At 68.3% G+C, this 57,671-nt stretch carries 41 protein-coding genes (2 of these 41 running past the window's edge); 18 read left to right on the top strand and 23 right to left on the bottom strand.

The genetic code is table 11. The features are described 5' to 3' along the window. The 5 genes from tssM to phnD all read right to left on the bottom strand — a co-directional run. Positions 1 to 2,207, bottom strand: partial view of a type VI secretion system membrane subunit TssM gene (gene tssM, locus VLK31_RS24570; RefSeq protein ID WP_409171072.1) — the 5' portion only. It extends 1,396 nt beyond the left edge of the window; only the first 2,207 of its 3,603 coding nucleotides appear in the window; the start codon lies at positions 2,205 to 2,207; its stop codon lies off the left edge, out of view. Then, positions 2,204 to 3,535, bottom strand: coding sequence for a DotU family type VI secretion system protein (locus VLK31_RS24575; RefSeq protein WP_409171073.1), 1,332 nt, complete (start codon positions 3,533 to 3,535; stop codon positions 2,204 to 2,206). Before VLK31_RS24575 ends, tssM begins: the two co-directional genes overlap by 4 nt. Before the next feature lie 153 nt (positions 3,536 to 3,688). Next, positions 3,689 to 5,020 (bottom strand): type VI secretion system baseplate subunit TssK, encoded by a 1,332-nt coding sequence (gene tssK, locus VLK31_RS24580; protein WP_409171074.1) that lies wholly within the window; start codon positions 5,018 to 5,020, stop codon positions 3,689 to 3,691. Between the two features lie 171 nt (positions 5,021 to 5,191). Further along, complete coding sequence (locus tag VLK31_RS24585) at positions 5,192 to 6,292, bottom strand: phosphate/phosphite/phosphonate ABC transporter substrate-binding protein (RefSeq protein ID WP_409171075.1); 1,101 nt, start codon at positions 6,290 to 6,292, stop codon at positions 5,192 to 5,194. Beyond that, positions 6,289 to 7,350 carry a phosphate/phosphite/phosphonate ABC transporter substrate-binding protein gene (phnD, locus tag VLK31_RS24590; protein ID WP_409171076.1) on the bottom strand — a complete coding sequence of 354 codons (1,062 nt, stop codon included), beginning with the start codon at positions 7,348 to 7,350 and terminating at the stop codon, positions 6,289 to 6,291. Before phnD ends, VLK31_RS24585 begins: the two co-directional genes overlap by 4 nt. A 171-nt stretch (positions 7,351 to 7,521) precedes the next feature. Between phnD and VLK31_RS24595 the strand changes: the two genes are divergently transcribed. The 4 genes from VLK31_RS24595 to VLK31_RS24610 all read left to right on the top strand — a co-directional run bounded on the left by VLK31_RS24595 (position 7,522) and on the right by VLK31_RS24610 (position 13,503). Further along, entirely contained in the window at positions 7,522 to 9,405 is a 1,884-nt protein-coding gene (locus VLK31_RS24595) for an ATP-binding protein (protein WP_409171077.1), read from the top strand. A 221-nt stretch (positions 9,406 to 9,626) separates the two neighbouring features. Then, entirely contained in the window at positions 9,627 to 10,664 is a 1,038-nt protein-coding gene (locus VLK31_RS24600) for an ABC transporter substrate binding protein (RefSeq protein WP_409171078.1), read from the top strand. Then, on the top strand, positions 10,661 to 12,622 hold the full coding sequence (locus VLK31_RS24605) for an ATP-binding protein (RefSeq protein ID WP_409171079.1): 1,962 nt from the start codon (positions 10,661 to 10,663) through the stop codon (positions 12,620 to 12,622). Before VLK31_RS24600 ends, VLK31_RS24605 begins: the two co-directional genes overlap by 4 nt. 83 nt (positions 12,623 to 12,705) lie before the next feature. Beyond that, positions 12,706 to 13,503 (top strand): hypothetical protein, encoded by a 798-nt coding sequence (locus VLK31_RS24610; RefSeq protein WP_409171080.1) that lies wholly within the window; start codon positions 12,706 to 12,708, stop codon positions 13,501 to 13,503. Here the strand turns inward: VLK31_RS24610 and VLK31_RS24615 are convergent. Next, on the bottom strand, positions 13,449 to 15,242 hold the full coding sequence (locus VLK31_RS24615) for a glycosyltransferase (RefSeq protein WP_409171081.1): 1,794 nt from the start codon (positions 15,240 to 15,242) through the stop codon (positions 13,449 to 13,451). The two genes, VLK31_RS24610 and VLK31_RS24615, sit on opposite strands and share 55 nt — an antisense overlap. Before the next feature lie 80 nt (positions 15,243 to 15,322). On the opposite strand from VLK31_RS24615, the gene VLK31_RS24620 reads away from it, so the two are divergent. Next, entirely contained in the window at positions 15,323 to 16,189 is an 867-nt protein-coding gene (locus VLK31_RS24620) for a hypothetical protein (protein WP_409171082.1), read from the top strand. Between the two features lie 10 nt (positions 16,190 to 16,199). Here VLK31_RS24620 and VLK31_RS24625 read toward each other — a convergent pair whose 3' ends face one another. The 8 genes from VLK31_RS24625 to VLK31_RS24660 all read right to left on the bottom strand — a co-directional run bounded on the left by VLK31_RS24625 (position 16,200) and on the right by VLK31_RS24660 (position 34,932). After that, complete coding sequence (locus tag VLK31_RS24625; RefSeq protein ID WP_409171083.1) at positions 16,200 to 21,875, bottom strand: beta strand repeat-containing protein; 5,676 nt, start codon at positions 21,873 to 21,875, stop codon at positions 16,200 to 16,202. Positions 21,876 to 21,877: 2 nt separating this feature from the next. Then, positions 21,878 to 23,593, bottom strand: coding sequence for a ShlB/FhaC/HecB family hemolysin secretion/activation protein (locus VLK31_RS24630; RefSeq protein ID WP_409171084.1), 1,716 nt, complete (start codon positions 23,591 to 23,593; stop codon positions 21,878 to 21,880). Between the two features lie 362 nt (positions 23,594 to 23,955). Then, positions 23,956 to 25,986 carry a CHAT domain-containing protein gene (locus VLK31_RS24635; RefSeq protein WP_409171085.1) on the bottom strand — a complete coding sequence of 677 codons (2,031 nt, stop codon included), beginning with the start codon at positions 25,984 to 25,986 and terminating at the stop codon, positions 23,956 to 23,958. Between the two features lie 427 nt (positions 25,987 to 26,413). Further along, positions 26,414 to 26,908, bottom strand: a complete 495-nt coding sequence (locus VLK31_RS24640; RefSeq protein ID WP_409171086.1) for a pentapeptide repeat-containing protein — start codon at positions 26,906 to 26,908, stop codon at positions 26,414 to 26,416. Further along, entirely contained in the window at positions 26,905 to 28,554 is a 1,650-nt protein-coding gene (locus VLK31_RS24645) for a tetratricopeptide repeat protein (RefSeq protein WP_409171087.1), read from the bottom strand. Before VLK31_RS24645 ends, VLK31_RS24640 begins: the two co-directional genes overlap by 4 nt. Further along, positions 28,551 to 29,777, bottom strand: coding sequence for a sel1 repeat family protein (locus VLK31_RS24650; protein WP_409171088.1), 1,227 nt, complete (start codon positions 29,775 to 29,777; stop codon positions 28,551 to 28,553). Before VLK31_RS24650 ends, VLK31_RS24645 begins: the two co-directional genes overlap by 4 nt. Before the next feature lie 2 nt (positions 29,778 to 29,779). Beyond that, a complete protein-coding gene (locus VLK31_RS24655; RefSeq protein ID WP_409171089.1) occupies positions 29,780 to 32,056 on the bottom strand; it encodes a phospholipase D-like domain-containing protein in 2,277 nt (758 codons plus the stop codon). Positions 32,057 to 32,073: 17 nt separating this feature from the next. Further along, a complete protein-coding gene (locus tag VLK31_RS24660) occupies positions 32,074 to 34,932 on the bottom strand; it encodes a type VI secretion system Vgr family protein (protein ID WP_409171090.1) in 2,859 nt (952 codons plus the stop codon). 293 nt (positions 34,933 to 35,225) lie between these two features. Between VLK31_RS24660 and VLK31_RS24665 the strand changes: the two genes are divergently transcribed. Next, entirely contained in the window at positions 35,226 to 35,687 is a 462-nt protein-coding gene (locus VLK31_RS24665) for a TfoX/Sxy family protein (RefSeq protein ID WP_409171091.1), read from the top strand. A 233-nt stretch (positions 35,688 to 35,920) separates the two neighbouring features. Here the strand turns inward: VLK31_RS24665 and katE are convergent, their stop codons facing one another. Together katE and VLK31_RS24675 are read right to left on the bottom strand one after the other, a co-directional pair. Next, entirely contained in the window at positions 35,921 to 38,116 is a 2,196-nt protein-coding gene (gene katE / locus VLK31_RS24670) for a catalase HPII (protein WP_409171092.1), read from the bottom strand. Between the two features lie 32 nt (positions 38,117 to 38,148). Then, positions 38,149 to 38,301, bottom strand: a complete 153-nt coding sequence (locus VLK31_RS24675) for a hypothetical protein (protein WP_409171093.1) — start codon at positions 38,299 to 38,301, stop codon at positions 38,149 to 38,151. Positions 38,302 to 38,628: 327 nt separating this feature from the next. Between VLK31_RS24675 and VLK31_RS24680 the strand changes: the two genes are divergently transcribed. Then, positions 38,629 to 39,444 carry a transglutaminase-like domain-containing protein gene (locus tag VLK31_RS24680; protein ID WP_409171094.1) on the top strand — a complete coding sequence of 272 codons (816 nt, stop codon included), beginning with the start codon at positions 38,629 to 38,631 and terminating at the stop codon, positions 39,442 to 39,444. Positions 39,445 to 39,591: 147 nt separating this feature from the next. On the opposite strand, the gene ligD is transcribed toward VLK31_RS24680, so the two are convergent. The 3 genes from ligD to VLK31_RS24695 form a co-directional block, all read right to left on the bottom strand. Then, on the bottom strand, positions 39,592 to 42,162 hold the full coding sequence (gene ligD / locus VLK31_RS24685) for a DNA ligase D (RefSeq protein ID WP_409171095.1): 2,571 nt from the start codon (positions 42,160 to 42,162) through the stop codon (positions 39,592 to 39,594). Positions 42,163 to 42,177: 15 nt separating this feature from the next. Further along, complete coding sequence (locus tag VLK31_RS24690; protein ID WP_409171096.1) at positions 42,178 to 43,173, bottom strand: Ku protein; 996 nt, start codon at positions 43,171 to 43,173, stop codon at positions 42,178 to 42,180. A gap of 63 nt (positions 43,174 to 43,236) precedes the next feature. Continuing rightward, on the bottom strand, positions 43,237 to 44,307 hold the full coding sequence (locus VLK31_RS24695; protein WP_409171097.1) for a succinylglutamate desuccinylase/aspartoacylase family protein: 1,071 nt from the start codon (positions 44,305 to 44,307) through the stop codon (positions 43,237 to 43,239). A 175-nt stretch (positions 44,308 to 44,482) separates the two neighbouring features. Between VLK31_RS24695 and VLK31_RS24700 the strand changes: the two genes are divergently transcribed. Further along, positions 44,483 to 44,752 carry a hypothetical protein gene (locus VLK31_RS24700; protein WP_409171098.1) on the top strand — a complete coding sequence of 90 codons (270 nt, stop codon included), beginning with the start codon at positions 44,483 to 44,485 and terminating at the stop codon, positions 44,750 to 44,752. A gap of 39 nt (positions 44,753 to 44,791) precedes the next feature. Here the strand turns inward: VLK31_RS24700 and rpe are convergent, their stop codons facing one another. After that, the gene (gene rpe, locus VLK31_RS24705) at positions 44,792 to 45,487 is read right to left on the bottom strand and encodes a ribulose-phosphate 3-epimerase (RefSeq protein WP_409171099.1); all 696 of its coding nucleotides are present in this window, start codon (positions 45,485 to 45,487) and stop codon (positions 44,792 to 44,794) included. A 59-nt stretch (positions 45,488 to 45,546) separates the two neighbouring features. Between rpe and apaG the strand changes: the two genes are divergently transcribed. The 4 genes from apaG (at position 45,547) to VLK31_RS24725 (ending at position 50,542) form a co-directional block, all read left to right on the top strand. Next, a complete protein-coding gene (apaG, locus tag VLK31_RS24710; protein WP_409171100.1) occupies positions 45,547 to 45,942 on the top strand; it encodes a Co2+/Mg2+ efflux protein ApaG in 396 nt (131 codons plus the stop codon). A gap of 123 nt (positions 45,943 to 46,065) precedes the next feature. Further along, on the top strand, positions 46,066 to 48,057 hold the full coding sequence (locus VLK31_RS24715) for a site-specific recombinase (RefSeq protein WP_409171101.1): 1,992 nt from the start codon (positions 46,066 to 46,068) through the stop codon (positions 48,055 to 48,057). Then, positions 48,054 to 49,325, top strand: coding sequence for a cation:proton antiporter (locus tag VLK31_RS24720; protein ID WP_409171102.1), 1,272 nt, complete (start codon positions 48,054 to 48,056; stop codon positions 49,323 to 49,325). The genes VLK31_RS24715 and VLK31_RS24720 overlap by 4 nt, the downstream gene beginning before the upstream one ends. Continuing rightward, positions 49,322 to 50,542 (top strand): YbdK family carboxylate-amine ligase, encoded by a 1,221-nt coding sequence (locus tag VLK31_RS24725; RefSeq protein WP_409171103.1) that lies wholly within the window; start codon positions 49,322 to 49,324, stop codon positions 50,540 to 50,542. The genes VLK31_RS24720 and VLK31_RS24725 overlap by 4 nt, the downstream gene beginning before the upstream one ends. A gap of 42 nt (positions 50,543 to 50,584) precedes the next feature. Here VLK31_RS24725 and VLK31_RS24730 read toward each other — a convergent pair whose 3' ends face one another. Then, entirely contained in the window at positions 50,585 to 51,574 is a 990-nt protein-coding gene (locus VLK31_RS24730) for a GlxA family transcriptional regulator (RefSeq protein WP_409171104.1), read from the bottom strand. Positions 51,575 to 51,672: 98 nt separating this feature from the next. Between VLK31_RS24730 and VLK31_RS24735 the strand changes: the two genes are divergently transcribed. Then, complete coding sequence (locus VLK31_RS24735) at positions 51,673 to 52,299, top strand: cysteine hydrolase family protein (RefSeq protein ID WP_409171105.1); 627 nt, start codon at positions 51,673 to 51,675, stop codon at positions 52,297 to 52,299. Positions 52,300 to 52,326: 27 nt separating this feature from the next. Further along, positions 52,327 to 53,283 carry a thiamine-phosphate kinase gene (gene thiL / locus VLK31_RS24740; RefSeq protein WP_409171106.1) on the top strand — a complete coding sequence of 319 codons (957 nt, stop codon included), beginning with the start codon at positions 52,327 to 52,329 and terminating at the stop codon, positions 53,281 to 53,283. 18 nt (positions 53,284 to 53,301) lie between these two features. On the opposite strand, the gene VLK31_RS24745 is transcribed toward thiL, so the two are convergent. Together VLK31_RS24745 and VLK31_RS24750 are read right to left on the bottom strand one after the other, a co-directional pair. Further along, positions 53,302 to 54,012, bottom strand: coding sequence for a DUF3053 domain-containing protein (locus VLK31_RS24745; RefSeq protein ID WP_409171107.1), 711 nt, complete (start codon positions 54,010 to 54,012; stop codon positions 53,302 to 53,304). 114 nt (positions 54,013 to 54,126) lie between these two features. Then, entirely contained in the window at positions 54,127 to 55,578 is a 1,452-nt protein-coding gene (locus VLK31_RS24750) for an MFS transporter (RefSeq protein WP_409171108.1), read from the bottom strand. A 204-nt stretch (positions 55,579 to 55,782) separates the two neighbouring features. Between VLK31_RS24750 and VLK31_RS24755 the strand changes: the two genes are divergently transcribed. The 4 genes in view from VLK31_RS24755 to VLK31_RS24770 are tightly spaced (at most 28 nt apart) and all read left to right on the top strand, a layout consistent with a single transcriptional unit that may run on beyond the window. Beyond that, positions 55,783 to 56,310, top strand: a complete 528-nt coding sequence (locus VLK31_RS24755; protein WP_409171109.1) for a phosphatidylglycerophosphatase A — start codon at positions 55,783 to 55,785, stop codon at positions 56,308 to 56,310. Beyond that, complete coding sequence (locus tag VLK31_RS24760; RefSeq protein WP_409171110.1) at positions 56,304 to 56,864, top strand: CinA family protein; 561 nt, start codon at positions 56,304 to 56,306, stop codon at positions 56,862 to 56,864. Before VLK31_RS24755 ends, VLK31_RS24760 begins: the two co-directional genes overlap by 7 nt. 28 nt (positions 56,865 to 56,892) lie before the next feature. Continuing rightward, positions 56,893 to 57,387, top strand: coding sequence for a nuclear transport factor 2 family protein (locus tag VLK31_RS24765; protein ID WP_409171111.1), 495 nt, complete (start codon positions 56,893 to 56,895; stop codon positions 57,385 to 57,387). After that, a protein-coding gene (locus VLK31_RS24770) for a GNAT family N-acetyltransferase (protein ID WP_409171112.1) crosses the window boundary here: on the top strand, positions 57,384 to 57,671 show its 5' portion. Its footprint extends 27 nt past the window's final position; only the first 288 of its 315 coding nucleotides appear in the window; its start codon is at positions 57,384 to 57,386; its stop codon lies off the right edge, out of view. The genes VLK31_RS24765 and VLK31_RS24770 overlap by 4 nt, the downstream gene beginning before the upstream one ends.

The raw sequence follows: 57,671 nt of genomic DNA on the forward strand, positions 1-57,671 counted from the left end.
TCGTTCTGAAAACGCTTGTGGTAACCGTCGTAGGTGAACATGCCCGGCACGCCTTCGCTCAGCGGCTTTCCGCTGATGCGCTCGAACACCAGCGGGCCCGACGGGCCGGTGGCAGTGGCCACGCTGAAGGCGGCAATGTCCTTGCTGGCGCGCTGGCGCTTCAGGCGGCTGAACACGCGCTGCTCCAGCGGGTAGCTGGCAAGCACGGCGCGCACGCTGCGCACCAGGTTCTCGTCCATCTTGAGCGGCGAGCGCGGCGGGCCCTGCGCAATGAGCACATCGAGCTGGTCTTCCAAGGCCTTGCGCTGGTCTTCGGGAATGCCGCGGTCGAGGTTGCGCGCCCAGTCGAGCGTGATCCAGGCCTTCAGCGCCTCGGGGTCGAAGTGCTCGGGCTGGTAGAGCATCAGGTAGCTCTTGAGGGCCTCGTAGGTGTACTCGAGGTTGTCTTTCTGCGCGGTGCGCAGCTGGTCTTCGATGCGCTTGGCAATCTGCGGCAGAAACGCATCGTTGAGCGCGCGCTGGTGCGTGAGCATGGCGGCGGCGTCGAGCTTGTCGCCCTGGTAAAGGCCCAGCGTCATCGACAGCGGCTCGTCGCCCTGGTGGTTGTCGGGCGTCTTCCAGATGTCGCGCAGGCTTTGCAGCACCGGCGCCACCTCGACCAGGTTCTGCACGCGGGCGGGCAGCGCGGCCAGGTTCTGCCTGGCCGGTTCGACGCGTGCCTCGACCGACTTCAGGTAGTTGATGTTCTGCAGCGTGCTGTAGCCCCAGGCCGCGAGCAGGCCGACGGTGAGCAGCGTCATGGCCGTGACGCCGATCACGCGCAGCGTGTGGCGGCGGCGCTCCAGCTTCACGTCGGCGCCGGCCAGGCGCTGCTCCGGGAAAACCACCTCGCGCAGCAGCGCGGTGAGAAAGTAGCTGCGCCCGCTGCTCTTTTGCGGCGCGAGCATGGCGCGCTCGATGCCGAAGCTGCGCGCCAGGCTGCCCATCACGCGGTCGATGGGGCTGCCCTCTTGCGTGCCGCTGGTGAAGTACACGCCGCGCACCCACGGCGGCTGCGCGAAGCGCGAGCCGGTGAACACCTGGTCGAGCAGGTCGGACAGCAGCGAACCGATGGAGCCGAACTGCGCCGGAAAACCGAAGATGGCCGCGCGCCGCGTGCCGTCGGTCTCGCGCTGCATGCGTGCAATGAGCCCGTCGTTCACCCGGTTGTGCAGCAGCGCGAACTCGCGGTGGAAGGCGGCCGACAGGCCCTTCTCTTCGAGCTGCACGTTCTCGTCGGCCGGCAGCGTGAAGCCGAAGACCTGCGCGCGCTGCTCCTTGCCAAGGTCGTCGAAGTAGTCGGTGAAGCCGTAGAGCAAGTCGCTCTTGGTGACCAGCACGTACACCGGCAGGCGCGTGGTGAGCTTGCCGTCGAGCTCCAGCAGGCGCGCGCGGATAGATGCCGCGAGCTGCGTGCGCGCCTCGGGGCCCTGGCTCAGCAAATCGGCCACGCTCACGGTGAGGAACACGCCGTTGAGCGGGCGGCGCGGGCGGGCCTTTTTCAGCAGGCCCAGAAAGCCTTCCCACGCGCTCTTGTCTTCGGCCTGGTGGCTGTCTTGCGTGGTGTAGCGCCCGGCGGTGTCGATGAGCACCGCCTCGTCGGTGAACCACCAGTCGCAGTTGCGCGTGCCGCCCACGCCGCGAATGGCGCCGGCGCCGAACTTCTCGGCCAGCGGAAAGCTCAGGCCCGAGTTGACCAGCGCGGTGGTCTTGCCCGCGCCCGGTGCGCCGATGAAGACGTACCAGGGCAGGTCGTACAGGTAGCTGCCACCCGAAATGGACATCCAGTCGCGCCAGCCCGGCTTCTTGCCCGCGGCGTGCAGGCGCATCTGCTTGAGCGTGGCGACGGCTTCGCTGAAGCGGGTGTCCAGGATCTGCTGCTCTCCATTGACCGGCGCACCGGTCTTTGCGGCAGGCGCCTTCATGAGCCCGTCGGTCAGGTGCTGGCTGGCACGGCGCGCGCGCCAGCGGCGGTACAGCGCGCGCAGCAGCACGGCCAGCACGATCACGCCGATGACGATGGCGCGCACCAGCTCGCTTTCGAGCGGCGCGAGCGCGCCGATCTTCACCAGCGGGCCGACCCACCAGATCAGCAACGCGACGATGAGCAGCGCCAGCAGCGTGAGCAGCAGCGGGCTGAACAGGAAGCCGAAGATTTTCTTGATCATTTCGTCGCTCCGGTGCTGGCAGCAACGCGATCCGGTTCGCTCAGCAGCACGATGTCGACGCGGCGGTTCTTCGCGCGGTTGGCGGGCGTGTCGTTGGCGGCCACCGGCTCGGCGTCGGCCTTGCCGTCGGAGCGCATGCGCGCGGGGTCGACCAGCGCGGTGAGCGCGCCCTTCACCGCGTCGGCGCGCGCGGCCGACAGGTGCCAGTTGGACGGATAGCGCAGCGAGCGAATCGGCTGGTTGTCGGAGTGGCCGGTGATGAGCACCTCGCCCTTCACCTCGGCCAGCGCCTGGCCGATGCGGCGCAGCACCGGCAGCGACTGCGCCATGGGCTCGGCGCTGCCGGAGCCGAAGAACGAGTCACCGCGCAGGCGCACCACGCTGCGGTCGGCCTCGTCGGTCACCGTGACCAGGCCCTGCTTGATCTCGGGCTCCAGAAAGCGCGCCAGCCGCGGCGTTTTCGCGGGCAGGGCCGGCGGCGCAATCTGCAGGTTGGGCGCGCGCAGGCTGGACACCGCGGCGTAGGTGGTGTCGGAGCGGTAATTGAGCGTGAGCCGCAGGCCGAACCAGGCCAGCGCCAGCAGCAGCGCGAAGCCGGCCGCGAACACCCACAGCGGCAGCGACTCGCGCAGCCGCACCGTGCCCGCGCCCTGCCCGCGCCAGTGCGGCGACAGCTCGGGCTCCACCGCGGGGCGGTCTTTGGCGATGAGGTCGGCCAGGCGCTGGCGCACCGAGTCGAGCTGCGCGCGGCCCTTGTCGACCACGCGGTAGCGGCCTTCGAAGCCGAGCGCGAGCACGCTGTAGATCAGCTCCAGCAGCTGGCGGTGCGTGGGCACATCCTGCGCGAGCTTGGCCAGCAGCTGAAACACCTTTTCGCCGCCCCAGGTCTCGTTGTGGAACTGCACCAGCAGGCTCTGCTTGTTCCAGCCGGCCTGCACGCCCCACGGGGTGTTGGCCACGGCCTCGTCCAGCGCGGTGCACAGCACGTAGCGCGCGGCCAGCACCGACTCGTTGCCCACACCGGCGCGGCGCGCGCTGGCATCGAACTGGTTCACCGCTTCCGCCGTGGAGGCGCGCAGGGCCGGCACGTTGGGCGGCTGCGCCAGGTGGCGCAGCTTGGCCGTGAGCACCAGCAGCTTGCCCGCGGCGGAGACCAGTGGGTTGAGCAGGCCGAGCTCGCCGACGTCGGCGGCGGGCGTGGGGTCGTTGCCGCCTGCAAACGGTGTGGGCGCCGGTGCGGCCGGCATGCCACCGGGCGTGCGCGGCTTGGGCTTGATGACCGTGCGCTCCGACTCGAAGGCGGCGAAGGGATCGGGAGGTGTGCTCATGGGGTTACCTCACTGCCGTTCGGGTCAAAACGACCGTTCGAGCGACCCACCCGTTCGGGCTGAGCTTGTCGAAGCCTTGCGCGATCAACCGCCGGCCCTTCGACAAGCTCAGGGCGAACGGGCTGAGGTGCGCGAACGGTGCGGCTTGCGGCTTCATGAACGAATCGCCCAGAAAGCGAGATCGAGACCAGGAAAGTCGCCCGCAATGTGCATCGCAATGCCACCCGACTGCTCCAGCTGGCGCCACAGGTCGCTGTTGCGCGTGTCGAGCTCGAAGTAGTTCGCGCCCGCGTGAAACGGAATCTGGCGCGGGGCCACCGGCATCGGCAACAGCGTGACGCCGGGCAGCGCCAGGTTGACCAGGTCGCGGATGCGCTCTACCGGGCCGATCTTCACCTGCGTGGGAAAGCGCGCGCGCAGCGCCTCGCTGGGCATGTGCGCGTTCACGGCCAGCACAAAGGTGGCGTTGCGCTGCAGCTCCACGTCGGTGACCACGGCCACGCGCACGCCGTGCTTGCGGTCGTGCAGGTCGATGCGAATGGCCGACTGCTCCAGCACCATCGACAGGCTGCGGCGCAGGTCGTCCATGACCGGGCGAAAGCTCAGCGCCAGGTCGTCGTGCACATAGGGGCCGAAGCGCGCCACGCGGCGCGAGTCCCTGAAGCTCGACAGGTCGCCCGCCAGGCCCAGCGCCTGCGCGAAGAAATGCTGCGGATGCAGCATGGCGCTCTTCGCCAGGTGCGCGAACACCGCCTCGTTGCGGTTGACGGCCTGCAGCAGCATGAAGTCGGCAATTTCGGCCACGCCGCCGGTGCCGCCTTGCGTCATGCGCCCGGCCAGTGCGTCGCCGCGCTGCCGCAGCAGGCCCAGCAACTCGTCGAGCCATGCGCGAATGACTGCATGGCCGGCCACGTCGAGCAGCGGCGGCAGCATGGCGCGGTCGAGCTGCACCTGGTTGTCGACGCGGCGCTCGGTCACGCGGGCCACGCCCAGCGTGGTCCAGGCGTCGGTCGCTTCGCCGGCGCGCATCAGCCGCGTGTGGAGCTGGCCCAGCTGCAGCATGGCGGTGCGCTCGCCGGCGGTGTTGGAGTCGGGCACGTCGGACTCGAGCACGCGGTGGCGCACCAGCTCTTCATATTCTTCAGCGTCGGCCTCGCGCGCGCCGGCGCGGCGCAGCGGCAGCGCCAGCACCACGGCCTCGTCGCGCATGGAAGAAGGAATGTCGATGGGCTCTGGCAGCGGGTCGACGGCCGGCATGTCGAACACGGTGCCGTCGCCGAAGATGCCCACCGCGCGCACCAGCGCCAGTTTGCCGAGCGTGAGCGCGGCGGTGTCGATTTCAATCTCGGCAAAGCCCCAGGCATAAGGGGTGGTGGAGCGCAACAGCACGTGCCGCGCATGGTCGCCATGACGCTCGCTTTGCTGCAGGTGCTGAGGCTGCAACAGCATCCCCTCGCTCCAGACCACTTTTGTTCGCCAGCTCATCCACGCTCCGTCAACGGCAAGGGTGCCGGGAAGAAAGAAACACGAAGTTTCAGGCGTGGGGAACGGCGGGCAAATCCGCCTTAAGGCCTAGCCAATGGCCTAGGCGGGGGATTGGTGGTACGGCGAAGGGAGTAGAGGGAGTAGAGGGAGCCGCGGGCCATGCCCGCGCGGTCAGCGGCCAGCGCCCAGAAACTCGACCTGCTCCGCATAGGTCTTCTCGATGCGCTGCAGCCGCTGCTCGCGCGCCGCCTCGTTGACCCAGGCCGCGGCCATGGCGCGCTGCTTGCCCAGCTGGTGCTCCAGCCGGGCTTCGGGCAGCAAGGCGCTGTCGTCCACGGCCACGTAGCCGTAGGCGGCGCGCAGGGTCTTGAGCACCTCGCGCTCGGCCTCGCCGCGCGCGCCTTTGGCCTTGCCGTAGCTGGTCAGAAAGTGCTGCAGGCGGGCCTGAAACTCGGGCGGGTAGTTGCGCCGCACCACCATCGGCGCGCCGGGCGGCGGCTCCGACTGCCACACCACCTGCAGCCGCTCGGCCTCCACCGGAAACTGCTGGCGAAAGCGCTCCAGGTCGGTGGTGTTGTTGGTGGCCACGTCGGCGTCGCCATTGGCCACGGCCAGCGCGGTGGCCTGGTGGGTGCCCACGAACTCGCTGCGAAAGCGGGTTTCCATTTCGATGTTGCGCGGCAGAAAGAGCTGGCTCTGCGGCACGACGAAGCCGGTGACCGAACGGCTGTCGCCGCGCGCCAGGCGCCATTTCTCGGGCTGCGCGAGCAGGCCTTCGAGCGTGTTGAGCGGGCCGGCCTTGCGCACCAGCAGCACGGCGCGGTGCTCGGGCACGCCGGGGTGTCGCGCAATCTGCGCCACCACCTTCATGCGCCGCTGCATCACGGCGTCGAGCGCCATCTTGGCCGACAGAAAAGCCATGTCGATCTCGTCGCGGCCGATGGCGCGGTCGAGCTCCTCGTAAGACGGCACCGAGTACGCGCTGACCGGAATGCCCAGGGCACGGCTCATGTCGGCCATGAGCGGCGTCCACAGCGCACGCGACTCCACGGTGCCGCCCAGCGGCAGCACGCCGAAGCGGATCATGGCGAGCGAGACCGGCGCGGCCCTGTCTGGTGCGGTGGGTGCGGCGGGTGCTGCGGGTGCGGTGGGTGCGGCGGGCGCAACAAGGGGCGTCGACTGAACGACGCCCTGCGCCGCCGCCAGCAAGGGCGCGGCCAGCCAGCAGGCACAGGCCAGCAGCGCGGCAGCCAGGCGCGGCCCGCGCTTCATGGCGACACGTCCTTCAGCACGCTCACCTGCTGCGCATACCCGCTCTCGATGCGCTGCAGGCGGGCTTCGCGTGCCGCATCGTTCACCCATTGCGCGGTCATCGCGCTCTGTTTGGCCAGCTGGTAGGCCAGCCGCGCGGCGGGCTGCAGCGAGCCGTTGTCGGCGGCCACGAAGCCGGCCAGGTCGTGCAGCGACTTGAGCACCACGCGCTCCGCGTCACCGCGCGGGCCCTTGGCGCGGCCGTAGCCGGTGAGAAAGGCTTGCACGCGCCGGCGCAGCTCGGGCGGGTACTCGCTGCGCACCACGATCTGCGCATGCGGAATCAGGTCGGACTCCCACAGCACCTGCAGCCGCTCGGCCTCGGCCGGAAAGCGCAGCTTGAAGCGCTCGAAGTCGGCGGTGTTGTTGGTGGCCACGTCGGCCTCGCTGTTGGCCACGGCCAGCGCGGTGGTCTGGTGGGTGCCGACGATCTCGCTCTGAAAGCGCGTTTCCATCGCGATGTGGTTGGGCAGAAACAGCTGCAGCTGCGGCACGATGAAGCCCGACACCGACTGCTTCTCCCCGCGCGCCAGCCGCCAGCTTTCAGGCTGCGCCAGCAGGCCCTTGAGCGTGTTCAGCGGCGGTGTCTTGCGCGCCAGCAGCAGCGCGCGGTAGCCGGGCAGGCCGTCGTGGCGCACCACCTGGGCCACCACTTTCATGCGCCGCTGGGTCACCGCGTCCAGCGCCATCTTTCCCGACAGGAAGGCCATGTCGACCTCGTCGCGCTGAATGGCCTGCTCCAGCGCCTCGTACGAGTTGACCGACAGCACGCTCACCGGGCGGGCGATGGCGCGGCTGAGTTCGGCCAGCAGCGGGTCCCAGTCGCTGCGCGACTCGAAGGCGCCGCCCAGCGGCAGGATGCCGAAGCGCACCGGCCCGTCGAGCGCACTGCCCTGGGGGTTTTGAATGACTTGAGTGACCTGCGCCAAGGCCGCCATCGGCAAGCCCATGCACAGCGCCAGCGCCGTGACACGAACGGCGACTGAAAGGTAAACAAAGCAACGCAGGAGAGCCAGCATTCTTGAACCGAAAGACATAGAGCCGTTGCGCATCGATGGGCCTAACATGGGCGGCGCGGACGCCATTAAATATCAATTGCTAACAATATCGGCGATGTTTTTCCTGACTTCACAGTTCCGTGGCGGCCTCTTGAGCGCGGCCTGCGCGCGGCCCCCGTGCGCGATGCGCCCATGAACTGGAACTTTCGCGTCCTGCGCGGGCTGGCCCGCCTCACCTTCGCGCAGCAGCTGATCCTGCTGGCCCTGGTGCCCGCCACGCTGGCCACGCTGGCGGCCATTGGCGTGCTGACGCGCCAGCACCTGGGCAACCTCACGGAGCTGATGCGCGCCAATGCGCAGACGGTGGCGCTGCAGGTGGCCACGGTGGCGCAGGCTCCGCTGGCGCGCATGGACCGCCGGGCGCTGCAGCGCACCGCCCAGTCGGGCACCTACCAGCCCAACGTGCAGCAGGTGCAGATCTGGACCGAAGACGGCGAGATCGTCGCCAACTCCGAAACCACCGACCGCGCCCGCGGCGAAGGCCTGCAGGTGGTGGTGCCCATCGTGAGCGACGACGGGCGCCACGCCGGCAAGGTGATGGTCGAGATGAGCCTGGCCGCCGTGCAGGGTGCGCGGCGCTCTGTGTGGCTCAACGTGGGCCTGGTGCTGGCCATCAGCCTGGTGGGCGTGGGGCTGGCGGGCTGGTGGGCGGCGCGGCGCATCAGCGAGCCGATTCGTGCGCTGGGCAAAGCGGTCGACCGCCTTGGCGCGGGGGAGGACGCCAGCGTGGCCATCGAAGGCACGTCGGAGGTGCGCCACCTGCAGCACGGCTTCAACCAGGCCGCCCGCGCGCTCGCGGAAAGCCACCGGCTGCTGCAAAGCCGCATCAACGAGGCCACGGCAGAGCTGGCGCGCAAGAACGCGCAGCTGGAAGTGGCCAGCCAGGCCAAGACCCGCCTGCTGGCCGCCGCCAGCCACGACCTGCGCCAGCCGCTGCATGCGCTCACGCTGTTCTCCGACGGCCTGGCCAACGGCGAGACCGACCCGGTGAAGCTCAAGCGCATCGGCCACATCCGCGAATGCGTCGACTCGCTCGACCGGCTGTTCTCCGAGCTGCTGAACCTGTCGCAGCTTGACGCGGGCGTGCTGCAGCCGCAGTGGACCGACTTTCCGCTGGACCGCCTGTTCGACGAAATCAGCCGCAACTTTCGCCCGGTGGCCGAGCAGCAGGGCCTGCGGCTGGTGGCGCGCAAGACCGAGCTGTGGGTGCGCTGCGACTACGTGATGCTCTCGCGCATCCTGAACAACCTGGTGTCCAACTCGCTGCGCCACACCATCGACGGCGGCGTGCTGATTGGCGCGCGCAGGCGCGGCAAGGGGGTGCGCATCGACGTGGTCGACACCGGCGTGGGCATAGCCAAACAGCACCAGGCGCGGGTGTTCGAAGAGTTCTATCAGGTGGAGCCCACCGGGCGCCAGGCGGCGCGCGGCGCCCGCGGCATGGGCCTGGGGCTGGCCACGGTGCAGCGGCTGGCCGAGCTGCTGAACACGCGCGTGGAGCTCAGCTCGCGGCTCAACAAGGGCACCTGCGTGCGGGTGCTGGTGCGTTCCGCGCAGGCCGCGCTGCCGGCGCCCACGGCCTCGCTGGCGGTGGCCGCCATCGAGGAGGAAGAAAGCCTGGCCAATGTGCGCATTCTGGTGATCGACGACGAGCGCACCATTCTTGAGGGCCTGAGCGTGGTACTCGCCAACTGGGGCGCCGAGGTGCTGCCCGCGCAGACCCGCGCCGAGGCACTGGCGCTGGCCGACACCTGGGAGCAGCCGCCCGACGTGGTCATCAGCGACCTGCTGCTGCAGGGCGGCGACAACGGCCTGGACGTGATCGCCGCGCTGGAGCGGCACCCGCACGGCATCGGCCCGGCCACCGCGCGCCTGCTGGTGACGGGCGAGACCAAGCCCGACCGGCTGCGCGAAGTGGCCAACGCGGGCATCACGGTGCTCTACAAGCCGGTGTCCCCGCGCGTGCTGCGCCAGGCCATTCAGGCGCAGCGCGCGGCGGTTGCGCAACTGGCCTGAAAGGGCTGCGGTAAGCACGGGGGTAGTGCGTCGGACATAGGCCGAGCGGCTGCCACGGCGTGAAATCCGTCACGCGGGCAGGCCCTTGTGAGGGTTGACATAAGCCCTCCGCCTTATCGCGCGAAGCCAGTCCGGTCCTTACATTGGTTCATCGCCCCTTGCTGCGAAAGCAGTCCATGCCCGTTGCCGTGAAACCCGTCCTCTTGCCCTTTTCCGAAAGGGTGCGCACTGTCGCCCACCCGGCGCGGCTGGCGCTCGCCGCGCTGGTCATGTGCACGGCAGGGGCCGCTGCCACCGCTTCGGCCAGCAACCTCACGGTGCTGATGGGCGACGACGCGGCGGCGTCTTCGGAGTTTGTGCAGCAGCTGCGCGCCGACCAGGGCACCGACGGCAAGTTCGACCTGGTGCGGCTGTCGCCGGGCGGGGTCGATCCGCAGGCGGCGGACAACGCGGCCGGTGCCGCCGACACCGAGCGCGCCGCCAACGCCGGCGTGCGCACGCGCAGCCTGCGCACCGCCGCCGATGCGCCCCTCACCATGGCCGTGGGCCCCGCCGCCGCGCGCGCCGCCGTCGAGCGCCCGGGCCAGGAGCCGCTGGTGCTGGCCATGCTCAGCCGGCTCGAGTACGAGAACCTCAAGGCCGCCAGCCCCGCGCTGCGCCGCGCCGACCGCCGCGTGGGCGTGCTGCTGCGCGACCCTGCCATGGCCGACCAGCTGGCGCTGATCAACGCGGTGCTGCCGCAGAAGCGCCGCATCGGCGTCATTGCCACGGCCGAGTCGCAGCCGCTGGTGCGCGAGCTGCAGCGCGCCGCGCAGGGCGCCACCCCGGCCTGGGACGTGCGCGTGGAATACGCGCCCGACGCCACCTCGCTGGCCAGCGCCTTGCGCCAGGTGGTGCCGCAGAGCGACGCGCTGATGGTGCTGCCCGACCTCATCGGCGACAACCAGGCGGCCACGCTGTCGGTGCTGCGCGCCGGCGCGGGCGCGGGCCTGCCGGTGTTCGGCGCCAGCGAAGGGCTGGTGCGCTCCGGCGGACTGGCGGCGGCGGTGTCCACGCCGTCGCAGCTCGCGCACCAGGCGCGCCTGCTCGGCCAGAAGGTGGCCAGCGCGGCCGGCGCCGGCAACAGCAACAACAACTCGCCGTTGGTGGAAGCGGCCACGCCCGCCACCGTGCGCGTCAACGCCACCGTGGCACGCGGACTCGGCCTGCGTCTGCCGGAGGAACGGGAACTGACCGAACGCCTCGCGGCCCCGCGATGAGCAGCGTGCCGCCCCCGGATGGCGCTGCACATGCAGCGGCGGCTGGCGCCCACACGCTGGTGGTGCGCGGCAACCTGCAGCACGACCTGTTCCGCCTGGGCGTGGTGCCGTGCGCCGCGGTGGCGCTGGCGCTCACCGGCTGGTTCACGCACAGCCGGCTGCAGACCCTGGAGGCCGCGTTCGACGCCGAAGGCCAGGCCGTGGCGCGCCAGGTGGCCGCCATGTCCGACCTGAGCCTGTACGCAGGCGACCTGCCGGCGCTGCAGAACGTGGCCAACGCCGCGCTGCGCGGCGGGCAGGTGGCGCGGGTGGAAATCAGCAACAGCGCGGGCGTGTACGTGGCGGCCGGGCCCAAGACCACATCGCTTGCTCAGCTGCGCATGTTCACCTCGCCGGTCACGCTGCGCGAGGCTTCACGCGCCAGCGCCTTCGCGCCCGCGGGCTCCACCGCGGGGGGCGACACGCCCATCGGGCTGGTGCAGACCTTTCGCGACACCACCGCCTACTCGCGCGAGCGCAGCCGCTCGCTGTTCGCGGGCGTGGGCATTGCGCTGGTGGCGCTGCTGGCGGCCTGGGCCTCGGTGCGCCACATGGCGCGCAACGTGGCGCGGCCGCTGCGGCGCGTGTCGCGCACCGTGGCGGCGCTGGAGGCCGGGCGCTTCGACGTGCGCTGCGGCGTGGTCGAAGGCGGCGTGCGCGGCACGCACGAGGTGGCGGTGCTGGCGCACGACATCGACCGCCTGGCCGAGCGCCTGCAGAGCAACCGCGAGATCAGCGAGGAACAGGTGCGCGCGGCCACCGCCGTGGCGCTGCAGCGCATGGCCGAGGCCGAACAGGCCGCGCTCTCGCGCGCCCGCTTTCTGGCCGCGGCCAGCCACGACCTGCGCCAGCCGCTGCATGCCATGGGCCTGTTCATCGACGGCCTGCTGCCGGGCGCCTCGCCCACGCAGCGCCCGGCCGTGCTGCGGCTGCAGGAGAGCACCGAGTTCATGGGTGTGCTGCTGGACGACCTGCTCGAGATTTCGCGGCTCGACGCACAGGTGCTCACGCCGTCGATCACCCAGGTGTCGCTTGCCGCGCTGTTCGACCAGCTCGACGCGCAACACGCCGCCACTGCGGCGGAAGCCCGCGTGCGGCTGCGCTGGAGCGACCGCGGCCTGGCCGTGCGCACCGACGCGGCCATGCTGCAGCGCATCGTGGGCAATCTGGTGGCCAATGCGCTGCGGCATGCGCCCGCGGGGGGCACGGTGCTGGTGGCGGCGCGGCGTGTTGCGGGGCAAGGCCCCGAGCAAGTGCGCATCGAAGTGCGCGACAACGGCGTGGGCATTGCGCCCATTCACCAGGGCCGCATCTTCGAGGAGTTCTATCAGGTGGCCAACACCGAGCGCGACCGCCGCCGCGGCTTCGGGCTGGGGCTGGCCATCTGCGCGCGCATTGCCGCGCTGCTGGGCACGCGCATCACCGTGCGCTCGGCGCTGCAGGCTGGCAGCACCTTCGCGTTCACGCTGCCTGCCGTCCGTGCGGCTGACATGGCCGACGTGCCGCCGCCCGAGCCCGCGCCGCTGGCCATGGCGCCGCTGGCGGGCCTGCGCTGCCTGGTGGTGGACGACGACCCGGCCATTCTGGACGGCAGCCGCACGCTGCTGGAGCAATGGGGCTGCCAGGCCGAATGCGTGACCACCGGCGCCGAGGCCATCGCGCGCATGGGCACCGGCGACATCGCCTTCGACGCCGTGCTGTGCGACCTGCAGCTGGCGGGCGACGGCGACGGCGTGGACGTGATCGACGCCGCCAAGCGCCTGCAGCCCGACGCGCTCGCGGTGCTGGTGTCGGGCGCCACCGGGCCCGAGGTGCTGCAACGCCTGAGGCACGGCGGCGTGATGCTGCTCACCAAGCCGGTGGCGCCGGCCAAGCTGCGGGCGCTGCTGACCACGCGGCGGCATGCGCATGCGGTGTGAGGGGCGGCAAGCTCGCACCCACTCATTCACTCATTCCCCTCACCTTCCCGCGGCACCTGTTCCACCGACAACCCGAAGCGCCCATGCTCCCCATCGACGCCCTGCAGCACATCCGCCCCTTCATCGCCACGCCCAGCTACACCGGCCAGCTCACCAGCGACTACGTGCGCAGCCTGCTCGGGCTGGTCAACCTTGCGTGGCGGCACGGCTTTGCGATGCAGACGCGCTTTCTCGACGGCGACAGCCTCATTCCGCGCGCGCGCAACCGGCTGGTGGCGGAGTTCATGGCGGACACGCGCTGGACGCACCTGTTCTGGATCGACGCCGACATCGGTTTCGAGCCCGACGCCGCGCTGCGGCTGCTGCTGGCGGGCCATGACGTGGTGGCCGGCGTGTACCCGCACAAGAGCGACGGCTGGCCGCGCGAAGGCCTGGCGCAGGCGCTGCCCGCGGGCAGCACGCGCGAAGACTTCGAGGCACGCCATGCGGTCTTTCCGGTGAACCTGGCCCACGCCGACGTAGCCCGCCGAGCCGACGCCGACGGCTTTGCCGAGGTGCTCGACGCGCCCACCGGCTTCATGCTGATCGCGCGCAGCGTGTTCACGCAACTCGCGCAGGCCATGCCGGAGCTGCGCTACACGCCCGACCGCATGGACGACGCCACCGCCGCCGCGCTGCCGCACCACCGCTTCTTCGACGTATGGGCCGAGCCCGGCAACGGGCGCTACCTCAGCGAGGACTTCGCCTTCTGCCGGCGCTGGCAGTCGCTGGGCGGGCAGGTGTTCGTCGACACACGCTCCTGCCTCACGCACACCGGCACGCGCACCTACCGCGGCGACTTTCTGCGTTCGCTCGCAGCCAGCGCGGGCCCGCCGTCCTGAAGCAGCGCCGCCAGGTCGTGCGGCAGGCTCGACAGGTCGTAGCCGCGCTCGCGCGCCACCTCGGAGAGCCGCAGCTGCGGCCCCTCTTCGGCCAGGTAGTCGTAGCCCATGGCCTGGTAGCGGCCTTCGGGGTCGAGGCGGCGGTACAGGTCGCGGCGCGCCGTGCGGTCCTCGGGTCGCACCATCTTCAGGTGGTACAGCCGGTAGTGGCTGCGGTACATCACGCCGTGGCGCGCCACGATGTCGGGGTACCACGGGCCATGCAGCGCGGGCGCCTCGTCGAAGCCGATGTCCTGCGGCAAGCGGAACAGGCAGGTGCGCTGCTTGCGCCCCCAGGGCCCGTCGACGCGGAAGCGGTCGGGCGCGTCCCAAAGGTCGTGCACCGAGAGCGTCAGGCAAGAGAGCTGCGCCTCCGGCAGCGAATCGACGATGGGCTGCAGGTGCGAAAGAAAGAGCGTCTCGTAGCGCTCGTCCGCGTCGCACACCAGCACCCAGCCGGCGCCGTGCGCGCGTGCGCAGGCCAGCAGGCGGCGGCGGTTCTCGCGTTCGTTCCACGCATGCGGCTGGCGCGGCGGGTTGCGCAGCAGCTCGAGCAGCTTCGGCTCGCGCCGCGCGATGTGCGCGGTGTCGTCGCTCGATCCGTCGTCCAGCAGCACGAAGCCGTCGACGTGGTCGCGCAGGTGCGCCAGACAACCTTCGAGCAGCCGTGCCTCGTTGTGCAGCTGCATCACGCAGACGATGCGCGGCCGCGCGGTCAGGCGCTGCGGCGCGGCCGGGCTGCAATGCGCGCAGTAAAAAGGCGGCGTGGGCTCGTGGTGGACCATGCGCGCGCAGATCTCGCACTGCCGGCGCGAGCCGATGGCAATCGCGGGCACGGGCATGGGCACGGGGCACAGCCAGGGCGGTGCAACGTCGGTCTCGCGCGACGGCACCTCAGCATCCTTGCGGGCGATGCGCGCAAAGTCGCGACCCCATTCATTGCCCTGGCCGGTGCCGTCGTCGTTCGCACGCGCCACGCTCGGCGTGCACCGCGCCCAGTCGTTGTCCGCATCGAACTGCTCTGCACCGTCGCGCGCCTCGAAGGACAGGTGCAGCAGCTTCAGGTCCGCGCAGGCTTGCAGTTGCCAGCCGGCCATTTCCAGGCGCACGCGAAAGTCATCGTCGTCGCCACCCCACCGCGCCAGCGATTCGTCATAACCGCCGACCGCCTCGAAGGCCTCGCGCGCGCAGCACAGAGAGCCGTAGAAGGTGCGCAGGTACAGGGCGTCGGGCACGGTCTGCGCGAACAGGTCGGACAGAGAGGCACCGGCACCTTCCCCCGCGCCCAGCGCGTCGAAGCGCGCAAAGCCGACGCGCCCCACCGCCACGCCACGTGAGTGGTGCATCGCCGTGTGCAGCGCCATGGCCGGTGCATCGCCCACGTAGGCCGATTCGGGCGAATGCACGAGCACGAAGCGGCCCGTGCTGTGGCGCACAGCCGCGTTGATCGCGCAGCTCGGCGGGCGCCACGCATGCGCGCGGTCGTTGACCAGCAGCGTCCAGCGCACCGCGTCGAAGCGCGCGAGCAGCTGCTGCAGGGCGGCCTCCTCGACGTTGTCGTCGAGCGCAATCACCACCTCGATGCCGGGGCGCGACCAGAACGGCGCGTTGAGGCCGATGACGCGCTCGAACTCCGCCAGCTTGCGATAGAACGGCAGCACCACGCTCAGCCAGGGTCGCGCTGCGCCAGCCGACGTCATGCCGCGCCCCGCCGCAAAACGCCACCGGGCGCGTGCTGGCCACGCGAGAATGCCGCACAGACACGGGTCATCACGCCATCATGAACGGTTGCTTCATCAATCTGCAAGGCAGCACCGCGCGACGCGACGCGATGCAGGTGCAACTGCTCGCGCTCGGCCTGCCGGGCATCGCCCGCCTGGAGGCCACCGACACGTGCGGGCTGCCGGCATCCGCCGCACTTCCCGACGCCCCCATCAGCCCGCGCGAGCACGCCTGCTTCGTCTCGCACACGCGAGCCATCGAAGGCGCACCGCCCGGTGCCTTCTTTCTGGTGCTCGAAGATGACGCCCTGCTGAGCCGCGCGCTGCCGCCGCTGCTGCACCAGCCCGAGGCGCTTACGCAGCTCGAAGGCTTCGACATGGTGTTTCTCGAATGCCTGCCCGACACCTCGGCGCCCAGCTTGTTGATGCTCTGGCAGAGCCTGCGCAAGCACCTGCCGCGCGACGCGGGCGCACCGCGCGATGCCATCGACGGCATAGAGATCCTCGACGCCCGCGGGCTCTACAACTGGGGCGCGGTGGCCTACCTTGTCACGCCGAAGGGCCTGCGCACGCTGCCGGCATTGCTGCGCGAGGCACTGGCCGCGGGCCCGGCGCAGCCCTTCGACACCACGCTGCATGCGCTGCTGCACGCCGGGCGCATGCGCGCCGCCGTGCTCGCGCCGTTCCTGGCCACGCCCGCGCTCGACAGCCATGCGCACAGCACCATCGACGACCGCCCGCGCAGCGCGGAAAACGATGCGCTGGGTGGCGCGCTGCGGCGCCTGTTCTTCGCCGGCACGATCGACGGGCTCGACGACCATGTGGCCGCCTACCGCCATGCGCCGCTCACGCCAGACCCGCAACTGCGGCTGCTGGCCGACCTGATGGCGCAGCTCTTCGTCATCACGGCGCGGCCGCCGGAGTGAGGCCACCCACTCAGAAGTCGGCGCAGCCGTTGCGCCGCTCGGTGTTGACGCAACTCAGCAGGTTGGGCCGCGAGCGCACGCGCGACCATTCGCGCGCCAGAACGTCGCCCGACTGTGATGCGCGGTCGCCGTCCAGCGGACCGGTCGCCAGGCAGATCGGCGCCTGGCCGATGTTGCGGTCGTAGAGGTAGGTGGAGGGCAGCTCGCGCACCACGTCCACCGAAGGCAACACCGGCCGCACGAACACGAAGGCCGGCGCTGCATCCACACGCAGGTCGCCCGGCACCACGTCCACCGAAGGCAACACCGGCCGCACGGACACGAGGGCCGGCGCTGCATCCACACGCAGGTCGCCCGGCACCACCTTCACCGCGTAGCCTGCGGCCGAGGCGAAGGCACCGTCGATCGGGTAGTGGCCCGGCGGGCTGCCGGCGTTGGCGCCGGTGCCTGGCGCGCCGCTGAAGCTTGCGCCGGTGTCGCCCAGAATCAGCCCGCTCACGCTGTACGTGAAGAACGGGTTGGGCGCGCCCTGGGGCCGCGCGGCGTTGTCGATGGTGACGGTGGCGGTGGGTTGCTGCGCGTAGATGAAGTGGTTGCCGCCGGTGGGCACGGTCACCGTGCACAGGCCCAGGTAGGCGCAGTGGTACAGGTTGGGCAAGGTGCCGGTGCCGGCCAGGCCGCCGCGCGTTTCGCCCACCCAGGTGTCGGCCCAGATGCGCCAGGCGCCCCCGCCGATGCCGAAGCCGCCGGGGTTCTGAAAACGTGCCGCCGCCACCAGGTCGGTGCCGCTGCCGCCATTGACAGTCGTGGCCAGCGTCAGGTCATTGGCGAGCGTGCGCACGAACACGGTGTCGGCCGCCATCGAGCCGACGCCGGTCACCGCGGCCTGGTTGCCGGCCGCGTCGAAGCCGGTCACGCTCAGCGCGCCCAGCGTGAGCGCATCGGCGTCCACGTAGCCGAAGCTGCCCGCGGCACTGCCGCTCACGGTGGCCACGTTGTTTGCGGCGTTGCGCAGATCGACCGAGCCTTTGAGCGAACGCGCGAGCAGGTTGGTGGCGGTGATGCTGCCCGCCGCCGATTGCGTGATGTTGCCGGCGGACAGCAGCCCGACCTGCGTGGCGTTGACGGGGCCGTTCACGGCGATGTTGCCGCCCGCGTCGTTCTGCAGCGTCAGCGCGCCCGGTGTGGTGAGCGCGCCGGCCACGGTGATGTCCGCCGCCTGCGTGTTGCTGCCCGCCACGATGGTGGGCGCTGTGAGCCGTGCAAACTCCGCGCCCGACACCGAGAAACCGCCCGTGCCCGCGCCGCCCAGCACGATGGGGGTGGTGGTGGCGTCGAACACCGTGAAGCTGTCGTCCATGCCGCCGGGCCGCAGGTCGATGGCACCGGCCGCGCTCACCGGCGCACCGATCACCAGCGCGTCGGTGCTGCCGTCGTTCAGCGCGCGCAGCACCACGTTGCCGCTGCCCTGCACCACCGGCAGCGCGCCCGGCGCGGTGGGCGAACCGCCGGCCTCGATGGCCACGCCGGTGCCGCCGTTGAGCGAGCGCCCGGTGATCTCGATGTTGCCGCCGCCGGTGGTGACGATGCGGGCACCGTTCTCCAGCCGCACGCCGCTGTCGCCATTGACGGCCGGCGCGGTCGGGTCGTTGTTGAAGTTGTAGCCGCGCAGCGCAATGCTGCCGCTGCCCGTGGTGATGCTGCTGCCGCCGCCCACCAGCACGCCGTGCGAGCCGGCAAAGGTCGACGACGCCTGCCGCCGCGCCACGCCCTGCACGGTGACGTTGCCGCTGGTGGTCGACAGCGCCGACGGCCCGCGGCCGCTGGTGATGACCACGCCGCTGTTCGAGTCCGCCGAGGTGCCGCGAATATCGATGGCGCCGGTGGAGCTGGCCAGCTGCACGCCCGACAGCGTCACGTTGCCGCCCGCAATCTGCACCGCGCCGCCCGCACCCGCGTCGCTCTGGCCCACGCGCGTGTCGATCTGGGAATCGATGAGCGTGACGAAGCCGGTGGGCGCGCCGGCCTGCCCGCTGAACAGCGTGACGGCACCGCCGCCGGTCTGCACCTGCGCGCCGTTCATGAAGACAGAGCCGCTGGTGGGTGTGCCGTCGCCGCGCGCGTTCATCGTGACGCTGCCGCCGCGCGTGTCGATGCTGCCGTTGTAGGTGATGGCGCCGGTGGACGCGGAGGGCGTGCCGTCGGGGTTCACGCCCGCGTTGAACACCACGTTCAGCGGGCCGCCCGTGCCCGACGAGCGAATGGTGGTGCCGACGCCGTTGGCCTGGATGCTGTTGCCGGAGTCCAGCTCAAAGCTCAGCGCGCCGTTGGCCGCCGTGTAGTCGATGAGCACGTCGTTGGCCATCGTGATGCTGCCCGCGCCCGCGCCCGCGCCACCGGTGCCCGTGGTGATCTTCACGCTGGAGCCGCCGTTCAGCGCGGCGTTGATGTCGCCGTCCTGCACGGTCGAATTGGCCAGCGCGTCGAAGGGGTTGGTGGGCAACGTGCCGCCGCCCGTGCCGTTGATGATGGACACGGCAAACGGGTCGATGAGCCAACTGCCGGCCTTGCCCGCGGTGCCTGCGGCGGCTCCAGCGTTCACGCGGATGCCGGTGAGGTCGACGTTGCCGCCCGAGGTCTCCACGAACCCGCCGTTGCCGCCCGCCGTGCCGCCGCGCACCGACAGCGTGCCGTGCGCGCGCAGGCTGTCCTGCGCCAGCAGGCGGATGCTGCCGCCGTTGCCGGTGGCCGAGGCGCTGTCGGCCAGCACCGACTGGCCCGCGGCCAGGGCCAGCATGCCGCCCGTGCCGTCGCTCGCGCGCACCGAGGCCTGCAGGCGCACGTCGCCGCCCGTGCCCACGCCGCGCGCATCGGCCAGCGTGCCGGCCTCGCCATCGAGCCCGCCGGCGTAGATGTTGCGGCCGGTGACGGTGATGGAGCCGCCGGCCACGCTGTTGCTCGCGGTGCTCAGCAGCGCGTCGGCCTGCGTGCCACGCTGCAGCAGCACGTCGCCCGTGCCGCCGTTCACCGTGAGCTGGCCGCCTTCCACGCGCAGGCCCTGGCCCGCGCCGCTGGCGCGGATCCACACCGCGGCGGGCGTGAGGCCTTCGTCGAGCCCGGCCGCGGGCGGCAGCGGTGCGCCGTTGAAGTCGTACACCACGCCGGCGCTGCCGGCAGTGCCCTCGACGTCGATGCGCCGCCCCAGCCCGGCCACGATGCTGGCGTCGCCCACCATCACGCCATGCGACGCGTTGACGGTGGACGACGCAGAGAGCTTGCCGAATTCCTCGTTGTTCAGCAGCGCGCTCAGGTCGGCGCCCTTGCCTTCGATGCGCACATTGCCGCCGGTGGCGATGTCGCTGCCGTTCACCTTCACGCCCGCACCCGCAGTGCGGGAAGACAGCCGCGCCACCGCGTCGCCATCGGACCAACCGCGCGTGGTGCCGGTCAGCGCGATGTCGCCGCTGGACGATGCAATGCGCGTGCGTGCACCGGGGCCGCCTTCGGAGGCGGTGCGGCCGATGTCCACGCCGCTGCCGGTGAGCCCGCCCACGCCGTCGATGGTGATGCCGCCGCTGCCGCTGAGAATTTCGGTGCTTGCGAGCAGCACGCCGGTGCTGCCCGACAGCGTGGAGCTGGACAGCAGCGTTCCGCCCAGGCCGCGCAGGCTGATGCTGCCGCCCTGCGTGCAGCTGGTGGCGCCCACGGCGCAGGTGGAGATGCGCCCGCCGCTCACCTGCACGCCGGCGCTGTCGAAAGGCACGCCGCTGTAGTCGTTGTCGATGTAGCCGACGGCGCGGCCGTTGAGCGCATCGCTCTGGCCGTAGAAGCGCACATTGCCGCCGTTGGTCTCGATGGTCGCGTCGGTCAGCATGATGGGCGCGAGCGGTGCTGCGAAGGCGACGGCAATCGGCGCGTCGCCGGCGGGCAAGGCCGCACCGAAAGCATCGGCGTTGAAGTCGACGTTCAGCGCGCCGGTCTTCGACTGGATTGCGGAGCCCGCCATCATCGAAATGCCGGTGGCCGAATCCACGCGCAGCGAAGCATTGCCGCCCTCGCTCTTCACCACCTGGGCGGCGGTGTCGAACACCACGCCCAGCGCTTGCTGCCCGCCTTCGGCATTGCGCGCGTTGCTCGAAAGCACCACGTCGGTCGACCGGCCGAGCGCGTTGCCCAGGGCCTGTGCGCTGACCTGGCTGGCGTCCGCGCCGCTCGCGTTGACATAGCTGCCGGGGTCGTACGCCGGCGCCTTGGAGGTCACGACGATCTGCTTGTCGGACTGCAGCGTCCACTGCCCGTTGGTGGCGCCACTGGTGGCGCCACTGCTGCCGCCGCCCGCGGCCGACACCGCGAGATCGTCACCAACCTCGACGGCATTGGCGCTGGTGAAAATCTTGCCGCCGGCACCCGACCCCGCGCCACGCGCCGAGAGTTCGCCCGACAGATGCAGCCCCAGCACGGTGGCCGGCGGTGCTTCGCTGCCGGTGCCCGGCAATGCCGCGTAGCTGGCCGCCTCGATGCGAATGTCGCCGCCCGCCGCATTGCCGGCCAGGCCGTCGGCGCGCAGCGTGGCATTGGGCGCGACCGCCATGCCCGTGAGCGCAGCGAGCCGCACCGTGCCGCCGCCAGCCTGGCCGCTGGCGTCCAGCGTGGCGTCTTCCACGCGCACGCGGCCACCCGACACGTCGATCCTGCCGCCCGCCACGGTGCCGCTCGACGTGGCGTCCAGCGTGCCGCTCACGCGCAGCTCGTTGTCGCTGCCCGCGCCCAGCACGATCTCGCCGTTCTTCACGCCCAGCGAACGCGCGCGCACCATGCCGGTCTGGTTCACCACCAGGTCGCCGACCGTGGTCGACTGGCCCACCAGCACCACCCGGCCACCGTCGGCCTGCAGCGTGCCGCTGTTGGCGACGGAGGCCTTGGTGGCCATCGAGTCCGGCGTGATGGTGAGGTTGGTGAGGCCGTCACCCGCCAGGTCGAGCGTGATCTTGCGCCCCGACGCCAGCGCCACCGTCTGGCCGTCCGCCGTGATGCTGCCGGCGTTGCTGACACCGGCGCCCATCAGCACCACCGGGCCGCCGCTGGCGCTGATTGCGCCGAGGTTGGACACGGTTTTGGCGTTGGCGTCGAGCCGCTCGAAGGTGAAGCTCTTCGTGCCTTCCAGAAAGCTCGGGTCGCTGGTGCTCATGGCCAGCGTCGAGGCCAGCAGGCCGCCGACGTTGACGCTCGCGCCCGCGCCGAACAGCACGCCGTTGGGGTTGATGAGAAACACGCGGCCGTTGGCGTTGATCTGGCCGGCGATGGTCGACAGCTCGCTGCCGGTCACGCGGTTGAGCAGGATGCTGGCCACGCCCATGGTCTGCTGGATGTTGACCGCGTCCTTCGCGCCGATGGAGAAACTGTTCCAGTCGATGATGGCGCGCAGCGTGCTCTGCGAGATGCCCAGCGCCTGCCCGCCGGCGGCGGTGGCCGTGGTGGTGGTGCCCACCGTGACGCCGCCCTGCGTGACGAAGCGCCCCGGCTGAAAGCTCGGCAGCACGGTCTGCGCCAGCGCGGGCGCCATGCCCATGCCCATGCAGATGAGCGACAACGCGAGCGGGCGCAGCGGGAGGCGCGTCGCATGCTGCACCGGCTGCGGCATCGAGTGCCGCATCGGATGCCGGATTTGGAGTGTGCGTGGCTTCATGGTCAGAACGCCTTTTGGAGCTGGACATACAGCCGCGGGCCGCTGCCACCGCCGCCGCCGTCGGTCTGCGCGCGCGGTGTGCCGTCGCGCCAGGCCAGGGTGGCGTTGATCGAGAAATTGCCGGGGCGCGACCAGCTCACGCCAACGCCGTAGCCACGCAGGCTGCGCGCGTTCTCGCCGTCGAGCAGCGAGGGCCGGCGCGCCAGCTTGCCGCGCGCCGCGTCGTAGAACACGAAGGGCGTGAGCTCTTCGTTCACCGACCAGCGCCATTCGACCGTGCCGATCAGCCCCTGGTCGGCCAGCAGCTCGCCCGACGGGTAGGCGCGCACCGCGCGCGCGCCGCCGAGCGCGAGCTTTTCGGACGCGTCCAGGTTCTTGCTGGCCCACTGCCCGCCAATCGACAGGTACAGCGAATGCCGCGGCACGATGGCCTGCAGGCGCGACAGCTGAAAGCTGGCCTTGCTGAAGCCGCCTTCGGTGCGCCGCCCGCCGAAGGCCTGGTCGTCCGCCAGGCTCTGCGGATCGCGGATGGACAGCGAGCCGTGGTACAGGGTGCCCGAGCTGGCCCAGTAGCCGCCGCCCAGCACGTCGTCGCGCCGCTCCCAGGTCCACCCCAGGCCGAGGCCGCGCACGCGCTTCTTCGAGTTGAGCTCCACGGCGCGAATTTCGTCGGTCAGGTCTTTCACATCGGCGCTCAGGCGCAGAAAGAGGTTCTGCTGCCGCTGGCGGATCAGCGGATAGTTGATCGACGCGTCGAACACGTTGGCGCGGCCTTGCGCTTCAAGGTCGGCGAACTGTCCGCCCAGCTCGTAGCTCACGCGCGACAGGCCCATGCCCGCGCGCAACCCGCTGGTGCCGATGGGCGCCTCGTAAGAGACGCGGCCGAACTGCAGCGCGTTGCCGTTGGACAGCAGCACGCGCGCGTCGAGGTTGTCGCCGATGCCGAACGGACTGAGCCAGCGCGCGGTGCCGCCCACGCGGTAGCGGCCCGACTCCTTGGTGCCGTGGTTGTCGGCCTCGCCGGTGAAGGCCCAGCGCGGCGCGGCGGCCACTTCGACGGACAGGTCGGTGGTGCCGGTTTGCCCGCCTTCCTGCAGGCCGGAGGACACCTTGATGCCGGGCTGGTCGGACAGCAGCAGCATGGCGCGTTCGTACGCCGGTGCGCTCACGGCTTCGCCGGGTTGCAGCGGTGCCAGGAAGCCGCGCACGCGCGCCTCGCTGATCGGCGCATCGGGCGCGACGAGCACGTCGACTTTGCCGAGGCGGCCTTCGATGACGCTGATCTCCACGACGCCGTCGCGCACGGTCTGCACGGGCACGACGGCCTGTGCGAGGAAGTAGCCACGCTCCTTGTAGCGTGCGGTGATGGCCTTGGCGAGTTCTTCGAGGTCTCCCAAGGTGACGTCGCGGCCGATGTAGGGGGTGGTGATGGACTGCAGTTCGTCGTTGCTCAGTGCTTTCACGCCGTTGAGCCGCAGGTCGTTGAGTTTGAATGTCGGGCCGGTGGGTTGTGGCTGTGCCGGCAGGCTCTGCGGCGCGACGGCTCCGGTGGCCTGGGTCAGCGGGCGGGCGCAGGTGTCGCACGGGTCCTGGGTGGGGCGCAGCGTGTTGGTGTCTGTGTCGCTGGCGTGCGTGCGTTGAGCTGTCATCAGCAACGCGGCGCTGACCAGGGCGGTGACTGCGAATGCGGCGTTTTTGGAGCTTTGACTAGCGCGCATGGCTTGGCTCCGTCTTTTGCTGGTGTGCTGTGAGGATTCGTTCAGGGCGTGTGCACGGGGCGCGTTGTTCAGGGCGTGTGCACAGGGCGCCGGGTACTCCCCTCCGCGAATGTCCCCCGCTTCGCTCCTCCTTTATTTCGCTGCGGGGAGTACCCGACGCCCTGTGCACTGGGCACGCTCCGTGTGTTCGCCGATCAACTCCGGCTCTGATGACGCACACGCCGATGGGGTGCCTTGCGCAGCGAAATAAAGGAGGAGCGAAGCGGGGGACATTCGCGGAGCAAGGCACCCCGTCGGCGTGGGCGCGCCCTGAACAGCGGCCTACAAAAAACAAGACGCAAAGAAAAGAACAAGCGCTCATCTCAGCTCCCCACCGTCAGACGCCAATTGCCGATCAGGTTGAACGGCGCCCAGAAGAAGGGGTGTGACATCTTGGGGTCCTTCAACACAGCGAGCTGCCCCGCCTGCATCGCCTTCTGAATGTCACGGCCCTTCGCCAACTCGCCGTACAGCGTGCTCATCAGCACCGCCGTGGCGTCGTCGGACACGGGCCAGAGCGAGGCGATCAGGCTGGAGCTGCCGGCCGAGAGAAACGAGCGCGTGAAGCCCAGCACCTCGTCACCCTGCGCAATGCGCCCCAAGCCCGACTCGCAGGCCGACAACGTCACCAACGCCGTGCCGTCCATCGGCAACTCAAGGATCTCGTGCGCCTCCAGAAAGTTTTGCTTGCCACCCTCGTTGGCCAACAGGATGCGCGAATACAACGGGTCGACCGCATCGGCCTCCGCATGCGCCGCCACATGCATCAACGGCGAGCGCGCGGCCACCTCGCGGAACTGGGTCTTGGTGGCGGCGGCGCCCATGTACACCGTGTTGCGCGGGAACAGCTGCGCCAGTTGCTTCACCTCGGCCTCGGCGCCAGGCAGGTCGTACTTGTCCTCGATGCGCGGATTGCCGAAGGCCACCAGCGAGGCGTTCACGCGCGGCGTGCGCTGCGCCAGTTGCACCGCGATGCTGATCGACGGCGCCACGGCCACCGGGTGGGTTTCGATGATGTAGCGGCCGTCCAGCCGCAACGCCTGAAACGGCAGGTAATGCAACGGGCCGTGCGGCACCACGATCAGCCGCTGGCCCGGCACCAGGCCCAGCGGGCCGAGCAGCGCGGCGCCCAGTTTGTCGGCGTTGGCAATGGCCGTGCGGCGGCCACGCACGATGGAGTTGCGAAAGGTCTCGACCAGCTCGTTGAGGTCGTCGCGCTTCACCGCCACCGTCTTCTCGGCAATGTCGGTGGGGCTCACGACCCACACCACCAGGCGGTCGGGCAGCGAATGGAACTGCACCACGCGCTCGTCGGGCGCCAGCGTGCGCTGCAGCACCGCCAGGTCGATGGTGGTGGCAGCCTGCTCGCTGATCTTCGCGCGGCCACGCACCGCGTCGAGCAGCGCGCGCGAACGGCTGTGCTCGCTCACCTCGAAGGCCTGGCGCGCATCGCCCGCGTCGCTGTACACGGCCACGCCGCGCTCGAACACGGTCTGCAGGTCGGAGAACAGGCCCATCTTGAATTCTTCGCTGCGGAACTTGGCGCGCACCTTGTTGATGTCGCCCAGCGCGCGGCCCACGGCCTCGGCCGCGGCCTGCTTCTGGCCCAGCGCCAGCTCGCTGCGCGCCACGCCGTCCCAGGCCCAGAGGCGGTAGTACTCGGTGTCGACACCCACCTGGCGCGCGGTGAGCGCGCGGTACATGTCGCGCGCCGCGGCCGGCTTGTTCTCGGCCAGCAGCAGGCGCGCGCGGGTGCGGTCGAGCAAGGCGGTGAGCGGCGCGTCCTTCGGCGGCGCCATGGTGGCGAGCACCGTGCGCGCGCGCGCCGGGTCGCCCGACTCGATCAACGCGTTGACCAGCGAGGCCTGCACCAGCGGCGCATAGCGCGGCGAGCTGTTGGCCAGCGCCTCGTCGTAGCTGAGCACCGCGCCGGCAAAGTCGCCACGGCGGGTGCGCACGTCGCCGATCACCTTCTGCACCGGGCCGACCACCAGCTTGGGGTCGCGCGCCGGATGGCGTAGCGCCTCGCGTGCGAACTCCTCGGCCTTTTCGAGTTGGCCCGAGTAGCTGTAGACGATGGCCAGGTCCCGGTTGGCCATGGCCAGCAGGTTGGGGTCGTTGGTAGCGTTGGCCAGGTGCAGCGCCTTGCTGGCGGCACGCACGCTCTGGCGAAACTCGCCGGCCTCGGCCAGCGCGACGGCCTGGCTGCAGTACTGGTAGCCCGAAAGCTTGACCTTGTCCTCGCCGTAGAGCACCGCGCCCTGGCTGGTCAGGGCCAGCAGGTTGTCGGTGTCGTCGAGCCGAGACTGTTCCATCTTGCTGCCCGCAGCCTCGGCGTTGGAGACCGCTTGCACCGAAGGCTGTTGCTGCTGTTGTTGTTGCTGTGCCGATGCCGCAAGGCTGAAGAACAGCGCCAGACAGCCTGCACAAGCGACCGCCCCGACAGCCCCCGCAACACTTGCAGGAGCACGCGCACGAAGGCGCGCCGGGTGCACCCATTCCCATCTCGAAAACCAAGCCATTGGACCCCCGCACATGGCCCGTATGAGCCCGCCGTCAGCGGGCCGTGAGCGTCGCAGAAGTGCGCGCCGTTCAGGGCTCGGGGCGAGTCTAGGAGCGAGGGGGTACCGCGCCTATTCGCAATACGGTCTAGCGCGAATGGACTAAGCGGAGGTAGCCGGCCATGCCTTGTGCCAATTATCAAAAAAAACGGTTGCCGAAGACACCCGCGCTGGATATTGCCCACCGTGCCGTGCACCACCGGCACACGCCGCCGTGTTCTCAGTTGATGCGCGCGTTGCTGAGTTCCAGGTGTTGAAAATTGCTGCCCGTGAAGTCCACCTGATCGCCTTGCAGGTTGCGCCCTTCAATGGTGGTTCCCTTGCAGTCCAGGATGCCCACGCGCAGCCAACGGCCGCCATCGAAAGTCAGGCCTTCCCACGTGCAGCCCACGAACGTGCAGTGACTCCAATCGGCGCCATCAAACGACGAACTCCTGAATATGCAGCCAGTGAAGGTGCACCCCGTCATGCGCATCTGCTCGAAGTCGCACTTGCTGAAAGCACATCCATCGAACTGGCACGAGGACCAATGCGCCGCCTTGAACGTCGTCGCCGAAAAACTGCTGCCAGAAAACGTGCTGGCGGAAAACGTGATCAGGTCGAGGTCGAGCCCGGCGTAGGCATTGGCATCGCTTTGGCCGGCCAGGCCAGCAGGCGCTCCGCCAAGCCCTTTGCGCCACTTGTCGTGAGCGAGGATTGTTTGTTGTGTGCTCACGCCTTGCGCTTTCCTTGCTCGCCGTGCAAATCTGTCAGCGTCACATCCACGATGCCGTTGCTTCGAGGCTGATTGGCGTTGTCCAGCCACGTCCAATGCACGTCATGCGGATCGAGGTCGATGTACTGATCCCTGGGCATCGGAAAAGACTGATCCTTGGTCACGTAGGCCATGCGATCCCAGCGGTCGTAGAGAGCGGCCAGCGGATGCGCCTTTCCCGCCTGGCCAAACCACACGCCGGTGCGCGGACAAGGCATGCCGCCCCGGCAACGCAGCAGCAGTTCGGGGGCCCGGGTCATGCGCGCAATGCCCTGCGCGACGCGGGGGTGAACGGCCACCGTCGCCGCCACGGCCACGCCAAGAAAGTGCCAGACAGTGCGGGGCGCGATTCCGGCGTACTCGCCCATGCTCGAACGGTCCATCGCCTCGAAGGCCTCGCCCTTGTCGTACCGCTGAGGCACCTGGGCGTGTTCCCAGGCTTCCTCATGCTTGCGATGGACGGCATACAACCGAGGCATCCAATAGCCGCTGTACGGCACGAGCGCATTGACTTCCACGGCGCCCAAAGGGTGGACCGGCCGACGCAGCACATGGCCCTGCGGAAAATGAGCGCGCCCGGTGCGCTGCGAGCCGGGGGTGGGCTGCACCTTCGGGGCGATCACCAGGCCCTTGGCGGCATCGACGAGGGTGTCGCGCTGGCCGTCCCAGGTGGGCAACTCGGCCGGCGGCAGTGGCAGCACCTTGTCCAGGTTGGGGAAGCGAAGGTCGGGGTTGAGTTCGAGGGCCGCTCTCAATTCTCGATAGCGGTCTGCGCGAGCTGTGTCAATCGTGTTGCCGGTTAGCGGTTCTATTTCATCGAAACTGACGGAGAGATTGCGTGCGCTTTCCTTGCTTCCAAACTTCACGCCATCGTGATAAATCCGAAGCGCACGGGCATACTCTTTCGCGGTGTTTCCGTCCGTGTTTTCCAACGACAAGGCCAACTCGAACGCGGCATTGCCATTGCCCTGCGCAAAGCCGCATTCCAACATCTTGAGTCCCACCTTGCTATTGCCCCAAAACCCCTGACTGGGGTTGTCGTAAGCCGCATCTAATTTCGGCCCCAAATAGGCCTGCGCCGCCGCACTGCCCATGTCGGCCGCCAACTGCCAGAACGCGTAGGCTCGACTGGTGTCACCCTTCACACCGATGCCACGCTGGTGGTAAGTGCCCATCTTGTCGAAGGCCGCAGGCACGCCTCTTTTCATCAGACCTTCGATGATCAAGACCGCCTGCTCGGTGTCGCGTGGCACTCCCAACCCTTGCTCATACAGCCCCGCTAGATTCATTGCGGCCTTCCAATGCCCAAGATCGGCTGCTTTCTTCCACAGTTCAGCCGCATTCACGTAGTCCCGCTTGTCAGGCCACAGGTCGTAGCTGGTCGCCGCCAGGCCTTGCTGGAAAAGTGCTTCCGCTTCCGATGTGATGGGCGGATTCGCGTCCGCCTCGTATTTGCACGTGAACTCGGCCCGATGTGGATCGAAAGCTTTGAGGTTCGTATTGCGTGGAAGGTTGATCATGTTGCAGGCAGTGAGACTAAAAATGGCGAGGACGATGACCAACACCAACGGGGGCCAACGAAGAAGCGAGGCGCGATACATGCTCATCCCAAACGGATGCTGCTGAAGCGTTCGCCACAGAACTTGACGATGGAGCAGGACCGAGGGTCACCCGCAGATTTGCGATGGACTGCATACAACCGAGGCATCCATTTGCCACCGTGCGGCACGAGCGCATCGACTTCCGCGGCGCCCAAAGGTTGGGCCGGCCAACGGAGCACCTGACCTTGCGTAAAGTGAGCGCGCTCGGTGCGCTGCGAGCCGGGTGTCGGTTGTACCTTCGGAGCGATCACCAAGCCCTTGGCGGCATCGATCAGGGTCTCGCGCTGGCCGTCCCAGGTGGTCAACTCGTCGGGCGGCAGTGGCAGCACCTTGTCCAGGTTGGGGAAGCGAAGGTCGGGGTTGAGTTCGAGGGCCGCTCTCAACTCTCGATAGCGGTCTGCGCGGGCTGTGTCGATCGTGTTGCCGGTTAGCGATTCAATTTCACCAAAGTCGACTGACAGGTCCCGCGCACAGTCCTTGCTGCCGAATTTCACACCGTCGTGATAGATGCGAAGGGCGCGAGCGTAATACTCTGACGTCTTCCCTTCTCTGTTCGCAAGCGTCATGGCCAATTCATACGCGCCATCTCCGCTACCTTGCGCAAATGAACATTCAAGTATCTTGAGCGCGATCTCGCGGTTACCCCAGAATCCTTGGCCGGGGTTGTCGTAGGTGCCCTTCAACTTTGCGCCGAGATATGCCTGCGCTGCTGAACTGCCCATGTCGGCCGCCAACTGCCAGAACGCGTAGGCACGACTCGTGTCACCCTTCACACCGATGCCACGCTGGTGGTAGGTGCCCATCTTGTCGAAGGCCGCAGGCACGCCTCTTTTCATCAGACCTTCGATGATCAAGACCGCCTGCTCGGTGTCGCGTGGCACTCCCAACCCTTGCTCGTACAGCCCCGCTAGATTCATCGCTGCCTTCCAGTGCCCCAGGTCGGCTGCTTTCTTCCACAGTTCAGCCGCATTCACGTAGTCCCGCTTGTCAGGCCACAGGTCGTAGCTGGTCGCCGCCAGGCCTTGTTGGAAAAGTGCCTCCGCTTCCGATGTGATGGGTGGGTTCGCATCCGCCTCGTATTTGCATATGAACTCGGCTCGATGCGGATCGAAGGCTTTGAGGTTTATATTGCGTGGAAGGCTGATCCTGTTGCAGGCAGTGAGGCTAAAAATGGCGAAGACCATTGCCAACACCAAGGCGGGCCAAAGACGAAGTGCTGTGCGTTGCATGCTCATCCCAATCGAATGCTGCTGCTGCGTTCGTCATAGAACGAGACGAGGAAGGATGTAAGAGATTGGCCCTTGCGTTTATTGACGAAGTTGGTGCCAGCCTCTTTCTCCCAGCGATCGAACGTCTTTGACATCACCACCTGATCTGTCGCATCGCTGCCACCGTCAAATCGTTTGGTGTGCTGCTTCCACACCCTCTGGCGCAAGTCCTTGGCCTTCTCCGCGTTGTCGCTCGCGATATTGATTTCGCTGTCCACCGCGAAGCTGCGCAGATTCAGATTCGCACTGCCCAGCGTGAACATGCTGTCGTCGATGATCATCAGCTTGCTGTGGATGTAGACCTCGCGGTAGCGTTGGGCGGTCGCCTCCTTGATCTGCTTGCTTCGATCGGGCGGCAGTGCAGGCGGCACACCGCTGTCGCTCGAACTCGGCCACCCGCCAGCATTGATGCTGCGGGCCCTGGCTTCGGCCTGAGCAGCCTGATGGCGATCCCACTCCTTCTTTTGCTGCGCATACCGCCGCTGCTCTTCTTCAGCCTTGCGGACCGCGGGAGTTTCGGCCAGCGACCAGGACGGGTCATGGCTCCACAGGCTGGCGACCAGGGTACGCATGCCCAACGTTTGGGCCAGTTGGTCTCGCACCGCTTGGCTGTCCTTGCTGACGCCTGTTTGCTTGTGGCTTTGCGCAATCCCGGAGAGTGGCTGCGGCTGTCCTGGATACACGGGAGGCTGAAGTTCGCGACTCTGCCCCGACTCGTAGGCTCGACGCCGCCTTTTGAAGTCTTCCAGATCCTGCTCAGCTTTGGCATGGCGATCCAGTTCTCTTTGAACCATCTTGTCCTGATCAGGCATCGAGTCGGCGTGCCCCAGTTCGGTCACGACGTCATGCGTGCGCGGCACCATGAACCCGTGCTCGGGCGTCGGGGTGACCACCATCACATGCAATACAGGCAACTTGGCCATGGGGACCTTGGCAGTCGCACAGCCTTGCACGTGGTCTTGGCGCAGGCTCTTCAGTGCACGCGCCCAGTCAGCGTTCTGGAAATACTGGTTCTCGATGTAGACGTAGTTGCGCGCAAAGCTGCCCGCCTGGTAGTACAGCCGGCTGATGGAGCGCTCGCTGCCTTCTTCCGCGGGGAGCGTGCGCAGAATCTGCGCCCGCTGAAAGGGCGCCGTGAGATTCTTGATGAGATTTTTGGGCGGTCTGTTCAGGTCGATGGCGCGGCCTTGGATCGCACTGCCGGCACCCGGCCCCTCGACTCTGGCGGTGTTCCACGCATCGGTGAAGTTCTTGCACACCGCCACAACGGCATCGCCTTCCACGCGGCATACAAAGTCCTGATACGGCTTGAGCGATGGCTGGCCCGAACTGGCGGACTCCCAGCCCTTGCCCACGGAGTGATCCTTGTCGTCACCCTCGAAATTTCGGCCGCGCCTGAAGTCGTTGAAGATGTGTTCTTCGGTGTCCCAATAGTCCGTCACCGAGTTCAGACCCATGACATACGCACGCGGGTTCTCGCCCTCGTAGTCGATGACGATGGTTTTCTGATGGTGGGTTGCCACCAACTCGAAGCTGATGCGTTCTGCGCTGCCTGGAGCGGCTCCGCGGTCCTTGCCCTCGCCCTTGAGGCTGTCCATCACGGCGGCATTCACGCCGCCGCGCGTGCGCAACGACAGGCCGGCTATTTTTCCGGCCAACGCATCCCGCCACCAGGCGCTGTTGAACATCTCCCGCCTGTCCAGATCTGTCGGAGCCGCCCGCGGAGCGAGGTTGAGTTGGGCCGAGTTGCCGCGCGGCTCGGCCCGCATCCTGGCGCGCACGTCGGGGTCGACCACGGGGCTCTGGCGTTCGTACTTGCCAACGCTCTTGTAGCCCGGCATGTTGTTGGCGATGGCGCTGCCAAGCGTGTCATGCCACACCAGCAAGCGCACCTGGACTTTCTTCTTGCTCTTGTTGAGCTTGCCCTGCGTGGCGTCGCGCAACAGATCGCCCCAGGTCACGCCGCGCGGCCATTCCTTGATTTCGCGTATCAGCTCCATGGCCGGATCGAAACCCCAGAACGCAAGATCGATGGAGTGTTCGGCCGCCTGGATGTCTTCGGCGATGCGCTTGAAGCTGTCCTCGCCGCAGATGTAAACCGTCAGGTTATTGAAATGAAAAACGGGCGTCTTTGCGTCTTCGTTCTTTTCGAGCTTCCACTGAACGCTGCCAGTGGCCGTGCAACTGACATCGCTGAGCGGAATTGTGGATTTCTGCTGGGTATCGGGAGGGCTGGACATGGGGGAATCTCCTGGCTTCAGACTTCGCCCTCACCGCCTTGGCGGTGCAGGTAGTGTTGATGACGGTCTTGAGGCGCGTCCTGCGCCGCACGGAAACCCTGGGCCGCCAGCTTCTGGTCGATGCCCCGCAATTGCGCGGTGACCGGCAGTTCGAATTCATTGCCATTGGTCAGCTTGATCTTGTAGACACCGGTGCTGGACCGATGGTCTTCAATCAGCACTTGCCCCTGCGCATCGGTGACGCCCTTCCTGACTTCGGCGCCGTCCTTGTAGAGGGTGAAAGGCTCCATCGCGATGGGACGTCCGTCTTCTGCGTGCGAGCGCAGAACGAAGCTTCTCGCGGTCTTGTCGTCGTTCAGGCTGGAACTGCCGCTCAAGGGGGCCGTGGGCGCATTCTTCGGGCCGGTCATGCTGTGCGTGGCCGCATAGACCCGGTGCAGGCCTTGGGTGCCGCCTTCGATGCCGCCGGCATCGAGCTTGAAGTAGCTGCCGCCGCCATTGAGCTTGAGCTCCTTGCGCGCGGTGATGCTGATCGACTCCGCCGTCTGCGTGATGTTGAGCTGGGCCATCACGCTGATGCTGTCTTTCAGCGCCTTGATTTCAATATCTCCGCCAAAGGCGATGAAGCGCATGCCGGCCTTGTAGGCAAAGAGGCGCACCGCCTGCTTCGCGCTGGCGAGGAGCGATTGCCCTGCAGAGATGCTGGTGTGCTTGCCGCTCGTGAGGGCGATGTGCTCACCGGCCTGAACATGCGTGCTCTGCGCGCTGGTGCTCTGGATGCCTGCAGGAGATGCCAGTACAAGGTGGGGTTCGTCCAGTTCGGGGAAATGCCCGGCTTCGGGATTGGCTGGTTTGCCAGCGCCCTTGATGGCGTCGTTCTGCTCTTTCAGTGCCTGGGTGACCTGATCCTGATCGCCTGCATCCTGGGCCTTGGCTTCCTGCGCGGCGGCCCCCAACGAGCCGTGCAGGCCGTGGCCCTGCGTGAGCCGTGCCACCGTCTCGCCCATGTCGGTGATGTGGGCCTGCGCCCTGGGGCGCGGCTCGGTGGAAATCAGCAGGCCGTCTTTGGCGCGCAACGCGCCATGGCCGTCCGTGCGCAGTTCGAAGCCTTGGCCTCGCTGATCCTTGCGGCCCGCATGGTCTTCGACACGGGCAATGTGGCCCAGGCTCAACTGGCTGTGCTGGTGGTCGCTCTTGAGCTGCGTTTGAATTTCCCCGGCGGTGTCGTCCATCAGCAGATGGTTGCTGCGGCCCGCCGCGCTGTTGCCGCCTTCTTTACTCAACTCTCGGCTGCGAAAGCCCGAAAGCGCGCTTTGGTCCGGCAAGTGCCACGGCGGCTGGTTCAGCTGGTTGTGTACGCGGCCCGTGCAAATCGGCAGATCAGGATCACCTCCGAAGAAGTCGACCACCACCTCCTGCCCGATGCGCGGAACATGGACACCACCCAACTGATTGCCAGCCCACGGCGAGCTGACACGCAACCAGCAAGTGCTGTGCTGGTTCTTCTGGCCGACGCGATCCCAGGGGAACTGAACCTTGATGCGACCGAGCTCGTCGGTCCAGATGTTCTTGCCCTCGGGACCGACAACGAGCGCCGGTTGAGGGCCCCCGGTTCGGGGTTTGGCACGCGTCAGTACCGGCCGCAAAGTTTCAGCGGCCGGATGGGCCGTGAAGTCGACCTGCACGCGCCACTGCTGCGTTCGGTCGGGCGCTGCCCCGTTGGCCTGGCTTTCCTGCCCGACGTTCTCGATCACGAAGTGGGTGTCGAGCAGCAGGTATTCAGCGTTGGCTTTCTGGCGAGGGTGCTTCTGCAGCTTGAACGTGCAGCCCGGAACCATGCCCCGGAGATTGCCGCTGGCTTGCGCACGCGCACCGTGGGTGCGCAGTGCCTGCATGCGCAACTGGGCCAGCAACCGGCCTTCTCCGTGCGGATCGTTGGCGCCGGCCGTGCCCGCGAGAGGCTGGGCGTAGTGGCTGCCTGCATGCCCGTCGTGCCATTGGTAGACCTCGCCATCGGCCTGCCCCGTGGGTCGTGGGTCTTTGCGGCTGGCACTCAGGTCGGCGCGTGGCCGGGTGTAGTCGAAGTCGCGCGTGGCGTACCGCCCGCTGGTGAGGTGATGGGCCGGAGCGAAGCTGTGCACGTACTCGGCATCGATCTTCCATCCAGGCGCGTGGTACTCGACCTGGTGGTACGCGGCACTGTCCGTCTGCTTGTAGGCGCCCATGGCATCGGCCAGGACCAGGCGATGCCTGTCGTTGGAATGTTCGTGGTGGTAGCTGATGCCCCACTCCTGGCACAGCCGCTCGAAGAACGCGAAGTCGCTCTCGTTGTACTGAACCTGGTATTCGCGCACCGGGTAGGTTTCGAACAGGCGCTTGTCGACGGGAAAGGCGTAGTCGGCCAGCAACTCGTCGAAGATCTCGACCACGGTCTTGTTCTGGAAGATCCTGCAGTCGGTGCTGAGCGTGGCCAGATGCAGCCATGGGCGCAGCGTGAGCTTGTACTGCACGTGTCGCCCTTCTTCTCCCCACAGCGCTGCATCGGTGATCAAGGCATTGATCTGCCGGACACCGGCGCCGATGTGATCCGTGCTCGCGCCCACGGCACCCGCAACGAAGGTGCCCGATCCGTCCAGCTCGATCGTGCAGGTGATTTCGCGGCCGATGAAGCCGTCAAGATCGAAGTCCGCCGCACCGCTTGCGCCGAGGTTCAGAGCGTCGGGTGTCTTCAGGAGCAGTTCGTACGCGAACAGGCTGTTGATGCCCTCTTGGCCAGAGAGCCGTATGGGCTCCAGCGCCGGCTTGCCGAGCACGATGGGAATGGCGGGCGAATGAATCGTGAGCGTGCGCGAATGCGCACCATCGAAAACGGACATGAGGCCTCCCCGGCATGCCAGCCTCTCATGTCGAGGGCTGGTCTGCGGCAATTATGGGAGGCTGCGAATCGGCGCAACTGCAGCGAAATGTTCGCTGGAGAGACATATCCGCCAAGCGTGATCAATTCCGCATGACCTGCTCATCACACTGTTAGCACGCCGCACGGTTGTTAACAGACCTCGCTATTCAGCACCTGCAGTTCGGTTCGAAATGGCGCTCGCCGCTCGGGCCAAGCCGATACCATGCGCCGATGTATCCGTGACCCGATTTTTATGACCACGTTGAAGTCGCCATGCCACGCAGAACCCTCACCGAATACACCCAAGCCAAGGCCCGTCCGCCGGGCGCAGACTTTGCCGATTACTGCTGCGAGTTGATGGCAAGCCTTGGCGACATACAAGCCAAACGCATGTTCCTCGGCTGGGGTTTGAGCGTGAACGACCTCACCGTGGCCGTCATCGCCTGGGACACGCTTTACCTCAAGGCCAATGCCCAGACGCAACCGCACTTTGCGGCTGTGGGCAGCCAGGTGTTCGAACACGAAGCCAACGGCAGAACGAGGCGCATGCAGTACTCCACCGCCCCGGAAGGTGCGCTCGAATCCAGCACCGCGATGCAGCCCTGGGCGGCGCTGGCCATGCAGGCCGCAGTGGCGGCACTCAAGCCGGCCAGAACGACGAGGCGAAGCGCGACGGCCAAAACTGTGGCCGTGGCCGTGACCGTGACCAAGCCACGCCAATCAGGCAAGCGCTGAAGCATTCACCCGAACCTCTTGGCACCACAGTGCCAAGAGGGCGCTCACAGACTTTGCGGCTCCCTGGTTCCACTGAAGGACGAACCCCATGCGGCCCAGCTTCGCCGCGCAGGTGTGGCAAGCGTTCAATGACCTGGGTGTTGCCCTGGCCGCACACTGGGCTCGGCCCGATCGAAGTCGAAGCCGCTGCTGTGCGACCTTGACGGGTCGGGTAGGCAGGCGGCTCCGACCGCTCAGGCCGGCACCGCATCCACATTCGCCCGGTCCCAATGCCGGTGCTTCGCAATCGCAGCGATGAAGTCGCTCGCCACCTGCGCCGCGGCCGTGGTGTCGCCCATGTTGGTGACCGGCGTGGCCGCCACCACCACGCCGGCGGGTGCATCGGCTTGCTGCGTGTCGGCGGCAATGCCCAGCGAGGCCAGCAGCTTCACGCCGTCGCCCACGGTGCAGATGGCCTTGCAATGTTTGTAGGCCTCCAGCACGAAGTGCACCGCATCGCCAATGCCCAGCATTGCCGCAGCGGCCTCACTGCCCGCGGGCACGAGCACTGCGTCGAACATCACCGACGGCGTGTTGGAGAACGTCATGTCGATATCGATCTGCCGCTTGGATGCGCTGGCCACGGTGCCCAGGCGCGGGCCCACCACCTTGCACTGCGCGCCGGCCTGTTCGAGCGCGTCGCGAATCGGCTTGAGCGACGCCGAATCGACACCGTCTGCCACCAGGATCGCGATCTTGCGCGTGCGGATGGAGCCGTCGCCGGTGTCGACCATGCTCAGCGCGGGCGACTCGTCGATGGGCAGCGACATGCGGTGGTCGCGAAAGCCCGCGCGCCCCGCCGCCGCCTTGGCGTCGGGCTCGCCAATGCCCAGCGGCTCGGCCACGCGGCGTGCGAGCTTCTCGTCCACGTGCGCCAGGTTGTCGACCATGCGCTGGCGAATGGCCGGCACCTCGAGCTTGGAGAGCTCGAAGCGGAAGGCCGCAATGATGTGGTCCTTCTCGGCCGCGCTCTGGCTGTTGAAGAACAGGCGGGCCTGCGTGAAGTGGTCGTCGAACGACGGGCTGCGCCGGCGCACCTTGGGCGGGTCGATCTCTTCGGGGAAGGACTGAAAGCCGTTGCTGCCGCCGTCCACCCGAAACTCGGTGCCGCTGCCCAGGGTGTTGGGCTCGTAGGCCACCTGGCCGCGCGCAATGGTCTGGCGGTGCATGCCGTCGCGCTGCATGTTGTGGAACGGGCACACGGCCTTGTTGATGGGCAGTTCGTGAAAGTTGGCACCGCCCAGTCGCGAGATCTGCGTGTCGGTGTACGAGAAAAGTCGCCCCTGCAGCAGCGGGTCGTTGCTGAAGTCGATGCCCGGCACCACGTGGCCCGGGTGAAAGGCCACCTGCTCGGTCTCGGCAAAAAAGTTGTCGGGGTTGCGGTTGAGCACCAGCCGGCCGATCTTCTGCACAGGCACCATTTCTTCAGGGATGAGCTTGGTGGGGTCGAGCAGGTCGAAGCCGAGCGAATGCTCCTTGTCGGCCGGAATCATCTGCACGCCGAGTTCCCATTCGGGGAAGTGGCCATTTTCGATGGCCTCCCACAGGTCGCGGCGGTGAAAGTCGGCGTCCTTGCCGGCGATCTTCTGTGCCTCGTCCCACACCAGGCCGTGCACGCCGAGCTTGGGCTTCCAGTGGAACTTCACGAAGTGGCTTTCGCCGCGGCTGTTGATGAAGCGGAAGGTGTGAACGCCAAAGCCTTCCATCATGCGCAGGCTGCGCGGAATGGCGCGGTCGCTCATGGCCCACATCAGCATGTGGGTGCTCTCGGGCATCAACGAGGCGAAGTCCCAGAAGGTGTCGTGCGCGCTGGCGGCCTGCGGCATCTCGTGGTGCGGCTCGGGCTTGACGGCGTGAATGAGGTCGGGGAACTTCATCGCGTCCTGGATGAAGAACACCGGAATGTTGTTGCCCACCAGGTCGTAGTTGCCTTCGCGGGTGTAGAACTTGACGGCAAAGCCGCGCACGTCACGCACGGTGTCGGCCGAGCCGCGCGAGCCGGCCACGGTGGAGAAGCGCACGAAAACGGGCGTCTTGGCGTCCGGGTCCTGCAAAAAATCTGCGCAGGTGAACTGCGACATCGACTTGTAGACCTGAAAGTAGCCGTGCGCAGCGGAACCGCGCGCATGCACGGCGCGCTCTGGAATTCGCTCGTGGTCGAAGTGCGTGATCTTCTCGCGCAGGATGAAGTCTTCGAGCAGCGTGGGCCCGCGCACACCCGCTTTCAGCGAGTTGTGGTTGTCCGGTATCTGCAGACCCTGGTTGGTGGTGAGGGTCGACGGATGCTCGACGGTGAAGCCCTCGAGCTGCTGCTGCTTGGCGCTGCCGCCATCGCTTGCTTTGGAAGCGCTGGTGCGGCGGCCTGCGGCGGCCTTGTTCTGTGGCGTCATCGTGGACCTGCTGTCTTTCATGGGGAGGGCGCTCAGCCCATTTCGTTGTTGTCGAGGAACATGTCGAGCACATTGACCACGGCCACCAGGCAGATGCAGCCCGCTACCGCGGCCACCGCCCAAACGAGTATTTCGTCGCCCCAAGAGGTGGTGGTGAGCGTGTCGAAAAGCGAAGAAAGCTCCATGATTCCCTCCAAGGAAACAAACAGCGAAACCGGGTTGAAGCCGAGTCGATCGGGGTGGTTGCAAGCGAATTGCAAGGTTATGTTTCGCGCTGTCATCAGGCCGTAGTGACCGCCCTCCCCCGTTTGTGGGAGAAAAGGGGCGCATGCGGTAGGAGCGCACCGACAGCGCACCGCCGCGGCCTACGCGGGGTCGCGCTTCCTGGCCGCAAGGGCTGCACATTCGTCGCATAGCATCGGCGGGGGCGGCATCAATCGTGCTTGTCGTTCCTTGCCAAGCAAGCGCGCCGGCCGCACCCGCCGGGATCCACCCAGGGAAGAAAGACAGCCATGCAGATCAGGATCGGTTTCGACATCGAACTCGGCGTGACCGCCCCCACCGCGTTGATCTACATGCTGCAGGTGCACCCCTCGCGGGCGCACGACCTGCAGGGCGCGGAAAACATCACCATCAGCCCGCCGCTGGTGACCGACCACTATCAGGACAGCTTCGACAACCATTGCGCGCGCGTGCAGATTCCGTACGGCGTGAGCAGCGTGCGCCTGCGCAACCATGCCGTGGTGTACGACACCGGCTGGCCCGACCCGGTGGACCTTGGCGCGCAGGAGCATGCGCCGGCCGACCTGCCGGTATCCACCCTGCCCTTCGTGCTGCCCAGCCGCTATTGCGAGGTCGACAGCGAGCTGCTGCAGTTCGCCTGGGCCAACTTTTTGAACGTGCCGCCGGGCTGGGCGCGCGTGCAGGCCATTTGCGACTTCGTGCACCGGCACCTGCGCTTCGACTACCAGAACGCACGCGCCACGCGCACCGCGCTGGAGGGTTACAGGGAGGGCACGGGCGTGTGCCGCGACTTTGCGCACCTGGCCATCACGCTGTGCCGCTGCATGAACATTCCGGCGCGCTACGTGACGGGCTACCTGGGCGACATCGGCATTCCGCCGGTGCGCTACCCGATGGACTTCAGCGCATGGTTCGAGGTGTACCTGGGCAACCGCTGGCACACCTTCGACGCGCGCCACAACACGCCGCGCATCGGGCGCGTGGTGATTGCACGCGGCCGCGACGCGGCGGACGTGCCGATCACGATGATGTTCGGTGCGAACACGCTGCAGCGTTTTGATGTGACGACGGAAGAGGTGCTGTAGCGGGCTCTGTCTTGCTCCTTCCCCTTCCGGGGGAAGGCTGGGATGGGGGCCAGCGGCCTCTGATCGGCGCAGTGCTTCATCGAAAGCCGCCGAGCCCCCACCCCAACCCTCCCCCGGGAGGGGAGGGAGAGATTTGGGGAAGAGCGGCTATTTGGTGGGCTTATAGCCCAGCAACTTCATCGCCGCAGCCAGCCCCTTTCGGCTGCCCTCCACCGCAGCCCACGGCGTGTTCCCGACCTCGAAGCGCTCCGCCGCATTGCCCACGGTCCATTGCGACGCGCTCGTGAGCTCCGGCAACTCCTCCCACGCCACTGGCACCGACACCCCCAGCCCCGGCCGCGAGCGTGCGGACCACGCAGAAACCGTGGTCGCACCAAAGCCATTGCGCAGGTAGTCCACAAACACTTTCCCCACCCGGTTGCGCGGCCCGCTCTTGGCCACGAAGCGCTGCGGAATGGTCTGCGCCAGGTGCACCACCACGGCCTGCGAAAACCCCTTGACGGTGTCCCAGTCGTACTGCCTGCGCAGCGGCACCACCACATGCAGCCCCTTGCCGCCGCTGGTCTTCAAGAAAGACGGCAGGCCCAGTTCGTCGAGCAGCGTGCGCACCAGCATCGCGGCCTCCTGAATCTGCGGCCACGCCACGCCCTCGCCGGGGTCGAGGTCGAAGGTCATGCGGTCGGGCTTGCCGATGGCGCGCGAGGTTGCGTTCCAGGTGTGCAGCTCGATGACGTTCATCTGCGCGGCCCCCAGCAGCCCGGTCTTGGTGTCGATCTGCAGCAGCGGCTCGTGGCCCGGGTCCAGCGCGGGGTCGAGCAGGCGCACGCCGGGAATCTCGCGGTTCTGCAGGTGCTTCTGAAAGAACAGCTCCCCGCCCACACCCTCGGGCGCGCGCACCAGCGACACGGGCCGCCCGCGCAGGTGCGCCAGCATGAGCGTGGCCGCGCTGTCGTAGTACGCGGCAAGCTCGCCTTTGGTGGTGCCGCTGTGCGTGTCGATCACGCGGTCGGCGTGGCTGATCTTCAGGGCCATGGGCTTCGTTGCTCCTTGCTTGCTGGGCACTGCCGCAGGCTCGCCGGCAGGTTGCGGCCGTTCACGGCGGATGTCGCGCGCGGGCTTGTCGGCGCGCAGGCCCTGAAACACCGAATGGCGCACGCGTTCTTCGCGCGTCCACTCGCCGAACGACACCTCGGCCACCAGCATGGGCTTGACCCATTGGGCCTTCACGCCGACGGGCCTGGGCGCGAACGGGCAGTCGTCGGTCGCCAGCTTGTCGAGCCTGGCCTTGATGTCGGCCAAACGTTTGGCATCGAAACCCGTGCCCACGTTGCCGCAGTAGCGCAGCCGGCCGGTGGCTTCGTCGTGCACGCCCAGCAGCAACGCACCGAAGCCGGCGCGCGTGCCCTTGGGCGCGGTATAGCCGCCAATCACGAACTCCTGCCGCTGCTGGTTCTTCAGTTTGATCCAGTCGGGCGAACGGCGCGACACATAGGGCGAGCCCTTGCGTTTGCCGACGATGCCCTCGAAGCCGATGCGCGCAGACGAGGCCAGCAGGTCGCCCGGTGCCGCGTCGAAGGCCTCGCTCAACCGCAGCGATGCCTTCGACGCGGGCGGCTTCTTGCCCAGCAGTTGCGCCAGCCGCGCGCGGCGCTCTTCCACGGGCGCATCGCGCAGATCTTCACCGTCGAGGAACGGCGCGTCGAACAGCCAGTAGGTGATGGGCGATGTGGCGCCGGTGTCGAAGGCGTTCTGCAGCGCCTGAAAGTCGGGCGCGCCGTTCTCGCCGTCGACGGTGATTTCGCCGTCGAGCCAGGCCGAGTCGGTCGGGAGTTTGGCCAGCGCCTTGGCGAGCGCGGGCAGCTTCGCGGTCCAGTCGTGGCCGTTGCGGGTGAAGCAGCGCACCTTGCCCTTGTCGATGCGCGCCAGCAGCCGGTAGCCGTCGAACTTGAGCTCGTAGAGCCAGTCGCCGGGTGATGCGGGCGGTGCGGCGGCGAGCGTTGCAAGCTGGGGCTGCAGGGTCGCGGGCAGCGCGACTTTGCTGGCGGTCTTCTTGACGACCTTCTTCGCAACTGTCTTTGTTGCGGCCTTCTTTGCCGGCACCTTGGCCGCAGCCTTCCTGGGCGCCTGGCCCACCTCTTCCACGCCAAGCCCCGTGATCACGCTCGCAGGCTGCGCCTGAAGCACGTCGTAGTCGTCGAGCGGGCGTGCCTCGGCGTCGCGCTCCTTGATGAGCAGCCAGGGCTCATGCGACTCGTCGCCCTTGCCGTGCATGCGCACCAGCGTCCAGTGGCCGTGCAGCTTCTCGCCGCGCAGCTCGAACTTGAGCTTGCCCGCCGCCAGCGACTTGCGCGCGTCGCCGTCGGGCAGCCAGTCGCCTCGGTCCCAGACGATCACCGTGCCTGCGCCATATTGCTTGGGCGGAATGGTGCCCTCGAAGCCGGCATAGGAAATCGGGTGGTCCTCCACGTGCACCGCCATGCGTTTCACGCTCGGGTCCAGGCACGGCCCCTTCGGCACGGCCCAGCTCTTGAGCGTGCCGTCGAGCTCGAGCCGAAAGTCGTAGTGCAGATGGCTGGCGTGGTGCTTCTGCACGACGAAGGACAACACGCCCTTGCCACCTTGGCCGCCGGTCTTGGGCTCCGGCGTGCGGGTGAAATCGCGCTTGCCGTGGTAACGCTCCAGCGCCTTGCGCGCGGTCGATGCGGTGCTGCTGGCCATCGCCGATGGCCGGGGTCAGGCGGCGCGGCGCGGCCGGGTGGGCGCCTTGGGCGCGGTCTTGGTCGCCGACTTGACCGCAGCCTTGGCAGCGGGCTTGCGCTTTTTGGCGGCAGGCTTGCGCGCGGGCGCTTCTTCTTCCTCGTCGTCGTCGTCCTCGTCGGCCGCCGCCTTCGGCTTGGCGCCACCCTTGCGCAGGCTGCGCTGAAGCAGCTCGGTCAGGTCGATGATCTTTGCGCCACGGCCCGCGCTGGCCTGACCCTCTTCGGGCTCGGGCTGGGTCACCGTCTCGGTCTGGCCGGCCTTCACCTTCTTGTCGATCAGCCGCAGGATCTCGTCCTTGAACTCGTCCTTGAATTCGTTCGGGTCCCAGTCGGCGCTCATGTCTTCCACCAGCTGCTGCGCCATCTTCAGCTCACGCTCGCTCAGGCCCGCTTTCTTCACGTCTTCGGAGGGCAGCGGCAGGTCGGTCCAGGGGCGAATGTCCGCGCCCCAGCGCAACAGGTTCAGCACCAGCCCCGGACCCACGGGCACCAGCACGGCCAGGTGCTGCTTGGTCTGAATGACGACGCGCGCCACGCCAACGCGCGCGCTGCGCTGCAGGGTCTCGCGCAGCAGGGCGTACACCTTGGCGCCGCGGTTGATGGGCGCCACGTAGTAGGGGCGCTCCAGGTACACGAAGGGGATGCCGTTGGCCGGCACGAAGGTCTCGATCTCGATGGTCTGAGTGGTCTTGGGGTAGGCCGCGGCAATTTCCTTGTCGCTGAGCACCACGTACTCGCCGTCTTCGTACTCCACGCCCTTCACGATCTGCTCGCGCTCGATTTCCTTGCCGGTCTTCTTGTTGATGCGCTTGTAGCCCACCGGGTCCATGGTGCGCTTGTCGAGCCAGTCGAAGTCGATGCCGTGGTCGGTGGTGGCCGAGTAGAGCGCCACCGGAATGTGGACGAGGCCGAAGCTGATGGCGCCCTTCCACAGGACGCGCGGGGCGGGGGATTTTTGTGAGACAGGCATGGACACACTCCTTCAGTCAGGCAATGTGCGCCGGCTATGCGCGGGCGGTGTAGGAACGCGGCCTCAGCCTGCGCCAGCTACTGGCCCGAGCTGCCGCTCACTCGAAGGATCAAAATCCCGACCGAGCTGCCGCTCGCTCGAAGGATCAGAAACCCGACCGAGCTGTCGCTCGCTCGGGTGTGCAAAGTAGAACCACTCCGTCCCCGGCAGCGCCACCGCATTGGGAAACACGATGAAGCCATCGTCCGGCGCGCTCACCAGCGTGCCGTCGTGGCGCATGCCGATGGGCTCGCCGCGGCGCACTTCATCGAAGGTGGCCCAGTCGCGCACGAAGCTGTCGTCCTCGTGCAGGCGGTCGGTCACGCTGGCCAGGCGCAGCAGCTTGGGCTGGCCCGACGCGGCCGCCAAACCGTGCGGCAAGGGCGCCATCCGCAGCAGCGCCAGCGTGCGGCGAATGGCGCGCCACGCCACCTCGGGCGCCTGCGGGTCCAGGTGCTGGCCACATTCGAGCGTGACGCCGTAGCCGCCGCAACTGCGGATGTACTCGTTGGTGCCGCGGCCGAAGTCGAGCGCGGCCTCGTCGGCGGGCGTGCCGCCCGCGCGCTGCGCCAAGCCGGCGGCATAGATGTCGAGCCAGCCCTCCACCACCACGGGGGTGCCGATGTGCAGCCCCAGCTGGCCTTCTTCGTCAGCGCGGGCGAAGGGCTCCAGCGTGCCGGTGTTGTCGCGCGGGCCGATCATGGCAAAGGCCTCGCCCTGGCTCTGGAAGGAGTGCAGGTCGAGCAGCACCTCGTGCCGCGCGATGAGCGGGGCCAGCACGTTGGTGATGCGCGCCTCGTAGTCGGCGGGCGCATCGCTCGGGCGGAACAGCCGGTTCAGGTTGCGTTCGCCCTCGCGCTGCAGGCGGCGGCGCGCGAGCGGGTTGGCCACGGGCACCAGCGTGAGCTCGCCGCGCTGCAGTTGCAGCGCGCCGGACGCCAGCTCGGCCAGCACGCGCTCGATGCCCAGCGTGCCGGAGATTTCATCGCCATGCACCCCGCCCAATACGAGCAGCCGCGGTCCGGGGGTCAGCGAGGCGAAGGTGTGGATGCGCAGGCTGTCGGTGGCGACGCCGGCAAAAGGATCGGAGGACATGCCCGGGATTATTGCGGAGCCCCATGGCCACATGCAAAGGCGCGCTCCCGCTTTCATCGCGTCTGGCGCACGCCTGGCGCCGGTCGAGCGCAGGCCTACAGGGGCCGCCTCGACTGTCCTACCGAGCGGTGGCAGTGGGCGCGGCACGCTCGTGCCAACTGCAAGGAGCACCGCCATGAACACGAAGAACACCACGACCACCAAGACCCAACCGAGCGACCCGGGCAAGCACCCCGACGACGGCAAGACCAAGGTGGCGCAAGACGGCGAAAAGGCCCCGCGCCTGCCGCACGAGCGCGACCAGTCGTCGGACAGCCAGCAGACCCCGGACGGCAAGCCGACCGAGGTGGGCCGCAAGGCGCATGACGACGTGGAGCGCGGCGTGGTCGACACCGACCGCGGGCCGGAAGCTGACCGCGTCTACAACGACAAGGTCAAGCGCTGAGCATGTGCCGCGGTCGATCGCCGACCGCGACACCGTCATTCAGGCGCTGGGAATGCCGGCCAGTTGCTTGCGCATGTCGCCGATGACCGCGCCGTAGTCCTTGGCGTTGAAGATCGCGCTGCCGGCTACGAAGGTGTCGGCACCGGCCGAGGCCACGCGCGCGATGTTGTCGATCTTGATACCGCCGTCCACTTCGAGGCGAATGTCGCGCCCGCTCTGCTCGATGCGCTTGCGCGCCAGTTCGATCTTGCGCAGCGCCGAGTCGATGAAGCTCTGCCCGCCAAACCCGGGGTTCACGCTCATGATCAGAATCAGGTCGATGTCGTCGATGGCCCAGTCCAGCGCCTCCAGGCCCAGGCCGGGGTTGAACACAAGGCCGGCCTTGCAGCCCGCGGCCTTGATGGCCTGGATGCTGCGGTGCGTGTGGGGCGAGGAATCAGGGTGAAAGCTGATGAAGTCGGCGCCGGCCTGCGCGAACGAGGCGGCCAGCGCGTCGACCGGGTGCACCATCAGGTGCACGTCGATCGGCACCGGCGTGCCGTCAGCTTTCTTGGCATAGGGCTTCAGGGCGTGGCAGATCATCGGGCCGAAGGTGAGGTTCGGCACGTAGTGGTTGTCCATCACGTCGAAATGGATCCAGTCGGCGCCGGCCGCAATCACGTCGGTCAGTTCTTGGCCGAGGTGCGCGAAGTCGGCGGACAGGATGGAGGGCGCGATGCGAAACGGGGTGCTCATGCCCCCGATTCTCGCAGCCGATGGAATTCCGACGAAAGGCCTCCGTTACCATGCGCCCCATGTCAAACAGCCCCTTCAGCGTCCAGGTCGAACCGCGCTACCTGGCCGACCAGTCCTCCGCCAAGGACCACATCTACACGTTTTCGTACACTGTGACCGTCACCAACACCGGCTCGGTGGCGGCCCAGCTGATTGCCCGACACTGGCTCATCAACGACGCCTCGGGCCATCCGCAGGAGGTCAAGGGCCTGGGCGTGATCGGCCAGCAGCCACTGCTGGCGCCCGGCGAATCCTTCCGTTACACGAGCGGCTGCCGCCTGCAGGCGCCAAGTGGCACCATGCACGGCAGCTACCTGGTGGTGACCGAGGAAGGCGAGCGCTTCGACGTGACCATTCCCATGTTCGTGCTCGAAGCCGACGTGGGCGGCGCCCCCATCTCACGCGTTCTTCACTAACCAGCACCGCCCCACGGCTTCGCGCACGGCGCGCAGCCTGTCCTTCGCCCTCGCCGGGGGCGGCACCGGCGGCCCGGCAAAGCCGGCTTTCGCGGTGTTCAACGCACAGATCCACTCACACCCATGGCTGCCGCTTCGCGCGACCTGCAGGGGCTGCTTGCCGGCCTCGACCCGAAGGCCGATGTGGCGCAGCGCCACATCTGGCTGATCAACCTCTTCGACTGGCTGCGCGGCGATCGCGCCTCGCCCCAGGCGGCCATGGGCCGCGTGCAACTGCTGCTCGACGCCATCGAGGCGCGCCCGGAGCTGCGCGAGCGCCTGCGCGCCTGGTGGCGCGCCTTCACGCAAACGGTCGACCTGACCACGCTGCTGGCCGACTACGGCTTTGCGCCGCGCACCGCCTTTGCCAGCGAGCTGGCCGAACGGCTGCGCCGCAAGATCCTGCCGGGCACGCCCGAGACCACCGACGCGTCCGACCTGTTTCGCATGGTGCTGCCCGGCGTGTTCGACGCGGGCTGGATCGCGCTGCTCGACGAAACGCAGCTCGCGCGCATTGGCGCGCTGCTGGCCGACGCGGCGCTGGACGACGACGGCGCGCCGCGCTGGCGCCACACGGTGATGGACGCGGTGACCTACTGCGCCAGCCAAGTGGTGGCGGCCGGCTTTTCGCCGGAGCTGCGCCTGCGCATCAGCGCCGAGCACCACGAAACCCGCCCCTTCCACGGGCTGATGGCCGACCTGGACGAACTGCGCGAGCAGATGTTCGAGCAGCCGCCCGAACGCGACCCCGAGCAGGCCGAAGCCGCCCTGCAGACCGCCTTCGTGGCTTTTCGCGACCGGCTCGACGCCTGCCGCGCCAGTGCCTCCTCGGTCTACACGCACCTGGAAGACAACGGCATCTCGGTGGGCTTGGTGTTTCGCCTGCGCCAGTTGCGCGAACGCGTGCTGCGCATCCGCGAACTGCTCGACTGCCTGATGTCGCCCGTGCCCGCGCCCAGCGTGGCGCGGCTCATCGGCAAGCTGGTGCTGGCCGGCGGCGAGCGCAACAGCATCCGCGCGCTGATTGCCTCCAACTCGTCGATGCTGGCCGCCAAGGTGACCGAGCGCAGCGCCGAGACCGGCGAGCACTACATCACCCGCGACCGTGCCAGCTATGCGCGCATGGTGAAGAAAGCCGCCGGCGGCGGCGCGCTCACCTCGCTCACCGTGCTGCTGAAGTTCGGCATCTATGCGCTGGGGCTGTCGGCCTTCTGGAGCGGTCTCACCGCCGGTCTCATGTATGCGGCCAGCTTCGTGGCGATTCAGCTGCTGCACCTCACGCTGGCCACCAAGCAACCCGCCATGACGGCGCCGGCGCTGGCGGCGCGGCTGCGCGACATCAAGTCCGACGGCGCGGTGGGCGACTTTGTCGACGAGGTCGCCAATCTGGTGCGCTCTCAGGTGGCGGCCGTGCTGGGCAACGTGCTGGTGGTGGTGCCGGCGATGCTGGGCGTGGCCCTGCTGGTACAGCAGGCGCTGGGGCACCCGCTGCTGGACGCGGCGCATGCCGCAGCCACGCTGAACTCGCTGTCTTTGCTCGGCCCCACCGCTCTTTACGCGGCAATGACCGGCATCCTGCTGTTTTCGGCGAGCATCATCGCCGGATGGACAGAAAACGCCTTTGTCCTGCATCGCCTGGACTCCGCCATGCGTTACAACCCCCGCATCGGCGCTTTTCTGGGTGCCGCCCGGGCTCGACGCTGGGCCGACTTCATGCGCACGCACATCTCAGGCTTCGCCTCCAACATCTCGCTCGGTCTCATGCTCGGACTGCTGCCCGCGTTCGCGGGTTTCTTCGGGCTAGGGCTGGACGTGCGGCACGTGACACTGTCGGCCGGGCAGATTGCCGCGGCTGCAGCCTCCACCGGCCTTGCGGTGCTGCACCAGCCCGCCCTGTGGTGGGCGGTGGCGGCCATTCCGGTCATCGGCGCGCTCAATGTGAGCGTGAGTTTCTATTTCGCTTTCCGGCTGGCGCTGCGCGCGCACAGCGTGAGCCTTGGTGACCGCGCCCGCATCCGCAGCGCGATCTGGGCACGCTGGCGCAGCCGGCCGGTGAGCTTCTTCCTACCTGCATGAACCTCACGAGCTTCTTCAACGATCTGCTGGGCTTCTGGTCCGAATGGGTGCGCCCTTCGGCCGGCCTGCCCACCATTCTTTGGTCACTGCTGCTGGCAGCGGCCGCGGCCTCCGGCCACCTGGTGCAACGCTATCTGGGCCTGCCCAAGGTCATCGGCTATTCGCTGGTGGGCGCGGTGGTTGGCTTTGCCGGCTTCGAGGGCGCAATCTGGCCGCTGCGCGGCATCAGCCTCTTTCTGCTGGAGCTGGGCGTGGCCGTGGTGTTGTTCGAGGCCGGCGGCCGGCTGCCGCTGCGCTGGTTCCGCCACAACCCGATGGTGCTGGTGCAGAGCCTGCTCGAAGCCACGCTGACCTACTTCGGCGTGTACTGGGTGCTCACGCTGCTGGGCCTGCCGGAGCCGGTGGCCAACCCCATCGCGCTGATGGCCATCGTCGCCTCGCCGGCGGTGCTGAGCCGCGTGATCATCGACACCCGCGCCGCGGGCCCGGTGACCGAGCGCGCCATGACGCTGGCCACGCTCAACACCTTCTATGCGCTGGCACTGGGCTATGCGCAGGCCGGCCTGATCGAGCGCGCGCCGCAAACGCTGCTGCAAAAGCTCTACCCTGTGGGCGTGGTGCTGGGCCTGTCTTTTGTGGTGGGCGCCATCATGGCGCTGGCGCTGCGCTCGGCCTTGCGCGTGATGAGCCCGACCAGCGAGAACACCTCCATCCTGCTGCTGGCCATCATTGCGGCAGGCGCCGCGCTCACCGCGCACATCGGCGGCTCGGCGCCGCTGGCAGCGCTCATCGGCGGGCTGCTGCTGAAGGCACTCAACCCCAAGCCCTGGGCCTGGCAGCGCCAGCTGGGCACAGCGGCGTCATTGCTCACCATGCTGATGTTCGTGCTGGTGTCGATCGTGGCGGCGCAGGCCGACTGGACCTTGCCGGTGGCCAGCGTGGTGCTGGCCGTGATTGGCGTGCGCCTGCTCACCAAGATTGCCGGCGTGGCCATTGCCAACCCGGGCAGCGGCGCCAGCTGGAAGCAGGCCTTCTGGGTCGGCTGCGCGATGTCGCCGCTGTCGTCCATTGCGCTGCTCATCGCCTCCAATTTCGCCACCGCCTCGCCGCTGCTGGGCACAATGATCACGCAGGTTGCGCTGCCCTCCATCCTGTTGATGGAAGTGGTGGGCGCGGTGCTGGCGACGGTGGCCATTCATGCGGTGGGCGAGAGTTCGGTGCCCTGGGCGCCCCAGGCCTTCAGCACCACCGAGGACACGCAGCGATGAGCACCGCCACCAACCACCCCGGCAGCACCCCTTTAGACCCCGACAGCGACGACGTTCGCTCGGCCCCGCTGCCGCGCGACCCCGAAAGCCGCACCGTCAAGCTCGAGCCCTTCAACAAGTCCGAGGCGCTGTCGCTGGGCGTGGAGCTGGAGCTGCAGCTCGTCAACACGCACGACTACGACCTGGCCCCCTACGCCGAGGACATGCTGCGCCTCATGGCGCAGACCCCCCTGCCAGGCAGCGTGGTGCCGGAGATGACCTCGAGCATGATCGAGATCTCCACCGACATCTGCCACTCGGCGCAGGACGTCATCACACAGCTCTCGCCCATTCGTGAGGCGCTGATCCGCAATGCCGACAAGCTCAACATCGCGGTGGTGGGCGGCGGCACGCATGCGTTTCAGCAGTGGCACGAGCGGCGCATCTACGACAAACCGCGCTTTCGCGAGCTGTCGGAGCTGTACGGCTACCTGAGCAAGCAGTTCACCATCTTCGGCCAGCATGTGCACATCGGCTGCCCCGACGCCGACGCGGCGCTGCTCATGCTGCACCGCATGTCGCGCTACATCCCGCACTTCATTGCGCTGTCGGCGTCCTCGCCTTTCGTGCAGGGGCAGGACACGCAGTTCGACTCGGCGCGGCTGAACTCGGTGTTCGCATTTCCGCTGTCGGGCCGCGCGCCGTTCACGCTGAGCTGGAAGGAGTTCGAGGCCTACTTCGAGCGCATGACCCGCACCGGCGTCGTGCGCAGCATGAAAGACTTCTACTGGGACATTCGCCCCAAGCCCGAGTTCGGCACCATCGAGATTCGCGTGTTCGACACGCCGCTCACCGTGGAGCGCGCCGCCGCGCTGGCGGGCTACGTGCAGTCGCTGGCTGCATGGTTCCTGCAGGAGCAGCCTTTCGAGCCGTGCGAGGACGACTACCTTGTGTACACCTACAACCGCTTTCAGGCCTGCCGCTTCGGGCTGGACGCGGTGTACGTCGACCCGGCCACCGGCCAGCACATGCCGCTGCGCGAGCACATCCTGATGACGATGACGCAGCTCGAATGGCACAGCGAGGCGCTCAACGCCACGCAGGCCCTGGGCGAACTGCGCACCAGCGTGGAAGCCAACCGCAACGATGCGCGCTGGCTGCGCGAGAAGCAGGGCAAGGAGCGGCTGCTGGCGGAAGTGGTGCGGCAGGCGGCGTTGAGATTTCGCGGGCAGGCTTGAGTTTTTCCGCGCGCCCTGCGCGCTTCAGGTGCCTTTCACGCTTCATGCGGCGGCGGCATCCTGCGAGAACTGTCTGCGATACGCCGTGGGCGACACCTTGAACGCCCCGACGAAGTGCTTGCGCAGCGACACCGCCGAGCCAAAGCCGGCGTCGGTGGCCACGCGCTCCACCGTGCGCCCGGTGGTCTCGAGCAGGCGCTGCGCCAGTGCCAGGCGCTGGTTCTGCAGCCACTGCCCGACCGTGGTGCCCGTCGACTCGCGAAAGCGCCGCGTGAAGGTGCGCCGGCTCATCAGCGCGCGCCGGGCCAGGCCGTCCAGTTCATGCGGGCTGTGCAGGTGGCGGCCCAGCCAGTCCAGCAGCGGCGCAAGGCGGTCCTGCTCGGCGGCGGCCGGCATCGGCTGCTGGATGTACTGCGCCTGCCCGCCCTGCCGGTGCGGCGCGACCACCATGCGCCGCGCGGCGCGGTTCGCCGTCTCGGCACCGTAGCGCACGCGCAGCAGGTGCAGGCAGCAGTCGATGCCCGCGGCCGTGCCGGCGGAGGTGAGCACATCGCCGTCGTCCACGTACAGCACCTCGGGCTGCAGCGTGACCTGCGGATACTGCCTGGCGAAGGCCGCGGCCAGGTTCCAGTGCGTCGTGGCTGGGCGCCCGTCGAGCAGGCCCGCCTCGGCCAGCACGAAGGCGCCCAGGCACAGCCCGACCACGGTGGCGCCGCGACGGTGCGCCGACTGCAACGCCCGAATCAGCGCGGGCGGCGCCGGCCGGCCATCGTCGCACCACGAGGGCACCACCACGATCTGCGCGCGGCGGATCGCCTCCAGCCCGTGCGACACACCCAGCGTGAAGCCCGCGTTGGTCTGCAGCGGGCCAGGCTCGCTGGCGCACACGCGCACACGAAAGCGCGGCGCGCCCGTCTCGGTGCGGTCTTCGCCGAACACCATGCAGGGCACGGAAAGATGAAAGGGGCTGATGCCGTCGAACGCGACGACCGCAATGGTTTCGACAGCGTTTTGAGCGGAGGTGCGGCGCATGGCCCGATCTTATCGATGAATGGCTATCGGGCCACTTTCAGCCAGGCGCCTTGCAGCGAAGAATCGGGCCATCGCCCACACACCCCAGGAGCCAGAACATGACACACCCCGCACCGCGCCGCGCCCTCGTCGTGATCGACGTGCAGAACGAATACTTCGAAGGCGGCGGCCTGCCGATCGAGTACCCGCCCGTCCAGAGCTCGCTGCCGAAGATCACGCAGGCCATGGACGCCGCCCGCGCCGCGGGCACCCCGGTGGTGGTGGTGCGCCACCACGCGCCCAAGGGCGCGCCGGTGTTCCAGGCCGATGCCCACAACGGGCAATTGCACCCGGAGATTGCGAAGCGCCCGCACGACCACCTCGTCACCAAGAGCTTGCCCAGCGTGTTCGCCGGCACCGACTTCGCCGAATGGATTGAGCGCCACCAGATCGACACGCTCAGCGTGGCCGGCTACATGACCCAGAACTGCGACGCCTCCACCGTGTACGAGGCCATGCACCGCGGGCTGAACGTGGAGTTTCTGTCGGACGCCACCGGCGCGCTGCCGTATGCCAACGCGGCGGGCCGCGTCAACGCGGAAGAGATCCACCGCGTCTTCAGCGTCGTGTTCCACAGCAACTTTGCCGCGGTGGTAACCACCGAGGCCTGGATCGCGGCGCTGCAGGCCGGACAGGCGCTGGAGAAGGACAACGTGCTCATGTCCAACCGCCGCGCGCGGGGCTGAGCCGGCACCGCTTATGCTCTCACCCCCATGGGTGAATTCGACCTGATCACACGCTACTTCAAGCGCCCCGCCACGCGCTCCCCGCTGGGCGTGGGCGACGACTGCGCACTGCTCGCGCCCGCCCCCGGCATGCAGCTGGCCGTCTCGTCCGACATGCTGGTGGAGGGGCGGCATTTTCTCTCGACCGTGGAACCCGCGCGGCTCGGCCACAAGGCGCTGGCGGTGAACCTCAGCGACCTGGCCGCCTGCGGCGCAAAGCCGCTGGCCTTCACGCTGGCGCTGGCGTTGCCGGGCGTGGACGAGCCCTGGCTCGAAGGCTTCTCGCGCGGCCTGTTCGCGCTGGCCGACGCGCACGGCTGCGAACTGGTGGGCGGGGACACCACGCGCGGCCCGCTCAACATCTGCATCACCGTGTTCGGCGAAGTGCCGGCCGGCGCGGCGCTGCTGCGCTCGGGCGCGCAGGCGGGCGACGACATCTGGGTGAGCGGCACGCTGGGCGATGCACGGCTGGCGCTGGAGGTGTTTCGCGGCACGATCGCGCTGTCGGCCGAGGCCTTCGAGTCGGCCCGCCTGCGCATGGAACAACCCACGCCGCGCGTGGCGCTGGGGCAGGCGCTGCGCGGCATTGCCACGTCGGCGGTGGATGTGAGCGACGGGCTGATCGGCGACCTGGGTCACATCCTCGCGTCGAGCCAGGTCGGCGCCACGCTGGACGCGGACGCCGCCACCGCGTTGATCTCGGCCGAGGCACCCGGCCTGCGCACCGAGCTGCTGCGCACCTGTGCGCTGTCGGGCGGGGACGACTACGAGCTGGTCTTCACCGCGCCGCCGTCAGCGCGCGACGCGGTCGCGCAGGCCGGCCTGAAGAGCGCCACGCGCGTCACGCGCATCGGCCGCGCCGAGGCCGATGCCGGCCTGCGCATCGTCGATGCCGCCGGCGCGCCGGTGGCTCAACGCTTCGGCTCGTTCGACCACTTCGTCTGACGCGTTGCGGCGCTCCGTTCAGGAGCCTCGCACCATGGCCTGCATCTTTCGCTGTGCCGCATTGATGGCGCTCGACTGGCCGTTCAGCTGCTGCAGCATCTTGTTGAACTCGGCCTGTACCACCGGGTCGGTCACGCTGACGGTGCTGCCCGAGATCTGGATCTTCGACTTGTTCTGTTCGATGTAATTGCCGATGGCCAGCGCGCTGTCGAACACGGCGTCCAGCGCGGGGAACACCTCCTTGAAGGTGGCCGAGGGTGCCGTCACGGTCTTCTCGTAGGCCTTGTCGTAGACCTGCTTCAGGTCGTCGGGCTGCTTGAGCTGCGCGTGCGCGGCGTCGGCCTTGGCGGTCTGCTGGTCGAGCGCGGTGCGCAGGCCGGCCAGGCCGTCCTTGGCGGACTTGATGTCGTCGCGGCGCGAGACCAGGTCGCCGATGGAGCGCAACCCGCCCTTGGCCATGATCTGCGTCATGGGCTGGCTCACCGACTGGTTCATGCCTTCGTTGAAATCGGTGATCACCGCGTAGTGCTGCGCGTAGTCGCCGAAGGAGGCCTTCTCTTCCGCGGTGGGCTTGGGCACATGGATGCCGGGCTTGTCGAGCACGCGGGTCTGGAGGTAGGTGGTGAAGGCCTTGCGCTGCTCGGCCTCCTTGTTGCCGCAGGCCACCAGCGCGAAGCTGAAGGCCAAGAGGAGCGACAGGGCCCCGAAACGTTGAACGAAATTTCTCATGAGCCAAGGCCCTCCCGCATGTTGTGAATGCGAAAAATTATAGGGAGCGCCTTGTGGCATCGATGCAGGCGAGCGCCGCGACCTGGCGGCTGCGGCCGGCCTTCGTTTGTCTTCTCACTTGCCGCGGCGGGCCACGGCGCGGTACGCCAGCCACACCGCCACCGCCGGGGCCAGCGTGAAGCTTGCGAACAGCCAGACGGCCGCCGAGCGCGCGCCCTCCACGCCGCCCGGCGTGGTGAGCCCCGCGGCGTTCGCCACCAGGCCCGCCACCGCGGCGCCCACGGCCATGCCGTAGAGCTGCACGGTGGTGATCGAGGCAGAGGCCAGGCCCTCTTCGCCCTTGGGTGCCAGCGACATCACGCGCGTCAGCAGGTGCGGCCAGCCGATACCCACGCCCAGCCCCACGGCCGCGAGCGCAATGGCGACCAGCACCGTCTCGGCGCCCGCGCCAAGGTGGCCTGGCGACGGCAGCAACAGCGCGAGCGCCACGAGCCCCAGCGTGCAGATCACCGGCCCGGCGCGCAGCATGCGGTCGGCGCCCGCGCCGCTGCGGCCCGACGACGTGAGCGAGCCCGCGCTCCAGCCGCCGGCCATCGCCGCCGTGAGGTAACCGGCCGCCAGCGGCGAGTGGCCGTGCAGCAGCTGCAAGAAGTACGGCACGAAGATTTCGGTGGTGGTGCCGATCAGCAGCAGCGCCACGCTGGCGTAGATGGCACCCAGCGGCGCGCTCATCGAATAGGCGCCGCTCGGCAGCACGCGCACGGTGGCGCGGGCGTCGATGCGCGTGGCGGCAAAGCCGATGCCCAGGCCCGCCAGCACGCCCACGGCCTGCCACGCCAAGCTGGCCACCAGCCCGCTGGCCGCTATCACCAGCACCGAGGCCGCGAGCAGGCCGATCTGCACGCCGGGCACGCGCGGCAAGGTGGCGGGCCGCTGGTGCGTCACGCCTGCGGAGGGGCGCAGTTGCACCAGCACCAGCAGCGCCTGCGCGGCGGCCACCGGCAGCAGGAACCAGAAAGCCCAGCGCCAGTGCCCGGCCTGCGCGAACAACCCGCCCACGGCCGGCCCGCACAGCGTGGCGACGCCCCACATGCCCGACACCAGCGCCACCGCGCGCGGCCACAGCCGCTGTTCGAACACCAGCTGAATCAGCCCGTAGCTCAGCGCCGCGAGCAGCCCGCCGCCCAGCCCCTGCACCGTGCGGCCGGCGAGCATCCAGGGCATGGCCGACGCCATCGCGCAGCCGACCGAGCCGGCGCTGAACACCGCCAGCGCGGCCAGGCAGGCGCCGCGCGGGCCGAGCACCGCGAGCAGCCGCACCGACAGCGTGGCGCCAAGGATCGAGCCGACGACGAAGAGCGTGGTGCTCCACGCATACCAGTCGAGCCCGCCAATCTCGCGCACCACCGACGGCAGCACCGTGGTCACGATGTGCACGTTGACGGCATGCAGCGCCACGCCACCCGTCAGCGCGAGCGCGCGCCAGCCGTTGCGCCCGCTGAAGAGTTCGCCCCATGCGGCGGTGGGAGGTGGTGCAGAAGACAAGTCGGCAAAAGAAGTGGACATGACGGAATGGGAAGCTCGAAAAACAAGCCCGGATACTAGGCGGCGGGCCTCAATTAAACAAGCTATTGCTTTGATAAATAAAATGACCCCCGCACCGCCCCCTGCCGCCGCTGCCGCAGATGCGCGACACTCCTGCCCCTGATGCACGCTGCTTCTCCCTCCTCTCCTTCTTCTCCACCATCTCCACCCTCCGCTTCCGGCGCCATGCCCCAACCCTCGATGCGCCGCCCCACGCTGCGCTTTCTGCTCTCGCATCCCGCGCACCTCATCGCGCTGGGCTTCGGCTCGGGCATGCCGCGCTTTGCGCCCGGCACGGTGGGCACGCTGTGGGCCTGGGCGGCCTTCGTGGTAATGCAGATGTGGTTCACGCCGGCCACCATCGGCTGGATCATCCTGGCCTCGCTGCCCATCGGCTGGTGGGCCTGCACCGTGACCGCGCGCGACATGAACGTGGCCGACCCCGGCGCCGTGGTGTGGGACGAGGTGGTGGCCTTCTGGATCGTGCTCTGGCTGGTCACACCGGCCGGGCTGCTGGCGCAGACCATCGCGTTTGCGCTGTTCCGTTATTTCGATGCCGCCAAGCCCGGCCCGGTGGCCTGGGCCGACGCGCTGTTCAAGCAACGCGACGCCGCGCAGATGCGCTGGTGGCACGCGGGCTTCGGCATCATCCTCGACGACCTGGTGGCAGCCTTCTGCACGCTGCTGGTCATTGCGCTGTGGCGCGCATGGTGAACCCGATGGATTCTTCTTCCCCGATGTCGACCGCACCCTCGGCCCCCTCTTCACCTTCGGCCCCGGCCGACCTCGACACGCCCGAGCTCGTGCTCACGCTGGCCGGCCTGCTGCAAGCCAGGGGCTGGATGCTGGCCACCGCCGAAAGCTGCACGGGCGGGCTGATCGGCGCGGCCTGCACCGAGGTGGCGGGCTCCAGCGCGTGGTTCGAGCGCGGCTTCATCACCTACTCGAACGAAGCCAAGACCGAGCTGCTGGGCGTGGATGCGGCGGTCATCGCGGCGCACGGCGCGGTCAGCGAGCCGGTGGCGCGCGCCATGGCCACGGGTGCCGTTGCGCGCTCGGCGCCGGCGCGCGTGGCGCTGGCCGTGACCGGCGTGGCGGGCCCGACCGGTGGCACGCCCGACAAGCCGGTGGGCACGGTGTGGTTCGGCTGGTCGGTCGATGGCGCCGTGCGCACCGAGCGCCGCCGCTTCGACGGCGACCGCGCCACGGTGCGCGCGGCCACCGTGCTGCACGCGCTGCACACGCTGGTCGAGCTGCTCGGCCGCTGACCCGAATTTTCACAACCCCAGAGGCCCCATGACCGCAGCCACCAATGCCCAGACCATCGAGCGCTTCTACAGCGCCTTCGCCAAGCTCGACGCCGCCACCATGCAGGCCTGCTATGCCAGCGACGCCCAGTTCGACGACGAAGCCTTCTCGCTGCGCGGGCGGCGCGAGGTGGGTGGCATGTGGCGCATGCTGGCTTCTGCCACGCAGGCCAAGGGCGCGGACGTGTGGCGCCTGAGCTGGCGCGACGTGAAGGCCGACGACACCACCGGCAGCGCCCACTGGGACGCGCACTACCGCTTCAGCGCCACCGGGCGCCTGGTGGACAACAGCGTGGACGCGCGCTTCACCTTCACGCCCGACGGCCTCATTGCCACGCACCACGACAGCTTTGCGTTCTGGACCTGGTCGCGCCAGGCGCTGGGCACGCCCGGCCTGCTGCTGGGCTGGACGCCGATGCTGCGCAAGAAGGTGCGCGCCACCGCCGCGGGCAATCTTTCCAACTACCTCGCACGCCAGCCATGAGCACCATCGACCTCGCCTTTTCCAACCAGGAAGCCCAGCACCGCTACGAGGCCGCGCTGGACGGCAAGCTCGCGGCCTATGCCGAGTACAACCTGCTGACCGACGCCATCATGTTCACGCACACCGAGGTGCTGCCGGCATACGAAGGCAAGGGCGTGGGATCGGGCATCGCCAGGCATGTGCTGGACGAAGCCCGCGCCAAGGGGCTGCATGTGATTCCGGTGTGCCAGTTCATCGCGGGCTACATCCGCAAGCACCGCGAGTACGTGGACCTGGTGCGGCCC

Origin of the sequence: Variovorax sp. H27-G14 (assembly GCF_046156345.1) — a bacterium.
GTDB lineage: Bacteria > Pseudomonadota > Gammaproteobacteria > Burkholderiales > Burkholderiaceae_C > Variovorax.

Bases quoted from the DNA above. Each gene is read 5' to 3' on its own strand.
- VLK31_RS24575 (WP_409171073.1), bottom strand. From the start codon at position 3,535: ATGAGCACACCTCCCGATCCCTTCGCCGCCTTCGAGTCGGAGCGCACG.
- tssK (WP_409171074.1), bottom strand. From the start codon at position 5,020: ATGAGCTGGCGAACAAAAGTGGTCTGGAGCGAGGGGATGCTGTTGCAG.
- VLK31_RS24585 (WP_409171075.1), bottom strand. From the start codon at position 6,292: ATGAAGCGCGGGCCGCGCCTGGCTGCCGCGCTGCTGGCCTGTGCCTGC.
- phnD (WP_409171076.1), bottom strand. From the start codon at position 7,350: ATGCTGGCTCTCCTGCGTTGCTTTGTTTACCTTTCAGTCGCCGTTCGT.
- VLK31_RS24595 (WP_409171077.1), top strand. From the start codon at position 7,522: ATGAACTGGAACTTTCGCGTCCTGCGCGGGCTGGCCCGCCTCACCTTC.
- VLK31_RS24605 (WP_409171079.1), top strand. From the start codon at position 10,661: ATGAGCAGCGTGCCGCCCCCGGATGGCGCTGCACATGCAGCGGCGGCT.
- VLK31_RS24610 (WP_409171080.1), top strand. From the start codon at position 12,706: ATGCTCCCCATCGACGCCCTGCAGCACATCCGCCCCTTCATCGCCACG.
- VLK31_RS24615 (WP_409171081.1), bottom strand. From the start codon at position 15,242: ATGACGTCGGCTGGCGCAGCGCGACCCTGGCTGAGCGTGGTGCTGCCG.
- VLK31_RS24620 (WP_409171082.1), top strand. From the start codon at position 15,323: ATGAACGGTTGCTTCATCAATCTGCAAGGCAGCACCGCGCGACGCGAC.
- VLK31_RS24625 (WP_409171083.1), bottom strand. From the start codon at position 21,875: ATGAAGCCACGCACACTCCAAATCCGGCATCCGATGCGGCACTCGATG.
- VLK31_RS24630 (WP_409171084.1), bottom strand. From the start codon at position 23,593: ATGCGCGCTAGTCAAAGCTCCAAAAACGCCGCATTCGCAGTCACCGCC.
- VLK31_RS24645 (WP_409171087.1), bottom strand. From the start codon at position 28,554: ATGAGCATGTATCGCGCCTCGCTTCTTCGTTGGCCCCCGTTGGTGTTG.
- VLK31_RS24650 (WP_409171088.1), bottom strand. From the start codon at position 29,777: ATGCAACGCACAGCACTTCGTCTTTGGCCCGCCTTGGTGTTGGCAATG.
- VLK31_RS24655 (WP_409171089.1), bottom strand. From the start codon at position 32,056: ATGTCCAGCCCTCCCGATACCCAGCAGAAATCCACAATTCCGCTCAGC.
- VLK31_RS24660 (WP_409171090.1), bottom strand. From the start codon at position 34,932: ATGTCCGTTTTCGATGGTGCGCATTCGCGCACGCTCACGATTCATTCG.
- VLK31_RS24665 (WP_409171091.1), top strand. From the start codon at position 35,226: ATGCCACGCAGAACCCTCACCGAATACACCCAAGCCAAGGCCCGTCCG.
- katE (WP_409171092.1), bottom strand. From the start codon at position 38,116: ATGACGCCACAGAACAAGGCCGCCGCAGGCCGCCGCACCAGCGCTTCC.
- VLK31_RS24675 (WP_409171093.1), bottom strand. From the start codon at position 38,301: ATGGAGCTTTCTTCGCTTTTCGACACGCTCACCACCACCTCTTGGGGC.
- VLK31_RS24680 (WP_409171094.1), top strand. From the start codon at position 38,629: ATGCAGATCAGGATCGGTTTCGACATCGAACTCGGCGTGACCGCCCCC.
- ligD (WP_409171095.1), bottom strand. From the start codon at position 42,162: ATGGCCAGCAGCACCGCATCGACCGCGCGCAAGGCGCTGGAGCGTTAC.
- VLK31_RS24690 (WP_409171096.1), bottom strand. From the start codon at position 43,173: ATGCCTGTCTCACAAAAATCCCCCGCCCCGCGCGTCCTGTGGAAGGGC.
- VLK31_RS24695 (WP_409171097.1), bottom strand. From the start codon at position 44,307: ATGTCCTCCGATCCTTTTGCCGGCGTCGCCACCGACAGCCTGCGCATC.
- VLK31_RS24700 (WP_409171098.1), top strand. From the start codon at position 44,483: ATGAACACGAAGAACACCACGACCACCAAGACCCAACCGAGCGACCCG.
- rpe (WP_409171099.1), bottom strand. From the start codon at position 45,487: ATGAGCACCCCGTTTCGCATCGCGCCCTCCATCCTGTCCGCCGACTTC.
- apaG (WP_409171100.1), top strand. From the start codon at position 45,547: ATGTCAAACAGCCCCTTCAGCGTCCAGGTCGAACCGCGCTACCTGGCC.
- VLK31_RS24715 (WP_409171101.1), top strand. From the start codon at position 46,066: ATGGCTGCCGCTTCGCGCGACCTGCAGGGGCTGCTTGCCGGCCTCGAC.
- VLK31_RS24720 (WP_409171102.1), top strand. From the start codon at position 48,054: ATGAACCTCACGAGCTTCTTCAACGATCTGCTGGGCTTCTGGTCCGAA.
- VLK31_RS24725 (WP_409171103.1), top strand. From the start codon at position 49,322: ATGAGCACCGCCACCAACCACCCCGGCAGCACCCCTTTAGACCCCGAC.
- VLK31_RS24730 (WP_409171104.1), bottom strand. From the start codon at position 51,574: ATGCGCCGCACCTCCGCTCAAAACGCTGTCGAAACCATTGCGGTCGTC.
- VLK31_RS24735 (WP_409171105.1), top strand. From the start codon at position 51,673: ATGACACACCCCGCACCGCGCCGCGCCCTCGTCGTGATCGACGTGCAG.
- thiL (WP_409171106.1), top strand. From the start codon at position 52,327: ATGGGTGAATTCGACCTGATCACACGCTACTTCAAGCGCCCCGCCACG.
- VLK31_RS24745 (WP_409171107.1), bottom strand. From the start codon at position 54,012: ATGAGAAATTTCGTTCAACGTTTCGGGGCCCTGTCGCTCCTCTTGGCC.
- VLK31_RS24750 (WP_409171108.1), bottom strand. From the start codon at position 55,578: ATGTCCACTTCTTTTGCCGACTTGTCTTCTGCACCACCTCCCACCGCC.
- VLK31_RS24755 (WP_409171109.1), top strand. From the start codon at position 55,783: ATGCCCCAACCCTCGATGCGCCGCCCCACGCTGCGCTTTCTGCTCTCG.
- VLK31_RS24760 (WP_409171110.1), top strand. From the start codon at position 56,304: ATGGTGAACCCGATGGATTCTTCTTCCCCGATGTCGACCGCACCCTCG.
- VLK31_RS24765 (WP_409171111.1), top strand. From the start codon at position 56,893: ATGACCGCAGCCACCAATGCCCAGACCATCGAGCGCTTCTACAGCGCC.